The organism is Microbacterium ulmi, from assembly GCF_011759705.1.
In the GTDB taxonomy this organism is placed as follows: domain Bacteria; phylum Actinomycetota; class Actinomycetes; order Actinomycetales; family Microbacteriaceae; genus Microbacterium; species Microbacterium ulmi.
The window spans coordinates 228934-285291 of sequence record NZ_JAAOZF010000001.1; the positions used below are offsets into that span (position 1 = coordinate 228934).

At 67.6% G+C, this 56358-nt stretch carries 53 protein-coding genes, 2 tRNA genes and 3 pseudogenes (2 of these 58 cut by a window edge); 25 read left to right on the forward strand and 33 right to left on the reverse strand.

The annotated features are described in order from the left end of the window. Nucleotides 1-753, forward strand: the final stretch of a protein-coding gene (locus FHS08_RS17185; protein WP_167034689.1) for an LA2681 family HEPN domain-containing protein. Its footprint begins 879 nt before the window's first position; 753 of the gene's 1632 nt are visible here — the last part of the coding sequence; the start codon falls outside the window, past its left edge; it ends in the stop codon at nucleotides 751-753. Nucleotides 754-902: 149 nt separating this feature from the next. Here FHS08_RS17185 and FHS08_RS01080 read toward each other — a convergent pair. Continuing rightward, nucleotides 903-2149, reverse strand: a pseudogene (locus FHS08_RS01080) (IS256 family transposase). Between the two features lie 189 nt (nucleotides 2150-2338). Between FHS08_RS01080 and FHS08_RS17035 the strand changes: the two are divergent. After that, the gene (locus FHS08_RS17035) at nucleotides 2339-2848 is read left to right on the forward strand and encodes a helix-turn-helix domain-containing protein (RefSeq protein WP_167034691.1); all 510 of its coding nucleotides are present in this window, start codon (nucleotides 2339-2341) and stop codon (nucleotides 2846-2848) included. A gap of 363 nt (nucleotides 2849-3211) precedes the next feature. After that, a complete protein-coding gene (locus tag FHS08_RS01090; protein WP_167034693.1) occupies nucleotides 3212-3460 on the forward strand; it encodes a hypothetical protein in 249 nt (82 codons plus the stop codon). Here the strand turns inward: FHS08_RS01090 and FHS08_RS01095 are convergent. The 4 genes from FHS08_RS01095 to galU all read right to left on the reverse strand — a co-directional run bounded on the left by FHS08_RS01095 (nucleotide 3452) and on the right by galU (nucleotide 6215). Next, nucleotides 3452-3524, reverse strand: a tRNA-Ala gene (locus FHS08_RS01095). The genes FHS08_RS01090 and FHS08_RS01095 overlap by 9 nt on opposite strands. 57 nt (nucleotides 3525-3581) lie before the next feature. Then, nucleotides 3582-4583: a large exoprotein gene (locus FHS08_RS01100; RefSeq protein WP_167034695.1), complete on the reverse strand. Its 1002-nt coding sequence runs from the start codon at nucleotides 4581-4583 to the stop codon at nucleotides 3582-3584. Nucleotides 4584-4682: 99 nt separating this feature from the next. Further along, a complete protein-coding gene (locus tag FHS08_RS01105; RefSeq protein WP_167034697.1) occupies nucleotides 4683-5312 on the reverse strand; it encodes a GNAT family N-acetyltransferase in 630 nt (209 codons plus the stop codon). 15 nt (nucleotides 5313-5327) lie between these two features. After that, the gene (gene galU, locus FHS08_RS01110) at nucleotides 5328-6215 is read right to left on the reverse strand and encodes a UTP--glucose-1-phosphate uridylyltransferase GalU (protein ID WP_167034699.1); all 888 of its coding nucleotides are present in this window, start codon (nucleotides 6213-6215) and stop codon (nucleotides 5328-5330) included. A 71-nt stretch (nucleotides 6216-6286) separates the two neighbouring features. Here galU and FHS08_RS01115 point away from each other — a divergent pair, with 71 nt between their 5' ends. Genes FHS08_RS01115 through mscL form a run of 3 tightly spaced genes read left to right on the forward strand, consistent with a single transcriptional unit; the run spans nucleotide 6287 to nucleotide 7639 of the window. Next, a complete protein-coding gene (locus FHS08_RS01115; protein ID WP_167034701.1) occupies nucleotides 6287-6883 on the forward strand; it encodes a 5-formyltetrahydrofolate cyclo-ligase in 597 nt (198 codons plus the stop codon). Between the two features lie 23 nt (nucleotides 6884-6906). Then, a complete protein-coding gene (locus FHS08_RS01120) occupies nucleotides 6907-7188 on the forward strand; it encodes an FmdB family zinc ribbon protein (protein WP_167034703.1) in 282 nt (93 codons plus the stop codon). A gap of 34 nt (nucleotides 7189-7222) precedes the next feature. Further along, nucleotides 7223-7639, forward strand: coding sequence for a large conductance mechanosensitive channel protein MscL (mscL, locus tag FHS08_RS01125; protein WP_167034705.1), 417 nt, complete (start codon nucleotides 7223-7225; stop codon nucleotides 7637-7639). On the opposite strand, the gene FHS08_RS01130 is transcribed toward mscL, so the two are convergent. Both FHS08_RS01130 and FHS08_RS01135 read right to left on the reverse strand, forming a co-directional pair. Then, entirely contained in the window at nucleotides 7636-7836 is a 201-nt protein-coding gene (locus FHS08_RS01130; RefSeq protein ID WP_167034707.1) for a hypothetical protein, read from the reverse strand. The two genes, mscL and FHS08_RS01130, sit on opposite strands and share 4 nt — an antisense overlap. Next, nucleotides 7823-11551: an AAA family ATPase gene (locus FHS08_RS01135; RefSeq protein ID WP_424960783.1), complete on the reverse strand. Its 3729-nt coding sequence runs from the start codon at nucleotides 11549-11551 to the stop codon at nucleotides 7823-7825. Before FHS08_RS01135 ends, FHS08_RS01130 begins: the two co-directional genes overlap by 14 nt. Nucleotides 11552-11718: 167 nt before the next feature. Here FHS08_RS01135 and FHS08_RS01140 point away from each other — a divergent pair, with 167 nt between their 5' ends. Further along, the gene (locus tag FHS08_RS01140) at nucleotides 11719-12243 is read left to right on the forward strand and encodes a methylated-DNA--[protein]-cysteine S-methyltransferase (protein WP_167034709.1); all 525 of its coding nucleotides are present in this window, start codon (nucleotides 11719-11721) and stop codon (nucleotides 12241-12243) included. A gap of 67 nt (nucleotides 12244-12310) precedes the next feature. Here the strand turns inward: FHS08_RS01140 and FHS08_RS01145 are convergent, their stop codons facing one another. Genes FHS08_RS01145 through FHS08_RS01155 form a run of 3 tightly spaced genes read right to left on the reverse strand, consistent with a single transcriptional unit; the run spans nucleotide 12311 to nucleotide 16238 of the window. After that, the gene (locus FHS08_RS01145; protein WP_167034711.1) at nucleotides 12311-13933 is read right to left on the reverse strand and encodes a solute symporter family protein; all 1623 of its coding nucleotides are present in this window, start codon (nucleotides 13931-13933) and stop codon (nucleotides 12311-12313) included. Continuing rightward, nucleotides 13930-14280 (reverse strand): DUF485 domain-containing protein, encoded by a 351-nt coding sequence (locus FHS08_RS01150; protein ID WP_167034713.1) that lies wholly within the window; start codon nucleotides 14278-14280, stop codon nucleotides 13930-13932. Before FHS08_RS01150 ends, FHS08_RS01145 begins: the two co-directional genes overlap by 4 nt. 32 nt (nucleotides 14281-14312) lie before the next feature. Continuing rightward, entirely contained in the window at nucleotides 14313-16238 is a 1926-nt protein-coding gene (locus FHS08_RS01155; RefSeq protein WP_167034715.1) for an AMP-binding protein, read from the reverse strand. A gap of 122 nt (nucleotides 16239-16360) precedes the next feature. Between FHS08_RS01155 and FHS08_RS01160 the strand changes: the two genes are divergently transcribed. The 4 genes from FHS08_RS01160 to FHS08_RS01175 all read left to right on the forward strand — a co-directional run bounded on the left by FHS08_RS01160 (nucleotide 16361) and on the right by FHS08_RS01175 (nucleotide 21253). Next, on the forward strand, nucleotides 16361-17236 hold the full coding sequence (locus tag FHS08_RS01160; protein WP_167034717.1) for a LuxR C-terminal-related transcriptional regulator: 876 nt from the start codon (nucleotides 16361-16363) through the stop codon (nucleotides 17234-17236). A 51-nt stretch (nucleotides 17237-17287) separates the two neighbouring features. Next, a complete protein-coding gene (locus tag FHS08_RS01165; RefSeq protein ID WP_167034719.1) occupies nucleotides 17288-17641 on the forward strand; it encodes a histone-like nucleoid-structuring protein Lsr2 in 354 nt (117 codons plus the stop codon). A gap of 106 nt (nucleotides 17642-17747) precedes the next feature. Beyond that, the gene (locus FHS08_RS01170) at nucleotides 17748-18455 is read left to right on the forward strand and encodes a DsbA family protein (RefSeq protein ID WP_167034721.1); all 708 of its coding nucleotides are present in this window, start codon (nucleotides 17748-17750) and stop codon (nucleotides 18453-18455) included. 107 nt (nucleotides 18456-18562) lie between these two features. After that, nucleotides 18563-21253, forward strand: coding sequence for a lamin tail domain-containing protein (locus tag FHS08_RS01175; RefSeq protein ID WP_167034723.1), 2691 nt, complete (start codon nucleotides 18563-18565; stop codon nucleotides 21251-21253). Between the two features lie 77 nt (nucleotides 21254-21330). Here FHS08_RS01175 and FHS08_RS01180 read toward each other — a convergent pair whose 3' ends face one another. Continuing rightward, nucleotides 21331-21540 carry a hypothetical protein gene (locus FHS08_RS01180; RefSeq protein ID WP_167034725.1) on the reverse strand — a complete coding sequence of 70 codons (210 nt, stop codon included), beginning with the start codon at nucleotides 21538-21540 and terminating at the stop codon, nucleotides 21331-21333. Between the two features lie 30 nt (nucleotides 21541-21570). Next, nucleotides 21571-22152: an ArsR/SmtB family transcription factor gene (locus tag FHS08_RS01185; protein WP_167034726.1), complete on the reverse strand. Its 582-nt coding sequence runs from the start codon at nucleotides 22150-22152 to the stop codon at nucleotides 21571-21573. A gap of 63 nt (nucleotides 22153-22215) precedes the next feature. Here FHS08_RS01185 and FHS08_RS01190 point away from each other — a divergent pair, with 63 nt between their 5' ends. Then, entirely contained in the window at nucleotides 22216-22830 is a 615-nt protein-coding gene (locus tag FHS08_RS01190; protein ID WP_167034728.1) for a GNAT family N-acetyltransferase, read from the forward strand. 428 nt (nucleotides 22831-23258) lie between these two features. Here the strand turns inward: FHS08_RS01190 and FHS08_RS01195 are convergent, their stop codons facing one another. Then, nucleotides 23259-23873 carry a helix-turn-helix domain-containing protein gene (locus tag FHS08_RS01195; RefSeq protein ID WP_167034730.1) on the reverse strand — a complete coding sequence of 205 codons (615 nt, stop codon included), beginning with the start codon at nucleotides 23871-23873 and terminating at the stop codon, nucleotides 23259-23261. A gap of 116 nt (nucleotides 23874-23989) precedes the next feature. Here FHS08_RS01195 and FHS08_RS01200 point away from each other — a divergent pair, with 116 nt between their 5' ends. Further along, nucleotides 23990-24235 (forward strand): hypothetical protein, encoded by a 246-nt coding sequence (locus FHS08_RS01200; RefSeq protein WP_243847180.1) that lies wholly within the window; start codon nucleotides 23990-23992, stop codon nucleotides 24233-24235. Between the two features lie 311 nt (nucleotides 24236-24546). Here the strand turns inward: FHS08_RS01200 and FHS08_RS17190 are convergent, their stop codons facing one another. The 7 genes from FHS08_RS17190 to FHS08_RS01230 all read right to left on the reverse strand — a co-directional run bounded on the left by FHS08_RS17190 (nucleotide 24547) and on the right by FHS08_RS01230 (nucleotide 29549). Beyond that, nucleotides 24547-24762 carry a nuclease-related domain-containing protein gene (locus FHS08_RS17190; RefSeq protein ID WP_249934607.1) on the reverse strand — a complete coding sequence of 72 codons (216 nt, stop codon included), beginning with the start codon at nucleotides 24760-24762 and terminating at the stop codon, nucleotides 24547-24549. A gap of 109 nt (nucleotides 24763-24871) precedes the next feature. After that, complete coding sequence (locus FHS08_RS16665) at nucleotides 24872-25135, reverse strand: hypothetical protein (protein WP_243847182.1); 264 nt, start codon at nucleotides 25133-25135, stop codon at nucleotides 24872-24874. A gap of 26 nt (nucleotides 25136-25161) precedes the next feature. Next, entirely contained in the window at nucleotides 25162-25458 is a 297-nt protein-coding gene (locus FHS08_RS01210) for a hypothetical protein (protein WP_167034732.1), read from the reverse strand. A gap of 325 nt (nucleotides 25459-25783) precedes the next feature. After that, nucleotides 25784-27172, reverse strand: coding sequence for an SNIPE associated domain-containing protein (locus tag FHS08_RS01215; protein WP_167034734.1), 1389 nt, complete (start codon nucleotides 27170-27172; stop codon nucleotides 25784-25786). Then, nucleotides 27172-28431 (reverse strand): hypothetical protein, encoded by a 1260-nt coding sequence (locus FHS08_RS01220; RefSeq protein WP_341800282.1) that lies wholly within the window; start codon nucleotides 28429-28431, stop codon nucleotides 27172-27174. Before FHS08_RS01220 ends, FHS08_RS01215 begins: the two co-directional genes overlap by 1 nt. 102 nt (nucleotides 28432-28533) lie before the next feature. After that, on the reverse strand, nucleotides 28534-29166 hold the full coding sequence (locus FHS08_RS01225; RefSeq protein ID WP_167034736.1) for a hypothetical protein: 633 nt from the start codon (nucleotides 29164-29166) through the stop codon (nucleotides 28534-28536). After that, nucleotides 29163-29549, reverse strand: a complete 387-nt coding sequence (locus FHS08_RS01230; RefSeq protein ID WP_167034737.1) for a hypothetical protein — start codon at nucleotides 29547-29549, stop codon at nucleotides 29163-29165. The genes FHS08_RS01225 and FHS08_RS01230 overlap by 4 nt, the downstream gene beginning before the upstream one ends. A gap of 342 nt (nucleotides 29550-29891) precedes the next feature. Between FHS08_RS01230 and FHS08_RS01235 the strand changes: the two genes are divergently transcribed. Both FHS08_RS01235 and FHS08_RS01240 read left to right on the forward strand, forming a co-directional pair. Next, nucleotides 29892-30584: a nuclease-related domain-containing protein gene (locus tag FHS08_RS01235; protein WP_167034739.1), complete on the forward strand. Its 693-nt coding sequence runs from the start codon at nucleotides 29892-29894 to the stop codon at nucleotides 30582-30584. Next, complete coding sequence (locus FHS08_RS01240) at nucleotides 30581-31432, forward strand: hypothetical protein (RefSeq protein ID WP_167034741.1); 852 nt, start codon at nucleotides 30581-30583, stop codon at nucleotides 31430-31432. The genes FHS08_RS01235 and FHS08_RS01240 overlap by 4 nt, the downstream gene beginning before the upstream one ends. Before the next feature lie 59 nt (nucleotides 31433-31491). Here FHS08_RS01240 and FHS08_RS17040 read toward each other — a convergent pair whose 3' ends face one another. Beyond that, nucleotides 31492-31626 (reverse strand): hypothetical protein, encoded by a 135-nt coding sequence (locus FHS08_RS17040; RefSeq protein ID WP_279587795.1) that lies wholly within the window; start codon nucleotides 31624-31626, stop codon nucleotides 31492-31494. A gap of 55 nt (nucleotides 31627-31681) precedes the next feature. Here FHS08_RS17040 and FHS08_RS01245 point away from each other — a divergent pair, with 55 nt between their 5' ends. From FHS08_RS01245 to FHS08_RS01255, 3 genes are all read left to right on the forward strand, one after another. Further along, the gene (locus tag FHS08_RS01245) at nucleotides 31682-33007 is read left to right on the forward strand and encodes an AAA family ATPase (protein ID WP_167034743.1); all 1326 of its coding nucleotides are present in this window, start codon (nucleotides 31682-31684) and stop codon (nucleotides 33005-33007) included. Continuing rightward, nucleotides 33004-33633, forward strand: coding sequence for a DUF4276 family protein (locus FHS08_RS01250; protein ID WP_167034745.1), 630 nt, complete (start codon nucleotides 33004-33006; stop codon nucleotides 33631-33633). Before FHS08_RS01245 ends, FHS08_RS01250 begins: the two co-directional genes overlap by 4 nt. 279 nt (nucleotides 33634-33912) lie before the next feature. Further along, nucleotides 33913-34593: a hypothetical protein gene (locus FHS08_RS01255; protein ID WP_167034747.1), complete on the forward strand. Its 681-nt coding sequence runs from the start codon at nucleotides 33913-33915 to the stop codon at nucleotides 34591-34593. A 166-nt stretch (nucleotides 34594-34759) separates the two neighbouring features. On the opposite strand, the gene FHS08_RS16670 is transcribed toward FHS08_RS01255, so the two are convergent. From FHS08_RS16670 to FHS08_RS16680, 3 genes are read right to left on the reverse strand one after another with little or no spacing between them, the layout of a single operon-like run. Then, nucleotides 34760-35377 (reverse strand): hypothetical protein, encoded by a 618-nt coding sequence (locus tag FHS08_RS16670; protein ID WP_243847184.1) that lies wholly within the window; start codon nucleotides 35375-35377, stop codon nucleotides 34760-34762. Next, nucleotides 35341-36330 (reverse strand): AAA family ATPase, encoded by a 990-nt coding sequence (locus FHS08_RS16675; RefSeq protein WP_341800283.1) that lies wholly within the window; start codon nucleotides 36328-36330, stop codon nucleotides 35341-35343. The genes FHS08_RS16670 and FHS08_RS16675 overlap by 37 nt, the downstream gene beginning before the upstream one ends. A gap of 1 nt (nucleotide 36331) precedes the next feature. Beyond that, nucleotides 36332-37402 carry a relaxase domain-containing protein gene (locus tag FHS08_RS16680; RefSeq protein WP_243847186.1) on the reverse strand — a complete coding sequence of 357 codons (1071 nt, stop codon included), beginning with the start codon at nucleotides 37400-37402 and terminating at the stop codon, nucleotides 36332-36334. A 526-nt stretch (nucleotides 37403-37928) separates the two neighbouring features. On the opposite strand from FHS08_RS16680, the gene FHS08_RS01265 reads away from it, so the two are divergent. Then, complete coding sequence (locus tag FHS08_RS01265; protein ID WP_167034749.1) at nucleotides 37929-38726, forward strand: hypothetical protein; 798 nt, start codon at nucleotides 37929-37931, stop codon at nucleotides 38724-38726. A 65-nt stretch (nucleotides 38727-38791) separates the two neighbouring features. Here the strand turns inward: FHS08_RS01265 and FHS08_RS01270 are convergent, their stop codons facing one another. The 3 genes from FHS08_RS01270 to FHS08_RS01280 form a co-directional block, all read right to left on the reverse strand. After that, entirely contained in the window at nucleotides 38792-40822 is a 2031-nt protein-coding gene (locus FHS08_RS01270; protein ID WP_167034751.1) for a hypothetical protein, read from the reverse strand. A 157-nt stretch (nucleotides 40823-40979) separates the two neighbouring features. Continuing rightward, entirely contained in the window at nucleotides 40980-42731 is a 1752-nt protein-coding gene (locus tag FHS08_RS01275) for a DUF2075 domain-containing protein (protein WP_167034753.1), read from the reverse strand. After that, nucleotides 42718-43038, reverse strand: coding sequence for a MazG-like family protein (locus FHS08_RS01280; protein ID WP_167034755.1), 321 nt, complete (start codon nucleotides 43036-43038; stop codon nucleotides 42718-42720). The genes FHS08_RS01275 and FHS08_RS01280 overlap by 14 nt, the downstream gene beginning before the upstream one ends. A 320-nt stretch (nucleotides 43039-43358) precedes the next feature. On the opposite strand from FHS08_RS01280, the gene FHS08_RS01285 reads away from it, so the two are divergent. Both FHS08_RS01285 and FHS08_RS01290 read left to right on the forward strand, forming a co-directional pair. Further along, nucleotides 43359-44327: an SRA domain-containing endonuclease gene (locus tag FHS08_RS01285; RefSeq protein WP_167034757.1), complete on the forward strand. Its 969-nt coding sequence runs from the start codon at nucleotides 43359-43361 to the stop codon at nucleotides 44325-44327. Between the two features lie 17 nt (nucleotides 44328-44344). After that, nucleotides 44345-44725 (forward strand): (deoxy)nucleoside triphosphate pyrophosphohydrolase, encoded by a 381-nt coding sequence (locus tag FHS08_RS01290; protein WP_341800399.1) that lies wholly within the window; start codon nucleotides 44345-44347, stop codon nucleotides 44723-44725. Here FHS08_RS01290 and FHS08_RS01295 read toward each other — a convergent pair. Beyond that, nucleotides 44722-45395: pseudogene (locus FHS08_RS01295) on the reverse strand (IS481 family transposase); the annotation flags it as partial. The gene FHS08_RS01290 and the pseudogene FHS08_RS01295 overlap by 4 nt on opposite strands. On the opposite strand from FHS08_RS01295, the pseudogene FHS08_RS01300 reads away from it, so the two are divergent. Continuing rightward, a pseudogene (locus FHS08_RS01300) lies at nucleotides 45394-45758 on the forward strand (tyrosine-type recombinase/integrase); the annotation flags it as partial. The pseudogenes FHS08_RS01295 and FHS08_RS01300 sit on opposite strands and share 2 nt — an antisense overlap. Before the next feature lie 219 nt (nucleotides 45759-45977). Here FHS08_RS01300 and FHS08_RS01305 read toward each other — a convergent pair. Next, nucleotides 45978-46049 (reverse strand) — tRNA-Arg (locus FHS08_RS01305). A gap of 77 nt (nucleotides 46050-46126) precedes the next feature. Here FHS08_RS01305 and FHS08_RS01310 point away from each other — a divergent pair. Then, a complete protein-coding gene (locus FHS08_RS01310; protein WP_167034761.1) occupies nucleotides 46127-47941 on the forward strand; it encodes an SLC13 family permease in 1815 nt (604 codons plus the stop codon). A gap of 9 nt (nucleotides 47942-47950) precedes the next feature. Here FHS08_RS01310 and FHS08_RS01315 read toward each other — a convergent pair whose 3' ends face one another. Continuing rightward, nucleotides 47951-48916 carry a quinone oxidoreductase family protein gene (locus FHS08_RS01315; protein WP_167034762.1) on the reverse strand — a complete coding sequence of 322 codons (966 nt, stop codon included), beginning with the start codon at nucleotides 48914-48916 and terminating at the stop codon, nucleotides 47951-47953. Nucleotides 48917-48990: 74 nt separating this feature from the next. Here FHS08_RS01315 and FHS08_RS01320 point away from each other — a divergent pair, with 74 nt between their 5' ends. Then, on the forward strand, nucleotides 48991-49443 hold the full coding sequence (locus FHS08_RS01320; protein WP_208382181.1) for a MarR family transcriptional regulator: 453 nt from the start codon (nucleotides 48991-48993) through the stop codon (nucleotides 49441-49443). A gap of 376 nt (nucleotides 49444-49819) precedes the next feature. Beyond that, nucleotides 49820-50002, forward strand: a complete 183-nt coding sequence (locus FHS08_RS01325) for a hypothetical protein (protein WP_167034764.1) — start codon at nucleotides 49820-49822, stop codon at nucleotides 50000-50002. Between the two features lie 2 nt (nucleotides 50003-50004). On the opposite strand, the gene FHS08_RS01330 is transcribed toward FHS08_RS01325, so the two are convergent. The 3 genes from FHS08_RS01330 to FHS08_RS01340 form a co-directional block, all read right to left on the reverse strand. Further along, nucleotides 50005-53541, reverse strand: a complete 3537-nt coding sequence (locus FHS08_RS01330; protein ID WP_167034766.1) for an error-prone DNA polymerase — start codon at nucleotides 53539-53541, stop codon at nucleotides 50005-50007. 51 nt (nucleotides 53542-53592) lie between these two features. Then, nucleotides 53593-55188, reverse strand: a complete 1596-nt coding sequence (locus FHS08_RS01335) for a Y-family DNA polymerase (protein WP_167034768.1) — start codon at nucleotides 55186-55188, stop codon at nucleotides 53593-53595. A gap of 389 nt (nucleotides 55189-55577) precedes the next feature. After that, nucleotides 55578-56358, reverse strand: the 3' portion of a protein-coding gene (locus FHS08_RS01340; RefSeq protein WP_167034770.1) for a PucR family transcriptional regulator ligand-binding domain-containing protein. 761 nt of this gene lie beyond the right edge of the window; the window shows 781 of its 1542 coding nt (coding positions 762-1542); the start codon falls outside the window, past its right edge; its stop codon occupies nucleotides 55578-55580.

Here is a 56358-nt window from a genome sequence, read left to right on the forward strand (position 1 = left end):
TGGGACAGCTCGATGATCGAGATACTCTTCGGATCATCAATCGACGAGGTAAGCCCGCCAATCCTGGCCGAGATGAATGTTCTGAAGTCAGACTTCCTCGTCTCGAGGCACCTGGCCTACGACGGCTATGTGCAGGTTGCCGAGGGACCAGAGCAGAAGGATGATGACTCGGGCTATTACGTCGAGACACTCGACTATTCGCTCTATGGCACGCAGTACTCGAAACTCTTCCTTGCACAGAGGTCTGCGCTTGACGTTCTCGATAAGACGGCGGTCGTCGCCAATGAGCACTTCCATCTAGGAGACAGGCCGGAAGCTGTCGTGTTCCGGCGCTTCTGGAATGACAAGGATGGAGCCATCCGCAGCGGCCTGATCAGCAAGCCAGGACGTGGGCTTGCTGCGCTCGCGCTGTCAGAACTCGCCTTCGACATGACCAAAGAGGGGATGTATGCGTCATCGCAAGCGCTGAGGAATGCTGGAACACACCGGATCGTGCATGCGGCATTGCTCGAAACGACAGGCGCGACAGTCGACACACGCAGCCGGATCCACTTCATCGAACTCGTCGACTCAACCATCCAGGCGCTTCAGGTGACTCGTTCCGCCTACCTCTATCTGGTCGACCTGGTCGCGAGCTGGAACATGCCGCAAGACCATCCAGGGGAGCATGCAACCGTCGAAACCTACGAGTACATGAACTTTCCGGTCTCAGAGAACGAGGAGCCGACCGAGTCCAGCAGCGACGATTCGTAGCGTCCGGGCAGCCAACAACGGTTCCGCCCGAACGCGTAGACATTCGAACCGAAAGCGGCGCGGGCAGGAGAACCCACCGGCGCCGCCCTGTTGCAGGGTCAAATCCCTTGAGTGGTGTAACTGCGCTGATCCTTCGGTTTCGGTTTCGGTTATGCGCTGAGCGCGAGGAAGGGGTCGGTGTTCACCTCGCTTGCGGTCTCGGGCACGGCGCGCATGCGGGACCGGGCCAGGATGTCGAGGCCGAGGTAGCGGCGGCCTTCGGCCCATTCGTCGCTCTGCTCGGCCAGCACCGCTCCGACGAGGCGGGTGATCGCGTCTCGGTTCGGGAAGATGCCGACGGAGTCGGTGCGGCGGCGGATCTCACGGTTCAGCCTCTCGTTGGGGTTGTTGGACCAGATCTGCTGCCACACGTCTTTCGGGAAAGCGGTGAAGGCGAGGATATTCTCGCGCGCGGCCTCGAGGTGCTCGGTCACCTGAGGGAGCTTCTCTGCCACGTAGTCCAGGGTCCGGTCGAACTGCGCATTCACGGCGGCGGCGTCGGGCTGGTCGTAGACGGAGTGCAGCATCGCCTTCACCGCCGGCCACATGGTCTTCGGCTTGACGCTCATGAGGTTCGCGGCGTAGTGCGTGCGGCACCGCTGCCAGGAGGTTCCTGGCAGGTTCGCGGCGATCGCGTCCTTGAGTCCGGTGTGCGCGTCGGAGGTGACCAGCTGCACGCCGGCAAGGCCACGGGCAGTGAGGTCGGCGAAGAACGCGTCCACGCCGGTCCCGTCTCGCTGGTCGCGGTCTGCAGGCCGAGGACCTCGCGGCGCCCGTCGGCGTTCACGCCGGTAGCGACGAGCACGACCGTGTTGATGACGCGGCCGCCCTCACGGACTTTCATCGTGAGGGCGTCGGCGGCCACGAAGGTGAATGGGCCCGCCTCGGCCAGGGAGCGGTGCCGGAACTGCTCGACCTGCTCGTCGAGCTCGGCCGCCATCCGCGAGACCTGGGATTTTGATAGCGCGTGGATGCCGAGCTGTTTGACGAGCTTGTCCATCCGGCGGGTCGAGACCCCCGCGAGGTAGCAGTCCGCAATCACCGTGATCAGCGCCGCCTCGGACCGCTTCCTGCGCTCCAGCAGCCATTCCGGGAAGTACGTGCCGGATCTGAGCTTCGGGATCGCGACGTCGATCGTGCCGACCCGGGTATCCAGATCGCGGTGCCGGTACCCGTTGCGGTGCGTGGCCCGCGTGGGGCTGGGCCGGCCCCATTCCGCGCCGACGACCTGGTCGGCGTCGGCGGACAGCAGCGCGTTGATCATCGTCTCAAGCAGCTGCCGCATCAGATCCGGTGACGCCTCGGACAGGGCTTCGGAAAGCACCGTCGCGGGGTCGACAATATGAGGAGCGGTCATCGTAATGACTCCATTCGAGAGGGTTGTGGAAGATTCCTCGAAGGATCACACGGTGACCGCCTCTACATCGGCAACGACGCCGGCGACCACCGCGCAGTTACACCACTATGCGGACCCCACCTGTTGCAGCCACAGATGTTTTCACAGTTACGGCTGTCATCGGGACATCCGCGCAGCAAGAGTAGTTCCGTGGACAAGGACGCCGACAGCCAGTCATCCGCCGATCACGACCTGATGCGATACCTCGCCGAGGTTCCACCCAGTCAATGGGATCGCATCAACACACTCCTCGGGCTACCACCCTCCGAGGATCTCCCGCTCACGAAGCGGCAGACATCAAGACGCGACAGCCCGACGTCTGAGCGTCTGTCAGCCTCAGCAGGCATAAGTTCAGGTCCGGACAAGCGCATCCTCGAGATCGTCGTCGCGTACTGCAACGGCGCAACACCCGAAGCGATCGCTGCAGTGCGTCACACCACCGAGGCCGATATCCGCGACGTTCTGCGAGAGGCAGGGGTGATCCTCCGTGATCCGGGACACGCATCCGCGGGGGTTCGCGAGCAGATCCGGGCTCTGCGCAGTCAAGGACTCAGCATGCGAGCGATCGCCCGCCGCCTCGGTGTCTCCCACACGACGATCAGCCGGATCCTCCGACGAAAGACCGACGAGGAGACGCACCACTTCGCACCACATCAGTAGCGAAAGATCGTGGGAATGCACCACAGTGCACCACCTACAAAAGCACCTCTGATCAGGAATTTTCTCCGCGAGGAGTAACATGATAGTTTGCTGTGAACGGTGGACCTGAGGGTGCCTGGGTTCACGACATAGGCGACAAGTGATAGGCGACTCGTGAGTCGCGTCATAGGCGACAGTCCTGTGCATGTCGAAGCATCGGGTCGTAGTGTTGAAGATCGTCGCAGGGCAGCTTTCGGTCGCTGAAGCGGCGGCCGAGTACGGTATGAGCCGGCCGTATCTGCACAAACAAGCACCGTCCCCATCGTGCTCTCGACGGACATACGCCGACCGCAACGGGAAGATCAGCTCCGCCGAGCCGGGCGCATGCACCACCTCGGCGTCGGAGTCGACCACCGCGGCAAACGCGTCCTCATCCTCGCCGACGATCAGACCACCACCGTCGTCCACCTCGACACCGGCGAGATCATCGCGACCAACACCATCGACCCGCCCGCACCTACTGGCGAAACCAAGAACGGGAGCCCGGCCGATGGCCGAACTCCCGTCCCTGATGTTCTCTATGTCGCGACTCAGATCTCTCCTATGTCACGACTCATCACACGGTGGACCTGAGGGGATTCGAACCCCTGACCTCTTCATTGCGAACGAAGCGCGCTACCAACTGCGCCACAGGCCCGTGAACCTCAGCAACAATAACACGGCTGTCGGAGTGCCCCGAAATCGTGCCGACGGGTCACTGTCCCGCTGCGCGCCGCTCGAGGAGCCGCCGCACGTGCGCCTCGATCTCGGCGTCGTCGGCGGCACCCGTGCCGTCGAATGCGGCGGATGCCGCGGTCTCGCGTGCGCGCCGCGCGGCCACGAGCGAAGGGGGGCGCTGCGCCTCCGCCCGCTCGCGCATGGCCTCGTCGAGCACCGCCTGTCGCAGCGCCTCGCGGGCGGCGGCGGCATCCAGCGTCGCGGACGCCTGCGAGCCGGCGGATGTCGTCAGGGGGCGCGGCAGACGGCGCGGGGCCCACGTGCGCTCGTCGGCGGGAAGCACGACGTCCTGCACGATGGCAGGAACGCGCTCGGCCTCCGTCGCGGCGATCGTGTGCACGGCCGCTCGCGCGTCCACCGTCGACATGCGGCGCAGCAGGAGCCCGCTCGCGATCGCGAGGCCCACGCCTGCCCATAGAAGAGTCTGGGCTCCCGTCTGCAGCACGGTCCAGACGCCGAGTGCGACGAGGGCGACGGCGGCGACGCCCACGGCTGCCGTGACGAGACGGGCGCGGCGGCGCGCTCGCGCGCGGCGGGCGGCGGGCAGTGCGCGCACGGCGGCGAGCTCGCGACGCGCCTCTTCCATCCGCGCGGCCTCGCGCTCCTGGAGGGCGCGGCGCTCGAGGTCGTCGTGCTGGGCCTGCGCGCGGCGGGCGAGCTCCTCCCTCTCGGCGAGCGACCGCTTGGCGGTCTCCTCCCGCTCGGCGAGCGACCGGCGGGCCAGCTCGTCGCGCTCGGCGAGCGCGCGACGCGCGAGACGCTGCTGCACGAAGGCGGTCCGCGTGTTCAGCTCGAGCCGCACCTCTTCCGGCGTCTCGCTCGTCTCGGCGAGGATCCGCAGAGCCTGGTTGAGGCGCACGGCGTTGCGCTCGGCTGCATCGTAGCGATGGCGGCTGGCCCACGACGGCAGAAGGTACACGAGCCAGAGCAGCACGCACACGAGCACGATGACGCCCCCGCCCAGCACCTGCCCACCCATGGCGTCAACGGTAGGCGACGGGCGCGGAACGGTCCCGCCATCCGTGCGCGTGTCGCGGTCTCGACCTCATGTTGAAGGTGAGGCACGCGAGGGAAGGGATCAGGCGTGCAGCCGATCCGACGGCGGAACGGTCGCAGCATCCTGCGGCGCACGCCCCTGCACCCACCGCTCGAGCACGCCTTCGGGAACCTCTTCGCGCACGAGCGCGAACGCGTAGTGGTCGCGCCAGTCGCCGTCGATGTGGATGTAGCGACGACGCAGCCCCTCGTACCGGAAGCCGAGCTTCTCGACGACGCGCAGGCTCGCGCGGTTCTCGGGGCGGATGCAGATCTCCATGCGGTGCAGCCGCAGCTCCGCGAAGCACAGGTCGGTGGCCATCGCGACGGAGGTGGGCGTGATGTTGCGCCCCGCGAACCTCTCGCTCACCCAGTATCCGATGGTCGCCGACGACAGCGAGCCGCGCGCGATCCCCCACACGTTGAGCTGACCCGCGACGTCGCCGTCGTACTCCATGACGAGGGGGACCCCCGCTCCGTCGCGGTACTGCTGCAGAAGGCGACGGATGCCGAGCCGCATGTCGAACGACACGGGGCCGTCGGGGCTCGTCGCCTCCCACGGGCGCAGCCACGTGCGGTTGGCCAGCAGCTCCTGCTGCAGGACGCGCGCGTCACGCGGGCGGACGAGCCGGATGGAGACCGGGCCGTGCCGATGAGGTGCGATCGGCTCCATCAACCCCCCTCGGTCTCACAAGGTCGCAGCGAACTCCTTGAACCAGGGCCGCAGCTCGGGGCCGAGGTCTGCACGATCGGCAGCGAGCTGCACGATGGCCTTGATGTAGTCCACCCTATCGCCGGTGTCGTAGCGGCGACCCCGGAAAATGACGCCGTACACGCCGGGTCCTTCCGGGTCGGCAGCGAGCACCTGCAGCGCGTCGGTCAGCTGGATCTCGCCGCCCTTGCCGGGCTTCGTGCGCTCGAGGACGCCGAAGACGCTCTCGCCGAGCACGTAGCGGCCGATGACGGCGAGGTTCGACGGCGCATCCTCCCTGGCGGGCTTCTCGACCAGGCCCGTCACGCGCACGACGTCGCCCGACTCGGTGGGCTCGACGGCGGCGCAGCCGTACATGTGGATGTGGTCGGGGTCGACCTCCATGAGCGCGATGATCGCGGCGCCCGTGCGCTCGTGCTCGGCCATCATCGTCGTGATGAGCGGGTCGCGCTCGTCGATGAGGTCGTCGCCGAGCATCACGACGAACGGGTGGTCGTCGACGTGGCGCTGCGCGCGGAGCACGGCGTGGCCCAGACCCTTCGGGTCGCCCTGGCGCACGACGTGGATGTCGGCGAGGTTGCTCGACGCCTGCACCCGCTCGAGGCGATCGAGGTCGCCCTTCTCGGCGAGCTTGACCTCGAGCTCGGGGACCGAGTCGAAGTGGTTGGCGATGTTGTGCTTGTTGCGCCCCGTGATGATCAGGACGTCTTCGATGCCCGCAGCGGCGGCCTCTTCCACGACGTACTGGATCGCGGGCTTGTCGACGACGGGAAGCATCTCTTTCGGCATCGCCTTGGTGGCGGGAAGAAAGCGCGTCCCCAGACCCGCGGCGGGAATGACCGCCTTGAAGTGCTTCGTAGGCATGCGGGGAAGTTTAGCCTGGCTCGGAGACGCGCACGGACCGGGGCGTAACGCGCCACGCCTAGAATCGAGGCATGTCCGACGCGATCGCCAGCGCCAAGCGGGCGTTCCGCGCCGACTTGCGCGAACGCCGCCAGCTGCTGTCCCAGGCCGCGATCGACGCCGCCGCAGACGGCGTGCGAGCCCAGCTCGGCGCTCTCGTCGACCTGCTCGGCGCACGCTCGGTCTCCTGCTTCCTGTCGACCACGACCGAGCCGGGGACGCGGCGGTTCGTTCAGGATGCCGTGGCCCGCGGCATCCGGGTCCTCCTTCCCGTCACGCGGTCCGACGGCCTGCTCGACTGGAGCGTCGCGACGCCGGACGGCGACATCACGGAGGGCCTGTTCGGGCTTCCCGAGCCCGTGGGCGAGCTGCTCGGACCGATCGCCGTCAACGACGTCGACCTCATGATCATCCCGGCGGCGGCCGTCGACGGCTCCGGGATGCGCCTGGGCTGGGGCCGCGGCTACTTCGACAAGACGATCGGCTCGATGGAGCGCTGCCCGCCGGTGTACGCCGTCGTGTACGACTCCGAAGTCGTCGACGACGTTCCGCACGACGTCCGCGACGAACGCGTGACCGGAGTCGTCACCCCCACGCGGACCATCACGTTCCCCTCCTCGCGGCGCTGAGCCCCGACATCCCGAAAGATCCCATGCCCACCTACGCCTATGCCTGCAAGCAGTGCGGCCACCGTTTCGACGCCGTGCAGTCCTTCGCCGACCCGACCCTCACCGAATGCCCCGAGTGCGGCGGACCGCTGCGCAAGGAGTACGGCTCGATCGGCGTGACCTTCAACGGCTCGGGCTTCTACCGCACGGACTCGCGCGCCGGGGCGAAGTCCGACTCGACCGGCTCGGCGTCTGGCGACTCCTCCGCATCTTCGACATCATCGAAGACGGAAGCGAAGGCTTCACCCGCACCGACGGGTCCATAGATCCGGCCGAAGCCGGAGACAGGGGGGAGACCACATGATCAAAGGCTTCAAGGAGTTCATCCTCCGGGGCAACGTCATCGACCTGGCCGTCGCGGTCGTCATCGGCGCCGCATTCACGGCCGTCGTCAACGCGATCGTGTCGAGCATCATCAATCCGATCATCGCGCTCGTCTGGGAGCCCGACGAGAACGGCGCGATCGGCTGGACCGTGCAGGGCCTGTGGGGTCCTGTGACGTTCCCGTTCGGCGACCTCCTCAACGCGATCATCGGCTTCCTGGCCGTCGCGCTCGTGGTCTACTTCGTCTTCGTGCACCCCATGAACGTCTTCAAGGAGCGCGCGGCGGCCAAGAAGGGCGTCCCCGCGGAAGAAGACGCGCCGCTTCCGACCGAGCAGGAGCTGCTCGTCCAGATCCGCGACCTCCTCGAGAAGCAGGCGCCCGCCACGTCCTAGTAGTGCGGCGGGACGTCTCGACGCAGACGCTCGTCGTTGGGCCCGGATGCCGCACCCGACTCGTCCGCGGGGGGCGCGGCATCCGGGCCCTCGTCTGCGGGCACGGGCTCGGGCGTCGTGCCCGGAGCCGGCGTGAGCTTCGCACGGCGCGAGCCGGCGACCCGCTCGATGCGCTGTCGGCGGCTATTCGATGACATCGAGCGGCTGCGTGTCGGTATCGGCGGTGGGAGACTCCGCCGCGACGCCGAGGATGCCCGCGACCCGCGCGGCGACGGCCGCGGGGTCGCTATACAGGTCGAACGAGTGCACGCGCACGTAGTGCCAGCCCAGGCGCCGCAGGATCTGCGGACGCAGGCGCAGGGACTCGCGCAGCGACTCGCCCACCGTCTCGGGGTCGCTCTCCACGACGACGGCCTTGCCGTCGTGCTGGGCGACGAGCGGAAGCAGGCCGCGGTAGCGCACGTCGACCGATACTCCGAGCCGGCGCAGCTCCCGCGCGAGCGACAGCGTCAGCGGATCGGCGAGGTCTTCGAGCCGCGCCTCGCGCGCTCGGGCCGCGACGCCGCCCAGGATCCCCATGAGCGTCGCGGCGCCGTGCTCCAGCCGACCCTCGTCGAAGGCCGATGGGCGGATCGACGAGACGATGACCATCGACCTGCGCGCCCGCGTCATCCCGACCGTCAGGAGCCTCTCGCCGTCGGGCGTCGACAGGTCGCCGAAGTCGGTGAGCACCCGGCCGTGCTTTGTCAGCCCGAAGCCGAGCGAGAAGATGACGCGGTCGCGGCTCTCGGCGACCGACTCCTCGAGGGTCAGCACGGCGAGCGGCTCGGCCGTGTCGCGTGAGACGAAGTCCGCGACATCCGATCGTCCTGCGAACGCCGACTCGACGGCCGCACGGATGCGCTCGGCATGCTTCGTGCTGGCGGTCACGACCATGAGCGACTCGGCGCCGCGGTTGACGGCGTGCTCGACGACGAGCGTCACGACGCGCGCGACCTCGGCATCGGGGCTCTCCACTGCGCCCGTCACGGGATCGGGCACGCCGGTTCCGCCTTCGACGTAGTCGACGCTGAGGCTCCCGCGGCCGAGATACGAGCCCGCCCACGGCAGGGACGAGAGCTCGCCCCCGTAGAAGGCCTCGTTGACGAGCTCTGCGAGGTCTTCACCGCCCGCGCGATAGCTGCGCGTCAGGGTCGTGACGGGCACGATCTCGGCGAGCCGCTCGAAGACGCTCGTCTGGTCGAACGGCTCCTCCGGCTCTTCGGCCGCGGCGCCGGCGGCGACGCTGAACGGCGTAGGCCGCTGCGTCACGGGGTCGCCGAACACGACGACCTGGCGGGCCCTGCGCAGGGCGGGGGCGGCCTCGGCGAGGCACAGGGCCGCGGCGTCCGCGATGAGCACGACGTCGAACTCGACGTCGTCGGGGATCTCGGGCACGTCGTAGGGAGATGCGACCCACACCGGCGCGAGCGCGCGCATGACGTTCGGCGCGACGGCCGTGAGCGCCGCGGGCGTGACGGCGCCGCGCTTGAGCGCGGCCTTGAGCGCCGCCGCCTCCGCGGCCTCGTCGACGATCGCGATCCGCCACTGCGTCGCGAGGTGCGCGGCCAGGAGCGGTCCGGATGCCGCGGCGTGCGCCTGGTCGACGAGCCGGAAGTCGCGCTCGAGGCGGTCGACGACAGACGTGTTGGCGCCGAGGAGCGACCGGTCGGTGCGCAGCAGATGCTCGAGCGCCGACTGCCACCACGCGAATTCGAGCTCGTCTCCGACGACGTCTTCGGGAACGTGGCGGACCGACAGCTCCATCAGGAGCTCTTCGAGGCCCAGATGCGCGAGCTCCGTGCGCAGGGTCGCGCGCTCGACGAGGTTGTCGAAGACGTCGGACTCGGCCGCGAGGCCTGCGAGCGTTCGCACGAGGTGGGCCACGGGCAGCGCCGCGAGGCGCCCCGCGCCGGCACGGCCCAGGATCTCGTCGAGGCGCGCGAGGTCGGAGTCGACGCGCTGCCATGCGACGTAGACGTCGGCGAGGCCCGTGGGGACCTCCGGCGCGTTGCCCGGCGCCGCATACCGCTGCCACTCGCCGCGCTGCTGCTGGATGCGCACGAGCGACTCGTGCATGTCGGCGATGTGGACGCCCGGACGGATGTACTCGCGCGAGAGCCGCTTGAGCCTGCGCCGGTTCGCGCCCGTCATCGACGGCGCGTCCCGCCGGTTGCCGTGCGCCTGGATGAGCTCGCCGAGGGGGCGCTCGAACACCGTCGGGCTGAATCGGTCGAGCGAGTCGCGGATCCCCTGCAGGAGCCGCAGGTACACGCCGAGCTCGGCGATCGTCCCGAACGGTCGCATGCGCGTCTGGGCGATGAGCTCGTATCCGCGCTCGAGGAGCGCGGGCAGGTCGCGCCGATGGAGCGTGCTCGCGAGACCCTGCGAAGCGCGCGCGTCCTGCGTCGTCGCGAACGTCACGCCGTACCAGGGCGAGTCGTCGGGTCCGAAGCGGAACTCGCCGAGCCGCGCGGCCGTCGCGAGGGTCTCCGCCGCCTTCGCGCGCGCGGGCGCGACGCGCTCGAGCGTCGCCAGGTCGAACCTGGTCTGGGCCGACGGCACGGGCGTGCGCGCCGACAGCGCCGACAGGCGGTGGAGGATGTCGAGCACCGACACTCCGAGCGACGCGTGCTTCGCCGTCACGGCGCTGCGATAGTCGCGCAGGACGCCCCGCAGCCGCACGAGCGCGGCGTCTATGTCGGAGACCTTCGGCTGCTCCGCCTTCTCGTTGCGGACGATCGCACGGATGAGGTCGCGCTGCAGGTGCCGGGGCGACACGGCGAGCCCGTCGAGGCCGATCCCGCCGAGGCGGTGGCGGATGCCGTCGACCGTCGAGCGACGCGCGCTCACGACGAGGACGCGCCTGCCCTCCTGCACGAGCGATCCGAGCGCGTTGATGACCGTCTGCGTGCCGCCCGTGCCCGGCAGCGTGTGCACGGCGAGCGACTGCCCCGCCGAGATGCGGGCGAGCACGCCCTCCTGCTCCGCATCGGCGTCGAGCAGGAGCGTGTCGGAGGCGGGGGGCCGTTCGTCCGGATTGGCGGGGGCGACGCTCTCTCGCGTCAGTGCGAGCGACTCCCGGTCGGTGTGGTGGCCCGCGAGGGCGTTGATGACGGGATGGTCGAGGTCGGCGGCATCCCGCGCCATGCCGGCGCCGACGTCGGCGAACGTCGACACCACGAGACGCGGGTGCACCGTGAACGTGGGGACGGATGCCGTGAGCGCGCGCACGTGGTCGATCACGGGCTGCGGCTTGAAGACTCCGCCTTCGTACGCCAGCGCTGCGAGAGCCGCGCCGTCGAGCTCGATGCCGAAGTGCGTGCGCACGGCGCGGACGAGCTCGGGATTGACCGTGAACGAGCCGTGGAGCTTGACCTCGAAGTCGGAGTGGTGGCGGCGGATCGCGAGCGGGCGCAGCAGCACGGGCGCCGTGCAGGCGAGGGATCCGATGCGCCACGACGCGAGCCCGACGGCGAGATGAACGGCCTCGACGCCGCGCGCCGTGCGCAGCTCGACGTTCTTGGCCGTGATGCGCTCTGCGGCGAGCCGAGCGTTGCGCAGCGCCACCTCGTCGCGGAAGAGGTTCGACAGGAGGGTCGATCGTCCCGTGATGAACTGCGGGAGGCTCCCCGGGTGCGCGCGCGTGATCTCGATGCCCGCGTCCGTCGCGTCGGAGAAGTGCAGGAGCGTCGAGCGGCCGCCGAGCTCCGCCGCGAGGCGGCGCAGCCGGTCGCGCTCGGGCTCGGCGATGTGCACGACCGTGACGCCGGGCTCGGAGAGACCGAGATTCCCTGGGGTCACGGATGCCGCGGGCCCGGCGTCTTCGTCGCCGACCACGGCGCTGCCTTCTGCTCGCCACACACGAGCCACCCTAAGCGCCCGTCCCGCGCGGTCCCGGCATCCGCGCCGGGTTTCGCCGGATTGACGGGACACGCCGGATGACCGGCCGTTCCTCCCCAGCCCGGGTTCGCCCGTCCGCCTTCGGCACGGGGATCGGTCCCGGCCGGCGGCGCGACGGCCCGGGCCAGGATGGTGCCATGACCCACACCGCCTTCCGCGTGCACCCCTCGCCCGTCGGCGACATCCTGATCGTCGCGACCGACGAGGGCATCGTGACGCTGCATCCGTTCCGCGAGCCGCTCGGCGTCGAGCTCGAGCGGCTCACGCATCTTCTGCACGCCGTCCCCGAGCACGACGAGACGGCGGGCGGCGATGTCGACGTCCAGCTCGACGAGTACTTCGCCGGAGAGCGCCGCACGTTCGACCTCCAGCTCGACTGGCGGCTCGTCCGCGGGTTCAATCGCGCGGCGCTCGACGCCGTGCTCGGCATCCCCTACGGCGAGACGGCGGGCTACGGCGAGGTCGCGATCGCGGCGGGAAGCCCGGGGGCGGCGCGCGCGGTCGGCACGGCGTGCGCGACGACGCCGTTCTCGATCGTCGTTCCCGTGCACCGCGTCGTGCGGGCCGACGGATCGCTCGGAGAGTACGGCGGGCACCCCGAGGTCAAGCGGTTCCTCGTCGACCTGGAGGCGTCGGCGGCGGCACGGGCTGCGGGCGAGTAGGCCGCCCGCACGACAGCGGTCCCGGGCGAGGATCCCCCCTCCTCGCCCGGGACCGCACGACGTCGTGCTAGTGCACGACCGCCTTCTCTGCGCCGTGGCCCGTGAGAGAGCGCACCTCCATCTCCGCCGCCTTGCGCGGGTCCTCGCCCCCGCGCGAGGTGACCGAGCCGAGCCAGCCCAGCAGGAAGCCGAGCGGGATCGAGACGATGCCGGGATTGTTGAGCGGCCAGATCGCGACGCCGACGTTCTTGAAGACGCTCGTCTCGGTGCCCCAGAAGACGGGCGACAGCACGATCAGGACGACGGCTGCCGCGAGGCCCCCGTACATGCTCCAGACGGCCCCGCGCGTCGTGAACCGGCGCCAGAACAGCGAGTACAGGATCGTCGGCAGGTTGGCCGACGCCGCCACCGCGAAGGCGAGCGCGACGAGGAACGCGATGTTCTGCCCCTGCACCGCGATGCCGCCGAGGATCGCGAGGATGCCGATGACGACCACCGTGCGCCGCGCGACCTTCACCTCGCCGTCGGGCGGGACGTTGCCCTTCTTGACGACGTTCGCGTAGATGTCGTGCGCGAAGGACGCCGCCGCCGTGATCGTGAGTCCCGCCACGACCGCGAGGATCGTCGCGAACGCGACCGCGGAGATGAACCCGAGCAGCAGGGGCCCGCCGAGCGCGAACGCCAGCAGCGGAGCCGCCGAGTTCACGCCGCCCGGCGCGTTCCTGATCGTGTCGGGGCCGACGAGGGCTCCTGCGCCGTAGCCGAGGACGAGCGTGAGCAGGTAGAAGATGCCGATGAGCCAGATGGCCCACACGACAGAGCGACGCGCCTCCTTCGCCGTCGGCACCGTGTAGAACCGCATGAGCACGTGCGGCAGGCCCGCCGTGCCGAGCACGAGCGCGATCGCGAGGGACAGGAAGTCCCACGGGTTCTTGCCGTACTGCAGGCCGGGTCCGAGGATCGCGTCCTTGGGGTCGGTCGTGGAGGCGGCGACGGCGCTCTCGAGCAGCGTGTTGAGGTTGAAGCCGTTGATCGCGAGCACCCAGATCGTCATCGCGAGGGCCCCGCCGATCAGCAGGAACGCCTTGACGATCTGCACCCACGTCGTGCCCTTCATCCCGCCGATGAGCACGTAGACGATCATGAGGACGCCCACGACCGCGACAACCAGCGACTGGCCGAGCTTGTCGTTGATGCCGAGCAGCAGCGCGACGAGCCCGCCCGCCCCCGCCATCTGCGCGAGCAGATAGAAGAAGCACACCGCGAGGGTCGTGAGCGCGGCGGCCATGCGCACGGGGCGCTGCTTGAGCCGGAACGACAGCACGTCGGCCATCGTGAACTTGCCGGTGTTGCGCATGAGCTCCGCGACGAGCAGGAGGGCGACGAGCCACGCCACGAGGAACCCGATCGAGTAGAGGAACCCGTCGTATCCGTTGATCGCGATGGCCCCCGTGATGCCGAGGAAGGATGCCGCGGACAGGTAGTCGCCCGAGATCGCGAAGCCGTTCTGCGGGCCCGTGAAGGACCGCCCGGCCGCGTAGTAGTCGGCCGCCGTCTTGTTGTTGCGGCTCGCCCTGATGACGATGAACAGCGTGATGGCGACGAACGCCGCGAAGATCGAGATATTCAGGACGGGGTTGTTCTCGACCGTCTGGACCGCAGCGTGCACGGCGCCGAAGAACTCGCTCATGCGCCGGCCTCCTGCTTCTCGAGTTCGTCGCGGATGCGGGCCGACGCGGGGTCGAGGCGGTGGTTGGCGTACCAGACGTACCACATCGTGATCGCGAACGTCGTGACGAACTGGCCGAGTCCGAGCAGGAGGCCGATCGTCACGTCGCCCCACACGCGCTGCGCCATGAACGCGGGCGCGAACGAGGAGAGCAGGACGTAGACGAAGTACCACACGAGGAAGATCGCCGCGAGCGGGAAGACGAAGCTGCGGTGCCTCCTCTTGAGCTCCACGAAAGCGGGCGACTCCTCGACTGCGATGTAGTCGATGCCGCCCGGCGGGGCGGTCTCCGTGAGGTTGTCGTTCATGTGCGGCCTCCTTGCCACTGGGTCGCGACGCATCATCGCGTCGCTTGGGGGATGCGGTCGGCGCCGCGGACGGCGTCGACCAGGGCATCGAGCACCGTGGGGTCCTCGATGGTCGCGGGGATCTTGTAGGGCTCGCCGTCGACGATCTGCCGCATCGTCTTGCGGAGGATCTTGCCGGAGCGGGTCTTGGGGAGCCGGTCGAGCACCGTGACGTCGCGGAACGCCGCGACGGGCCCGATGTGCTCGCGGACGAGGGCGACGAGCTCGCGTTCGAGCTGCGCGGGGTCGATCCGCTCGTGCGCCTTGAGCGTCACGAAGCCGGCTGCGCGCTGGCCCTTGAGCTCGTCGTGCACGCCGATGACGGCGCACTCCGCGACGGCGTGGTGAAGCGTGAGGACCTCTTCGAGCGAGCCCGTCGAGAGGCGGTGGCCGGCCACGTTGATGACGTCGTCGGTGCGGCCCATGACGAAGAGGTAGCCGTCGTCGTCGAGGTGGCCGGCATCCCCCGTCGCGTAGAAGCCGGGGAACGCATCGAGGTACGACTGACGGAACCGCGTGGGGCTCCCCCAGATCCCCGTGAGCGTGCCGGGCGGCAGCGGCAGGCGCAGCGCGATGCTCCCTTCGTCGCCGGGCTCGGTGAGCTCGCGGCCCTTGCCGTCGAGGATGCGCACGTCGTATCCCGGCATCGGCACCGCGGTCGACCCCGCCTTGGGCTCGAGGCGCTCGAGGCCGCGCGGGATCGCGCAGATGGGCCATCCCGTCTCCGTCTGCCACCAGTGGTCGACGACCGGGACGCCGAGCCCCTCGTCGGCCCAGTGCCACGTCTCCGGGTCGAGGCGCTCCCCCGCGAGGAAGAGCGACTGCAGTCCTGAGAGGTCGTGCGCGGACAGCTCGTCGAGATCGGGGTCGACGCGGCGGATCGCCCGCAGGGCCGTCGGCGCCGTGAACATCGTCTTGACGCCGTACTCGGCGACGATGCGCCAGAAGGCGCCGGCGTCGGGGGTGCCGACGGGCTTGCCCTCGTAGAGGATCGTCGTCGCGCCTGCCAGGAGCGGCCCGTAGACGATGAAGGAGTGGCCGACGACCCAGCCGACGTCGGATGCCGTGAACATCGTGTCGCCCGCGCCGACGTCGTAGATGTTGCGCATCGCCCACGCGAGCGCGACGGCGTAGCCGCCCGTGTCGCGCACGATGCCCTTCGGCGATCCCGTCGTGCCCGACGTGTACAGGATGTAGAGCGGATGCCCCGACGGCACCGCGACCGGACCTGCGGGCTCGGCCGCGGCGACGAGCTGGTCCCAGTCGTGCACCGAGACGGCGGGAGCCGCGTCGGCGAGCTCGGCGGCGGTCCCGGGGACCACCGCCCTGTGCCGCACGACGACGTGCTCGACGATGCCCGGCGCGATCTCGAGCGCCCGCGCCACCATCGGGAGGTACTCGACGGCGCGCCCGGGCTCCAGCCCGCCCGACGCCGTCACGAGCACCGTCGGCCTCGCGTCCTCGATGCGCACGGCCAGCTCCGTCGCGGCGAAGCCGCCGAAGACGACGGAGTGCACGGCGCCGATGCGGGCGCACGCGAGCATCGCGATGACCGCCTCGGGCGTCATCGGCAGGTAGAGGAGCACGCGGTCGCCGATGCCGACGCCGAGTCCGCGCAGGGCCCCCGCGAACTCGGCGACGCGGTCGCGCAGCTCGCTGTACGTGTAGGCCTTCTTCGTGCCCGTCATCGCGGAGTCGTACCGCAGGGCGATGGTCTCGCCGCGCCCCGCGTCGACATGACGGTCGAGCGCGTTGACGCTCATGTTGAGCGCGCCCTCGGGGAACCAGGTCCAGGCGCCGTCCGTCTGCTCGAGCGCCCTGGCGGGCGCGGCATCCCATTCCACGGCGCGCGCGGCGTCGAGCCAGAAGGTCTCCGGCTCGGTGACGCTGCGCGCCCAGGTCTCACGGTAGGTCGACATCACCCCGCCTTTCGTCGTCGAAGAAGCGCTGCGTGCGGCTCGTCTGCGTTGACCGGCCGCGTGGTAGGGTCGACGCTACGAAACGCGGCTGAGCCGCCGTCACCCCCGAAAGTAGGGAGCGGGTGACCACGCAGGAGTGGAGCGCAACAGAGTCGCAGCTGCTTGCGGGCGCGTTGCGCGAGTTCGCTCAGCAGACGCACTTCCCCGTCGTGTTCGGCGGTTTCGTCACGGCTGACGGCGTCCGTGTCAGCACGGTGCTGGGCAGCCGCACCCGCAGTCTCGAGGGCCTCATCGTCCGTCCCGACCGCGGGCTCGGCGGGCGCGCCGTCACGGAGCTTCGCCCCCGCATGACGAACGACTACGGCTCTTCGCGCCAGATCACGCACGACTACGACGGCGCGGTGCTCGGCGAGGGCATCTCGACGCTGCTCGCGGTCCCTGTGCTGGTCGGCGGTCGCGCCCGGGGAGTGCTGTACGGAGGCTCCTGGGTCGCGTCGACCGTCGGCGACGTCGTCGCTGCGCCGGGCTTCCGCATCGCGGAGACGCTGGCCACCGAGCTGCGCGTGCGCGAAGAGGTCGAGCGTCGGATGACGGCGTTCGGACACATCCGCTCAGCGCCGGCCCCCGCGCGGGCGGGGCTCGACGCCCAGCAGCGCGAAGAGCTCCGTGCGAGCTATGCCGAGCTGCGCAGCATCTCGGCGAGCGTGACGGATGCCGCGCTGCGCGAACGGCTCGCATCGCTCGAGCAGCGCCTTGCAGGGTTGTCCGGCGAGGCGGTCGTGCAGGATGCCGCCTCGTCCGAGGTCACCCTGTCGCGACGCGAGACCGATGTTCTCGCCTGCGCCGCCATCGGTGCGACCAACGCCGAGATCGCGACGACGCTCGCCCTCAAGGAGGGCACGGTCAAGTCGTATCTTCAGTCGGCGATGTCGAAGCTGGATGCCTCGACCCGCCACGCGGCGGTCGCGAAGGCGCGCCGCCTCGGCCTGCTCCCCTAGCGAGGCCGTGTCCTCTGGCCCATTCCGCGGGTGCCTGGCTAGGGTGTCCTCATGGCCCGCAGAATCGTGCATCAGCTCGTCGACGACCTCGACGGGACCGTCCTCGAGGTCGGCGACGGCGAGACGGTTCTCTTCTCGCTCGACGGCGTCGCCTACGAGATCGACCTCAGCAACCAGAACGCGGCGGCGCTGCGCGATGCGCTCGGCCCGTTCGTCGACGCGGGGCGCACGATCTCGTCGCGGGCCGCGGCATCCTCCGGCTCGTCCTCGGGAGGCAGGCGCCGCCGGACGAGCCAGCAGGACTACGGCCCCGTCCGCGCGTGGGCGAAGGCGAACGGCTACACGATCTCCGACCGAGGGCGGGTTCCGGCATCCGTCCTCGAGGCGTACGAAGCGGCCAACTGACTCCTTTCGTAGAAACCCTCCATGTGGTCTGACCACAGTGGATGATCAGTCGTAGGGACCCCACGACCGATTCGTCGTGTCACGACGGCTCATGTGGACTGGACACATGAGAACTCTGCGTGCGCGCGCCGGCGCGCTTCTGACCGCCGCCGTCGCAGGCTCCCTGCTCCTCGCGGGCTGCTCTGCCGGCTCCGCCCCCGCCGACGCAGGAGCGTCCGCGCCCGCCGTGATCGCCCCCGCCAACTCCACCGAGTTCGGCCTTCCCGCAGGATCGGGCCCCGTCGAGATCGGCCTGTGGACCGACCTCTCGTGCCCGCACTGCCAGTCGCTCGAGGAGATCATGGGACCCGACCTGCAGCAGTGGGTCGCCGACGGCGACGTCTCCCTCACGATCCACCCGCTCAACTTCGTGAGCGCGAAGCGCGGCGACGCGACCGAGTGGTCGACGCGAGCGGCGAACGCCCTCGCCGCCGTCGCCGACGCAGGCGAGGCCGACCGCCTGCCGGCGTTCTACGCGCTGCTGCAGGAGCACCAGGTCACCTCCGACGGCGCCCTGACCGACGACGAGATCGTCGCGCTCGCGAGCCAGGCGGGAGTCACGGCGGACATCTCGGACGCCGTCGCCTCGCAGCGCTTCGGCGCGTGGGTGTCGGCGTCGAACGAGCACTGGCTCGGCCGCACCATCGGCGGCACGGAGCAGGTCGTGCAGGGCGTTCCGATCCTCGTGATCGACGGCGCGGTCTTCGAGATCCGCGGCGACGGCACCGACGCGCAGCGCATCCGCGACGCGGTGGCGACCGCGATCGCGGCCTGACGCGCGGGCGGTGCCCGAGGGGGCGCGCGCGACGGAGACCTGTCCGTTCACCGCCTGTTCACGTCTCCTTTGTGCGCGCCGGGCGGAGGATCGCTAGCTTTCGGTTCGTGCCCCTCCACATCTCCCGGTCCCTCGCGACGCTCGCGGCGGCGGCGCTCGCGGGCGCCCTCGCCGTCGCCCTCCCCGCCGCAGCCCACGCCGAGACCGCGGCGGCCGTTCGGATCACCGAGTGGATGTACAACCCCGTCAGCTCCTCGGGCGAGTACATCGAGATCACGAACCTCGGCGCGACCCCCGTCGACCTCGCCGGCTGGTCGTTCGACGACGACAGCGCGGCGCCGGGGACCGTGCCGCTGGGCGGCCTGGGCATCCTCGCGGTCGGCGAGTCCGCGATCATCACGGAGTCGGCGGATGCGGTCTTCCGCAGCGAGTGGGGTCTCGACGCGTCCGTCAAGATCCTCGCGGGCAACACTGTCAACCTCGGCCGCGCGGACGAGATCAACATCTTCGACGGCCCCGACGCGGTCGCGGATCTCGTCGACCGGCTGGCCTACGACGACCAGAGCGCGATCGCCACCGTCAGGGGACCGCGCACACAGGGCGTCGCCGGCATCCCGAAGACCGGCGCCGCGCTCGGGGCGAACGACGCGTCGCAGTGGCAGCTCTCGGTCGTGGGTGACGCCGAGGGCTCCTGGGCGTCGACTCCCGGCGACATCGGCTCGCCGGGAAGGAGCCGCTTCGCCGACGAGGGCGGCAGCGGCGGTCCCGCGTGGGCGAGCATCCGCATCAACGAGGTCTCTTCGGACAACGGCAGCACGCCGGTCGGCGATGCGATCGAGCTGCACAACACCGGAGCCGCCGACGTCAGCATCGACGGGTGGCTGCAGACCGACAGCGGAGCGGCGAGCGGCGCCACGACGTTCTCCGCACGCCTCCCCGACGGAACGGCGACGACGGTCGTCCCGGCGCACGGCTACGTGTACTTCGCCTCGACGAAGGGTCTCGGCAGCGGCGGCGACGCCGTGAAGCTGTACCTGCCCGACGGTGCGAACGGCACCGCCGGCACGCTCGTGGACTCCGTCGAGTACACGGCGGGCGAGGCTGGGTCAGACGAGGGCAACGACTTCGGCGCCGGTGCGTTCGCACGCTGCCCGGACGGGACAGGGGGCTTCGTCTCGGTCTCCGGCAAGAGCTTCGGCGCGTCCAACGCGCTTCCCTGCCAGACGCCCCTGACGAACCCGGCCGACGTGCCGACGCCGACGCTGCCCTGCCAGCCCGAGGCTCCGGATGCCGCGGCCGCACTCCCCGGAACGGCCCTTCCCCCGACCGCGTGGCCTGGCTCCCCCGCCGTCACGATCGCCGACGCGCAGTGCGCGTGGACGACCTCGACCGGTCCGGAGGGGCGCGACGTCAGCGGCCTGGTCTTCGACCCGAGCGACGCGAACGTCATGTACGCCGTCAAGAACAAGAGCTGGGTCTTCCGCCTGGTCAAGCAGGGCGGGCTCTGGGTGCCCGACACGAGCAACGGCTGGGGCGCCGGCAAGCAGATCTTCTTCCCCGGCAGCACCGACTCGGCGACCAACCAGCCCGACACGGAGGGGCTCACGATCGGCCCAGACGGCGCGCTCTACGTCACGACCGAGCGCAACAACCAGGCGAACGACATCCCCCTCAACTCGATCCTGCGCTTCGACCCGGGCCAGTCCGGCACGCAGCTCGTCGCGACCGACGAGTGGAACCTGACGGCGGAGTTCCCCGAGCTGCACGCCGGGAACAGGACAGAGGCGAACCTCGGCTTCGAGGGCGTCACGTTCGTGCCCGACGCCTACCTGACGGCCAACGGGTTCGTCGACCAGTCCACCGGCACGACGTACGCGCCGGGCGCCTACCCGAGCCACGGCACGGGCCTGTACTTCGCGGCCCTGGAGAACGACGGCAGGCTGTACGCGTACGCCCTCGACAGCGACCACGCCTTCCACCGCGTCGCCGTCGTCGACACGGGCATGGGTCACGTCATGGACGTGCAGTTCGACGCCGGCACTCAGCGGATCTGGGCGCTGTGCGACAACACGTGCGGCGTCACGACGACCGTGCTCAAGGTGAGCTCGACCGGCACGATCGTGCCGGAGGCCGCATACAGCAGACCGGCCGGCCTGCCCGTCAACAACCTCGAGGGCTTCGCCCTCGCGCCCGACTCGACGTGCGTCGACGGCACGAGGGAGGTCCTGTGGTCGGATGACGGCATCTACGGCGACGGTCCCGGCAGCGCGACCGAGGGCCACGCGCTCTACAGCGGGCGGATCGACTGCGATCTCGGCCTCGGCGATCAGGGCGTCCCGAAGGGACCGGATGCGTGGGACAGGACGAAGGTCTACGACACCGGGGATCGGGTGAGCTTCGGCGGCAAGGTCTTCGAGGCGCTGTGGTGGACCTCGGGCGAGACCCCTGGCACGAGCAGCAGCGGCGCCTGGGCCGAGATCGCGACGGCCGCCGACGGAACGGCGATCTGGACGTCGTCGCGGATCTTCACGACCGGCGACACGGTCGTTCACCAGGGCAGGACCTTCACGGCGCTGTGGTGGACGCGTGGGCAGACGCCCGGCGGCGTCGGCGGTCCGTGGAGCGAGATCGTCGCCCCCACCATCCCCGGCGGCATCCCCGCGTGGAGTGCCGCGACCGTCTACAACGGCGGCGAGAAGGTGACCTATCAAGGCCGCACGTACCAGGCGCAGTGGTACTCAGCCGGAAGCGCTCCCTCGCCGACCGCGCAGTACGGGCCCTGGAAGCTCATCGGCTGACGACGGCCTCGTCGCGGCGGAGGACATCCGGGGAGCTGACCCGGAACCACCGCGCGCCATCGCGGCCGGGGCCGTGACTACTGCCGGGTCGTGACGATGCGCATGCGCTCCTCGGGACTGATGACGTGGTCGTAGCCGAACTCGGGCCGCACCTGGTGATCTCCCGCGGAGAGCGGGCGGTCGGCCCGGATGTGGGTCCGCTGCATCCCGAACCGGTCGCAGCAGAACGTCGGGCGGCCTTCATCCAGGTAGACGGACCAGCCGCCGAAGACGCCGCCCCGAGCCACGACGACGCCGCTCGTCCCGCCGTCGGACCGTCAGCTCGCCGGCGGCGCGAGCGCTGCGCGGCGATCCGTGGGATACAGACCCGTCACGAAGCCGTAGTCGCGCGTGCCTGTGCGCGGCATCGCGGAGAACTCCGCGACGAGGTCCATCACCCGCTGCCAGAACGTGTCGACGCGATCGTCGGGGATGCGGGCGTAGCGCAGCATCGCGCGCAGGTCGTCGTCGTGGTGCGCCGACGACGACTCGGCGGCCGCCGTGCTGAGCACGTTGGGGATGAGGGCGAGTTGATCGGGACCGATGTCGCCGACGTAGAAGATGCGCGCCGTGCGCCCGTAGAAGCGCTCCTCGATCGCACGCACGCGGCGGGTGCGGACGACCCTGAGCAGACCCGCGTCGACGAGCCGGTCGACGTGATAGGCGACCGTGCTCGGCGGTCGCTCGACGGCCGCGGCGAGTTCGCGGACCGTGGCAGCGCGTTCCAGGAGCAGGTCGACGAGCTCCCCTCGCAGCGGGTGGAACAGCGCCGACAGTTCGGCCGTCGACGCGACGATGCGCAGGTCCTCCCACTCGTAGTCGGGGCCTGACGGCTCGGCGCTCGATTCAATGCTCGACATTTGTGGATCATTCCGATAGCTTGATTGATCTATAGCTCTGGATCATACAGAGGATGCCGCGATATGTTCACGACGCGATTGCTGACCGAAGCGACCTGGCCCCAGTTCGCGCAGCTCGTCGAGGCGAACAACGGGGTGTGGGGCGGATGCTGGTGCATGGGCTTCCACCCCGAGGGCGTGGGCAGACCTGGGCAGACCGCAGAGAACAATCGCGCAGCCAAGCTCCGGCATGTCGTGGCCGGCAGCGCTCACCAGATCCTCGTCTACGACGGCGACCAGTGCGTCGGCTGGTGTCAGTTCGGTCGACCGCACGAGTTGCCGAACGTGAAGAATCGGCGCAGGTACGAGGACGAGTCCGACATCCGGCCGGACTGGCGCATCGGATGCGTGTTCACGACCTCCCGGCGACGAGGCAGCGGCATCGCCTCGGCGGCCGTGCGCGCAGCACTCGACGAGATCGGCAAGGCCGGCGGCGGAGTCGTCGAAGCGTACCCCGAGCAGACCGAAGGCCGACCGCCCCAGCGCGGAGCGTACCTGCACACCGGGCCCGAGGAGCTGTTCGCCCGCTACGGGTTCACGCGTGTCCGGCAGATCGCCAAGTGGCGCTGGGTGATGCGCGCAGAGATTCCTGCGGGCGCAGGTGCCCACGAGGAGGCTCTTCGCGAGCGGTGGTCCTAGGCGACGCGCTCGATCTCTCCCGGTCGCCAGGTCTTGTCGAACCAGGGTCCGCCTCGGCAGGGACAGCGGGTCGAAGTGAGGGAAACGTCGGTCCGCGGTAGAGAAGGACCGGGTTGCGCTGGAGGGGACTCGGACACGTTTTGAGCATTGTGCTCTGCGACACCGAACGACAAGTTCCGCGGAATTACGCGGGTTCGAGAGTCGAACGGTATCGTGCGACGTCCGAAACAGCCCGCGGCGAATAGAATGCGGCCAAAATGCGGGCAAGAATCACCTGTCATGGAGCCTGTTCCGGCCCATGCCAGAATCGAATGCGGCCAAGACTGCATTGACCACGGCGTGACGGGGCCAGTCTTGGGCGATCTGCCCGCATCGAAGCGCATTGCTTGGCAATGTGCACAGATGCAGCTTGATGCGGGTCGTTGGCGTCAGTGCGCGTGCGAGGGGCCTGACGGAGAGCCCGGGAACTGGTGCGGGCGGGTCCGCTGCTCTTCGTCGGCGCGCATCCGCTTGTAGGTCTCGCGGGTGATGAGGTCCTCCGCGAGCCCGGCTTCGCGAGCCCGCGCCATCATCCGCGTGGCCGTGCTGACGCTTACGCCGAGCTGATCTGCAACGAGCTTGAGCGGCGCGATGTTCACCGTGGTCGCGATCCGGTACAGCCTCACCGCCTCAAGGACGGTCTCGCCGTACTCGCGATCCGATGCGTGTGCCCGCACGTCGGCGAGATACTCGCTCAGCTTCATCGACGGCCCCTCGCCGCGCTGCACCGTGACCAACTGCAGCGCAGACCGCTGGACGATCTGGAGGACACTCACGTCCCGCAGCGAGGCGGCGGTGACTTCCTCGCCCTCTCGCGTCCGATCCACTCGGACGGATGCGGCGACCGACCGTCGCAGCTGCTGGTCGTAGACCACGCCCACACGGATCGCACCCAGATTGTCGGGCTCGCCCGTCGCGACGGCATCCCATCTTGACGGCATGTGGACGCCGTCTCCGACATGGATCCGTTCGGGGTCGATCGCTTCGAGGAAGAGCTCGCTCACACCAGCGAGTGTCCCACGACTCGGACAAAGTGAGCAATTCATGTCGCGCTTTGCTCACGAAGAGAGTACGGTGTGCACAAGCGATGTCACGCATTGCTCACGGGAAGGAGAAGGCAATGAACAAGTCCGCGAACTCGCTCGCACTGGCGATGGAGGAGGCCGCCAAGCTGGTCGGTGTCGACTACCGCACGATCAAGCCTCGGCGAGCGCGACGCGGAACGGCTCGGCTCGGCATCGAGAGCGGGACGATCCCCACGGTCCAGCTCGGCCCGCGACGGATGATCCCCCCGCGTGCCGCTGCTGCGCGCCTTCGGCGTCGACGCCTGAAAGCGGCGCGACGGGCGGTGCAGCTCAGCGTCTAAGCAGGAAGCAGGCACGGCGCGATCCGAAAGCGTGCGGCCAGCGGGAGCCGCTCCCTCGTAGGGGTTTGCTCAAAGCGCTGGCTCGAGTCGGGTGGCCGCACTATGCGCTGGGAAAGGCGCGAGCGAGTTGGGTGTGGATGAGGTCGACGTCGACTAGCTGCGGCGGCGCGTCCATCAGGCGCTGGACTAGCAGGCGGGCCACAGAACATGGACACCATCGAGGCAGAAGGAGCCGCCGATCAATGGCCAGTCGGCTTCGAGAAGGCACAGCACGCCGGTCATTGGAGGCACGGTTTCTCCGAGCGCCGCAGTCACTCGTTGGACCTGGGACTGCACACCTTGGACAAGCTTGGTGCCGTCCCGTCCGCCGATACGCAGAGACTCCACACGCGGCCGGATGATGCCGCCTTCAACCCGCAGCGCGGGACGCTTACCCACCGCTTCGCGTCGATCACCCAGACCCCAGGCGGGCCGATCACAATGTGGTCTATGTTCGCTCGGGTGCCTCGGATGCGGCGGTCATGCAGGACCGGAAGGTGTCAGGCAGGTTGGTGAGACGCCGCGCCAGGAGCTCTTCGCCGACGGCGCCACGTTCCCAAGCCTTCGTGCTCTGCGGGTCATCAGTGAGCGCGAGGATCAGCCCGCCGAGCTTCGGATAGTCGGTACGTATCCGCAGTTCCCGATTGTCTCGGCGGCGCTCGTATTCGCGTCGCGCGGGGCCCCAGCCTCGCCTGGGTCCACACCCGTGACCTCGACCGCGCAGTCGATACAGCGGACGGTTTTCGAGCCGCGCTCGTAGACCGCTTCCTCGCCTGCGGAAATCTGCCGGGTGCAGAGCCGGCACGTCCCGGCGTACCGCAGCCGCACGCGTTTGTCGTCCGGCCCCAGTTCCAGCGTCACGACGCGAACGTACCAGCCCGGTTCGCCTAGAGATTGCCGAACATGAGTCGGTAGCAGTGCACGAACTGAATCGTGTGGCGGGTCTTGTTGATGTAGTTCTGCGTGAGTTGCTCAAGTTCCTCGTAGTCCAAGTCCTCCTCGTCGCAGATCTCACGAAAGTCTTCGAGTTCGACCCGAAAGTCCTCAAGCATTCCTGCGTGGACTTCGTCTTCGCTGTAACCGCGCCAGTTCCACACGTCAACGGCGATTTGGCGGTCGCGGATCCGGTGGCACATCACGCAGAGCGGGCCGTAGTCCGCCGGATCCGGTGAGTCGCGAACCATGCTGGAACTCCCTCGCAGAGTCCCTTCAAGTTCTACTGGCTATGTGTTCCGATATGCCCAGTGCGCTGCCGGGTCGCCGCAGTTTAGGCACGAATGCGTCGATGCGGGGCCGCGGACACGACGGATGTTGTGGTGGGCCTGCTCGTAAGTGACCAAGACGCCCTCTCCGTAAGAAGGGCAATACCGGCGGAGATCTCGATATCGGAGGTGTCTCGGCCGATGGCGCGACCGTGGTCCGCTATCGCGCAACGTTTCGCACGCAGTGGATCGGAGTCGATCCCTATTCGTGCATAGCGCGGTAGGGAGCCGGACCGAGGGCGAAACATCACGACGAGTTGAAGCTCGACGCAATGTCGGGATCTGTGTCGGAACCCACGGCGTTCTGGGACTGGCCGGGCCACAACGCTACGGATTGCCGGTATTCGGTGGCCTCAGCGTCTTCGCGGAACTCGAGGATGTTGCCGACCTTCTGGAGAAGCACATCACGCACTTCGGCTGGAGTGGTGAAGAAGAACTCCTTGCGCGTGTTCGCTCGGTTGAGCGCCCGGTCCGCGAAGTGGCGATGCAGTTCGGCCTCCAACGACACGGCATCCTCGGAAAAGTACAGCGCGTGGGTGTCGAACCGGAATGGGACTGAGGCGCCCCCCAACTCATAGATCCGCTCTCTGGGCTCAAGTCGGCGAGTGAGCCCGATCTTCACGACGTCAGGGCCGAAAGCGCCCTCGTTCGAGATGACGTAGACGTATCCAGCGCGGATGTTCGCGGCGCGGTAGTCGTTCAGGGCGATCGCCGCGTCAACGTCGTTGAGCCGCGCGATGAGCCCGAGATCGTCTTCACCCTTGGCTCTGAGCGCGTCGAGCATGTTCGCCAGGTGTGCGCGTTCTTTGTCGAGTCGGGCGCGCTCCTCCGCAAGTTCCTTCTCCACGCGACGTTCCTCACGGAGACGCGCCCTTTCGTCGCGTTCGGCCTCGCGTTCCTCTTGCTTCTTCATGAGCCAGTCCGCTGTCAGTTCAACTTCCTCGACGCGGAGGCTGTGAAAATTGTCGCTGATGCGCATCTCCATGAGGCTTCCCAGCTTGGCGATCGCGTTGCGCGAGGCCTCCAGTCGGCGTTTCGAGGTGACGACGTTGCCGAGCCGGAGTGAGCGAATGGAATTGTCGGCTTCTGAGTTGTATGCCCGGAGCATCAGTTTCGCCAGGTCGTCGGTCATCCGGCGTCCTTGCGCGAGTGAGTTGTTGAACGTGAACATCTCGGACTTGATGATCGCTCGCCCAGACTTGACCAGGTCTGCGATGCGCGACTCTAGTTCGGTCAGGCGGTCTCGGTAGGCGGCGGCTGTCTCGAGCGGGTGGTGGTAGCGGTAGATGCCGACGTCCTGGAGCACTCGCGCGTCGCTCAACTCGACGTAGTCGTCGGCACGCAACTGGGACAGTTGCGCCTGGAGCGCTGCGTTCTCCGCTTCCAGATAGCTGACACGGCTCGCAGCGGTTGGTGCCGAATCGATCGCTACCGACTCCTCGGTGCTGTTCGCCGGCGGAGTGGGCACGGGTTCAGCGGTTTCGGCCGAGGCATCGGTCGTCGGAATCCATAGGACCCACCCCGTGGGTGGCTCTGGCCAGTTCGGATCTGGCGTCCAACCCGCAGGCGGTACCCATCCCGTTGGTGGTTTCGGCCAACCAGGAGGAGGGTTGAAGGTCAGATTCGAGGCCGACATCAGGTGCGTCGAACGCCGCTGGTGGAGATCGGAACCAGCCCCTGTGGGTTCTTCGACAGGGCAGCGCCCAGATGCTCCAGGGTCAGCGCAGGGACGACGGCTGACAGGTCGATCTCGTCGAAACGTTCCCGCGACGTTGCGACGGCCACGAACGGGACGTAGGTGGGCTTGCCCGTTGCCGGATTGGTGGTCTCGGTGCCGAGTTCGAGGGAGATGCTGCTGATCAGTCCGCGCCGGTCGGCTTCGAACACCTCATGAAGCGAACGCAGCGCCACGTTCTGCACGATGCCGTTGTAGCGGTCTTTCGTGTCCTTCTGCGTTGCGGCCACAGCGGTGATCTCGTCTGTGGTCTTCGTGTACCGATAGTTCTTGGTCGCGGGAATCTTGTCCGGGCCGGGGATGAGGACTCGTATGGTCAGCTCGGCCGCCGCCGGGTCGAAGGTCGCGGAGTGAGTGACAGGGAACCACTCGGGGTACACCGAGTTGGCGAGCACGATCCCGACGTACTCCTGAACCGCATCCACGGTGCCGTACCCCAACCCTGCGATGAGCTGGTCAAGAGCTTCGTTGCTTTCTCGCGCGTCGGCCTCCCGCTGTGCGGATTCTGCCTCGTAGGTCGCGAGTTCCTTCGCGAGCTCCTGGACACGCATTCTCTCCAGGTGCTTGTGCTGCGCATCCTGAGCGGCTCTCTGCTCCGGGAGTGCGTCGACCGCCGCTTTCCAGACCCAATAGTCCTTTGCGTATTGCTCCTCGACCGCCGCGAGCGCCTCGGCTTCCTTCTTCTTTTTTCCGAACAGCCCCGTGACTGCCTCAGGGGTTTGCTTCATAGGGAGCGGGGGGTCTGGTATCGGAGCCGGCGCGGGGACTGGCATTCGAAGGCTCTCTTGAGCGAACGGAGGATGCACGACCACTGTGCGCAGGCTCTCCAAGTCAACGAAGTCGTCGACATCGAGAGTCGCCTTCAAGAGCCCGTCCAGAATCTCGTACTTGCTCTTCAGGTCCCCGTTGAGCTCGTCGGTCTCCGCCATCCGGGCTGCCGCGTGCGCGTCGGCGGCCTCCTTCTCCAACCGCTTTCGGTCCGCTTCCGAAGCACGAGCGGCGGCGAGCCTCGCCCGCTCAGCCGCACGTTGCGCCTGCTCCGTCCGTCGCTCCGCGGCCGCGTACTGGCGTAACGCAGCCTGCTGCCTTTGGTCTGCCAGTCGCGACTGGTGCTGAATCTCCGCGAAGAAACCCCGTCGACGTGCCACACTGCCCTCCACGCTCTAATCTGCGCTGAGTCTAGGAGGTCGGGCTCCCTGCTGCTTGCCCATCGGCGAAGAGGGGTCCATTACGAACAGCAACGTATCCACCAGTCGACGCTTCTACATGCAATGCGCGTCGGTCACACGGTAGGTGTAGCCGTCACTTCCGCCCTGCGGGAACTTCAGCTCGACCGCCGAAGCATGCTCGGGATCGAGTGCTCCCGTGATCGCGTTCGCGTAGCTCACAACGACGCCGTCGGCGGACTCGAGGTTTGCAGCCACGTAGACGCCTGAGGGGCAGTCGCGAGCGACGGCAAGTCCCAGCCAAGCGCACCCCAGCATCGTGCTGCAGTCCCCATCGAGGTGCTTGTAAAACACCTCACTATCCGCAGTCGGGGACGGTGTGAAGCCCGCCGCCTGTGCCTTAGTGTTCGCTTCCTGACGCGCTCGGGCGTCCTGCGCCGCAGCCAGTCGTGCCGCGTTCGCCTCGGCCCGCGCCTTCTTCTTTCGCGCCTCCTCGGCCGCGACCGCTTCGTCATGCTTCTCTCCGAGCGCCGTCATGACCGAATGCTCCGCCTGCGCTGCCGCGAGCTGGTTGCGTTCGATCACGAGGAATCCGACGGCGGCGAGACAGGCGAGCGCCGAAACGACAACCATCCCAAGAGCGACACGTCGGGTCATTCCGCGCCACTTCTTGCGCTCCGCGGACGCGAAGACGAGTTCCCAGCGATCCGGGTCGTGTCCGTGAGTCATTCGCTGATCTCATTTCGAATCTCGTCGGTTCGCTGCGACAGCGCGTGCTGTTCCTGCAGCGTCAGGACGGCACCCGTCCCCGCCACCACGCCGACCAGAACGAGCACCGCCGATGCGACGAACCATGCCCATGGGTGCCCTACGCGCCGTCGTCCCCAGGGTTCGGACGTCACCACCCCCCTGCGCTGACGCACTCCGTCAGCTTCAGTCTCAAGGCGATGCTCGGCATCCTTGGTAGCTACCCAAGAGCCACTCCGCGGCGGGCGCACGTTCCACTCACGGATGTAAGCGATCTCGTAGTCCGTCAGGTACCAAGGCCAGCCGTCGTCGGGCTCCGGGTTCTCCCCGCGAACCACGAGAACGTCAGCAGCGTCGTCTGTCATGATGGTCCTCCCCAGAGACCTCGCGAGACGAACATAGCGGCTGGCGACGACGGGCTTGCAATAGCCACGCGCCTCCCCGTTCGAATCAATCACGTCGTAGTGAAATGCGGAGCCTTGTTTGGCAAAGTCCTCGGACAGCCCGCGGACATGACCGGTGCTGCGAACGCGTGAATGAGCCAGACGACGAACTCGGGGCGCCCGACCAGCGTGTCTCGCTGGCCATCCACGTGCGGACGGTGACCGCGTCCGACGCATCTGACACGTTTGGCGCCATCCCGCTGCCGCCGTCATCGCGGCGTGCTTGCAAGCGCAGGCGGCGGTCCCGCGCGGTCGGGGTTCGCGATGGCGGTCGGCCGATCGCCGCTTTCGGTGGACTCGCGGCCGTGGTACCTCGGGGCTCTGGGTGAGCTGCGGGTCGCAGCGCAGCTGACGAAGCTCGGCCCGGACTGGACGGTGCTGTACTCCGTACCTGTCGGTGGCCGCGGAAGCGATGTCGACCATGTCCTTCTGGGTCCCGCCGGCGTTTTCACGATCAACACGAAGTTCCACGAGGACGCCCGCATCTGGGTGGCCAGCAAGCGGCTGCTCGTCAACGGGCAGAAGACCGACTATCTGTGCAACTCTCGCTACGAAGCGCAACGAGTCTCCCATCGGGTGACCGCAGCGGCAGGTGTACAGATCGACGCCCACCCCACGATAGTTCTCGTCGGTCCCCGCAGCATCACCATCCGCGAGCGACCAACTGATGTCGCCGTGCTCCGCGACACCGAACTCGTCCGATGGCTGAACCGCCTCCCCACCACGCTCGACAACGAGGCCCGCGGCCGCATCACCGCGGCCGTCACCCGCCGGGAGTCTTGGGACGGCGGGCACGGGCGCGCGCCCGAGGTGGACGAAGCAGCATCCGCCGACCTCCGCCGCAAGGTTACCCTGGCGCATCGCGTGCGCGTCGCGTGGGCGACCGCTACTCTGCTCGGAATCCTCACGATCGCGGGAACGTTCGCGATCAATGCCTACTCGACGCTGCTCGGGTGACGACGGTCGTTCGATCCCGTTCGGGCAATGAAGCGCGAGGGACGTTGCCGCGTAATCCGATCCTTCAACTCGCCGCATCAGCTCCAGGATGGGGGTATGAACGAGCGATCGCGAGTGACGATGAGCAAGCGCGCGAGTTGCGGCTAACCCTGCCACGCGAATCCACGACTGACACAGTGGTGGCCACCAGCGCGGCTGTCGCCCTCGGCGTGTTGCCGCTGATCGGCTCTGCGCTATCGACGACGTTCCAGTCGGCCGTTCAAGCGGTGAGTCAGCGCGAGATGGAAGCATGGCTCGCGCGGATGGCCGAAGTCGTCGACTCCCTTGCCCACCTCACAAACCTGCGGGTCGACGGCGTGGTTGGGGATGGGCAGTTTTATCAGTCCTTGGTGCGCGCGTCACGTGCGGCGCAGGAGACCACGGACGCGACGAAGCTGAATCAGATTGAGGCGGGAGTCGCGCACAGCGGGTCTTGGACGCAGCGTCCGCCCCTTCTCGAGCGCACTCTGATGAGACTCTTGGTCCAGTTTGAGCCTGAGCAGGTCGAGTTCCTCCAGCTCGTTAACGACCCGCGGCGATACGCGCTCGCCCATCCTGAACTCGGTGAGAAGTTCTCCCTGCACGATGTCTACAAGCAGGTACTTGGTGTCGCCGACGCGGGGTCTTTTGAGATCATCGGCCGCCAGCTCAACGACCTCTACATGTCCGGTATGATGCGAGCGGGCTTTGGGCCAACCTTCGTGCCGCTGCGTGAGAACAAGGGGGAGTTCGCCCTCACCGACCTGGGCATCGAGCTCGTGAGGTATTGCGCGCGAGTCAGGGAATTCCCTGCCGAAGGCCGGTCATGATCCTCGATCGGGCGCGGCGCGCGAGCGGGGCCGACTCGTGCTCGCGAGATCCCATCCGGCTACTCGTTCATCAGATCGGTGATCGAGTCGTCGGCGTAGATGGCAGCGAAGAGCGCGTACTGGGCACCCGACCATCTTGAGGTAGGTGAGGCCTCGATGCTCGTGCACGGGTTCTCGACGGGGTAGTCGTCCACCAGGTGTAAGGCTTCGCGCGCGTCGCGGGAGCCTCGGGGATGCCAGAGTAGGCGCATGGAGATTCAGCGGGTCCGCGTATCGACGTTCAAGTCGCTTTACGACGTTGAAGCCCGGCTGGATCACCTGTCCGTGATCACTGGGCCAAACGGTTCAGGTAAGAGCAACCTCGTGGACGCGCTCATGTTCTTGGGTGACACCTACCGCCACGGACTGGAGTTCGCCGTCAGTCGCGCGGGCGGCTACGAGAACGTCGCATACAGAAGGACGCGGAGAGCGAAGAAGGCCGTCTCATTTGAGGTAGATGTGTCGATGAGCGCCGCCGACCTGTCAAGCTCCAGAAATTACTACTTCATGCGTCGACACGACGACAAGCCCTTTCCTGCTGGCCTCGACCTGCGGTTGCGGCACACTTTCAGCTTTCGCGCTTCTTCTCAGAAGTTGCTTGCTGATTTCGAAGTGGTCCATGAGTCTCTACAACTGTTCTCAGCTGACGACGAACCGGTACTCGATGTGCAAATAACTCGCGATGGTATCGTCACGCAGTGGGGGAACGTGCGTTCGAGCGGCCTGAGGCGCCCCGACGTGACTGTGATGTTCCGACCCTTTCTCGACAAGGAGTTTGACTGGGAGAAGTGGGGGAGAAAGCCTGGCCCCACGGAGCTATCCACAGACTTCTTGCGATTCATGAATGTGGCGTCGCTCATGGCGGACCACGTCGAACAGATTCGTGTGTTCCAGCTATCGCCACATCTGTCGCGCTCTTCCGGGGTGGCGACACCAAATGCAGAACTGGGCAGACATGGAGAGAATCTCCCTGGAGCTGCGCACAATCTCCGACGACGAGACAGCGACTCTTGGTCGAAGATCGAATCTGCGATGAGGGCGGTCGTCCCTGGGCTGCAATCGATCACGACGATACCCACCGAAGATCGGCGACTAGCTGTGCAGTTCCGCGAGGCAGGAGTTGGGCGCGCGTGGAACGCCTCTGAGGTTTCAGACGGGACTATTCAGACGTTCGCGTTACTCGTGGCATTATTTGACCGCCGAGCCACGCTGCTCATCATCGAGGAACCGGAAAACGCACTTCATCCTTGGATTCTTCGTCAGGTGCTCGACCTTGCCAAGGCCACCGACAAGCAAATCCTGTTTACGACGCATTCACAGGTGGTACTGGATTACATCGACCCCGAGGTGGTCCAACTGATGTGGATGCGGAGGGGCCACAGTCAGTTGCGCCAATTCATCGGCATTGACCCGGAGTTGGCGGATGGTCTCGTCTCTGGGCGGCTTTCCACGTTCGAGGTCTACGACAGTGGCCTCTTTACAGAAGCGGTGCCGCGAGGCTTTGTGGAAGTCGGGGCGGAAGAGGAAGACGAGTGAGGAAGATCGCCATAATCACCGAGGGCGAAAGCGAATGGGGTGCGCTTCCGACGCTTTACCAACAGCTTCGCGACGCTACTGGCGCCTCGTTCCTGCACCCGATCTTGTTGAAGGTTCAGCCCGACGGACCACCTGCGAAGATCGCGCGAGAGTGTAAGACGGCCTTCAAGCTACTGGCTGAGAAGAGGGTGACCCTGGTCGTCGTCGTGTTGGATCGGGAGGAGCGCTCTGAGCCTGCGGGCGAACTGGCGCGTCAGATCGAAGATGCAATCCGAGACGCATGTCACTTCTCGTTCGACCTTGCAGTGGTCATGAAGGACCGCGCCTTCGAGAATTGGGTAGTTGCCGACCTGGACGCGTTGCGAGCGCAACCAAGCCGATTCAACGTGACCGCGGCGGTCGAACGCGCCGTCTCGCCAGATAGGGCAGACCGCATCGCGGCCCTGGACCAGTTGAAGCGGGCGCTGCGAGGATCGAACGTCACTTACGACAAGAGGCAGGACTCGAAAAGGACCTTCGAGAAGGCGGATGTCCTGCGCATCGCCGCGAACAGTCGGAGCTTCCGTCACTTCCTCCATACGGTGGGGCATCCCAGCTACGCGACACAGTGTCAGGCGATGGCCTGAACGTGGGTCCTAGTTCGGGGCGTCCCAGAACCTATCCACATTCCCAGGGAATGTGACGGATGTGGGTGACACACGTTCTTCCCGCCCACGCTCGGATGACTGCCAGGCATATCCCTCGCGGCGCGGGTTGACTGGCCTTGCCCAGGGGGCTTGGACGTACGCGGGTCCGGGGAGCGATCCGCAATTCGAGCTGTTGGCCCCGCGAAGGCTCCGGGCTCCTCACCTTAGATTGACGGCTCACTTGTCAGACTCTCGAGAGCCACAAATGGAAGGAACTCAATGCCCCTAAGCGAGCCGGTTCGAAGCGAAGCAGTCGTTTATGCGCGCCAGGACCTGCCGGGAGACATCGACTGGCACGTGCATTATTTCGGCTTCGTCAGCGACATTGACCTTCGTCGACGGATCGGGCAGGAGTTTTACGCAGCCAGATACCTCTACAAGCTATGGGAGGGTCTGCGGATCAGCGAACACTGGGCGTTACAGGCGCAGGTTCAGCTGCAGGTCCAGCAGTACGCCTCCATCTACGAAGCTCTGATCCACCATCTATTGTTCACCGAGGCGGCGGATGAGCCGGAGGTTCGACGACTGTTCGAGTACCGGACGCTCGTCGAGCGACCGCTCCCGGGCCACGTCATGGACAAGATTCGCAATCTCGACGCGGCGGATGCTGGCGCGATCGTGGGCGCAGTGCAAGCGACCAGACGAACCCAAGAGTCGAAGATTCGCTTCGATAGCAAGGTTGCAGCGGCAGTCGCGCTGGGGATGATCGATGGGGATATGGGTAGTGAGATCGCGGGCTTTTACACTGCCCGGAACTACATCCACATCCACGCGGAACTTCGGCAGAACGACCTTGATTGGCAAGTCTCATTTGCTCGCGACGCATATCGCCGCCTTCACCCGTTCAAGTCGCAGGTCACGAGTTGGCTGGAGGGGAGAGGTCGCGGACTCGCAGTCTGACTCGCGCGTAGCTGGCATCGCTTGCTGGCACCGGTCGTCCCGCGCGCATGCCGGGCCCTCGCGGCAACAAGCCAGGAGATTCTGTGCGCGAGGCGGAGATCTACCCCGATAGCCCGTAGATCCCGCCGGAGCTTCTTCTCGTTGAACGCTCGCCAACCAAGCGCCTTTACATCCCGATCGCGCGCCCCGTACTCGGCGCCCCAACCACCGGCCCGGTTGCCGTCGCCGCCTCCCGGTTCCGCGCCGCGCGTCGCATCTCCGCCTGGGCAGCGCGCACAGCATCCTGGATCGTCGGCTCCGGAGTGCCGCGCTGCATCGACTCGGCGAGGCAGTCGCGGGCCGCGGCATCCGTCCGCGCGACCACGATTGCGACGTTGCTCAGCCGACCGCGCGTGAGGCCGACATAGAGTCCCGCGGCATCCACATCCGGCCCGACCACCGACGCATCGGCGGTGTCGCCCTGCACGCCGTGGACGGTGGACGCATACGCGAGCTGTAGGTGCTCGCGCGCATACCCGGCAGACACTCGCCGCAGTTCGCCGCTGTCGCTCACGGAGACAAGCGACACGTACTCGTCGCGGATGCCGCGCACGATCCACTGCGCGCGATTCTCGACTCCCGTGAGCCGGTCGTTGCGACGGGTCTGCATGGTGTCGCCGACGAGGATCCGTTGCTCTCCCATTCCCCACGCGACGACGCGAACGTCAAGTTCGCCCTGATCGACTCGCCGCTGCTGGATGGCTTCGTTTATCGCATCCGCTTCAGCATTGCTACTGGAAGCCAACGCACCCGCTTGCCGCGCGCGTGCCACTCGAAGTACGCGTCGATCATCCGCTCACGCGCCGCATCGTGATGATCGACCCGCTCGACGTCGCCGCGTTCCGCCAGCTCACCGCCAACTGCCAGCGCATGCTCGCGATCACTCGCAGCTCGCAACCGGAGCGTGAGCGCCGCGTACTCGGGATCGCGGAATCGCTGCACCGTGTCGAGCTCAACCGCGGCGTTCGCGTGCCGAATCGCCGAACCCATCGCACCCGCATGCCCGACCGGCAGCGCCTGGTGCGGGTCACCAACGAACGCAAGCCCGACCCCCTGCTCGATCGCGAGGTCAACGAGGACGTTCGCGGTCTGCAGGTCGAGCATCCCGGCTTCGTCGACGACGATCCGGTCGCGAGAACGCAACACGTACTGCGTTGGTCCGCCGTATACAGTGCCCGCGTTGGGATCGACTTCTCCCACTCGAAGCCTGGTCCACACTTTCGCGCCAGCCTCGTCGGTGCCCCATCGGTAGCCGTGATCCGAGAGCAGGGCATGAATACTGGATGCCGCGGCTCCGACCTCGCGAGACGCCACCGATGCCGCCTTTCGCGTGGGAGCAACAACGAGCATCCGCCGCTGTTGCGACGTGAGCGCCGCGAACGTAGCGCGGAGCATCGTCGTCTTGCCCGCGCCTGCGGAGCCGGTCACCGTCACGAGCCCGTCCGTGCCGGCGACGGCGCTCGCGGCAACGCTTTGCGACGCATCCAGTTCCAACAGATCCTCGTTCGGTGCGAACCGGTGCAACTCGCTCGGCAACAGGGAGCGCCCCGGTTGGGCGAGCACGTCCAACCGGCCGGCGAGGCGCACCTTGGCGCGAACGGTTTCGGTCGCCATGAACGCCTTCACGTGCGCCGGCGGATCGTCTGCAACGAGCTGGTAGACGGCACCCGTCGCGCGCTCTGTGATCTCGGCGATCACGCTATCGAGCCGATCGCGCTCCGCAACGACGCCCGTGCGGGATAGTGCGCAGTGCGCCCGCGCGGATGTCGAAGATGCTGAACCTCCTGCCGCATGAGGTGGACCGTTCGCCCGCGTCGACGACCGCTTGTGCGGCAAACAGATCGAGGTCGACGGCCCGCAGGTGTGTTGCAGCAACAGGAATAGGTGCGCGAGGCGTAGTCAGACGCGGGTCGATCGCTGCGATCTCGTCACGGACGCGCGCCTCCCAAGACGCCTCATCGAGATCGGCCGGCTTGTTCGGTCGCGCCACCGCCCACGCGCGTCGGTCGATCTGTTGCAGCACCTCTGCGCTCGGCGCCGATCCGGCGTGGCCCGCCGACCACTCCCCGATCAGGCGCGCGCGATTCGCCTCGATCTGCGCCGACCGGCGCGAGAGCGGGCGGACGGCGCTGGCGAGTTCGGTGATCTCGCCCGAGTCGTCGAGTCTGTACCCATGGCGCGCAAGAGCGGCGATCCACGCGGGATCTGTGCGGGCCGCGAGCTCGCCTTCGGCGTTGACGACGGTGTGCAACTTCATCGCGACGCGCGAGTCGAGGTTCGACCACTTGCCGTCCGCGCCAAGCACCTTGATGTTCAGCCAGAGGTGGCGGTGGATGTGCGGGTCGAGCGCCCGGGATCGGCGGTGCTGCAGCTCGACGACCTCGATGCGCGTGATCTCCTCGCGGACGAGCCCACCATGCCCGCGCCGCGCGTTGAGCTCGGTCTGCCAGGTGAGCAGGATGCGCTCACGCAGCCGATCTTGCAGCGCTTCGAACTCGGCAGCGAGTTCCGGATGCAGCAGCGCGGCGATGCTGTACGACTTCGGATGGTTGAGCGTCCCGTCGAGCAGAAGGTCGGCGTCGGGGGTCAGCCGCTGGTGCCCTCGTTCCTCGCCGGTGATGGGATCGTGCCCGGTGATCCAGACGCGGAGACCGCCGGCCGTGCGTTGGCCAGTCCTGATGACGCCGTTGTCGACGATGAACCGAGAGACGGTTGAATCGGATGCTGCGCCATACGCCTCGAGCGCGTCGACGCCCGTTGAGTGGGGCATGTGGGCGTCGCACGTGCCCTCGAGAGCGTACGAGATCGCGTGCCGAATCCCGCGTGATTCAACCCCTCTCTTCCAACGCTCAAGGCCCCCTCGCATTGCGCCAGAGTAGGCTAGGTTTTGGCAGCTATCCAGGTATTTTTCTGCGTTGCAGGTAGCTGTAGCAAAGCGGCTTCAAAGGGCGTCGTCCACTGTGGGTGCCTGTGCATTGGTGTTGTCTCTCTGTCCTTCGAACGCGGGGTCAGCGTCGGCCTAGGACCGCCGCTGGATGGCCAGCCCCTCCTCCTTTCGATCAAGCGCCGTCGTCGGCGGTACTGCCAGTCCCGTTCGTTGCTGGAGCGTTGCTGGGGCCGTTTGTGCTCGACTCGAACGCCGCTCGGCGTCGCCATCTGGACGTCGCCGCGCTCGTGGCCCTCAGACCACGCACGAAGAACGAGTCGACTGGCTTGCGGGCGGACGTCAGTCTTCGTGCCTGGGACGCTCGGTCGCGAGAAGGTGCAGCGCGTCCGGTCCCGGATACGCTGCAAGCGTGTCCCTACAACCCGATCTCTACGATCTCAAGTTCACGTTTGAAAAGCGCTACGGCGAGATCCTGGGATTCCAGCGATTAGTGTTGCTCGGACTTCCACAGGCGCTCGAACAGGCGTGGGACGACGCGAAGACCTATGGCAACTACGCCTACGACGCTGACGAGGGTGACGTCGATTCAGTGATGCACAGCCGCGTGCCAACTACTGATGATGAGGTCAAGAAGCATCTCGGTATCATGCTTGTCGTTCGAGCAGTCGCTCTCGCGGAGTACACACTGGCACACATCGCGGCGACATTCTTTCTCTCCCCAGAAGAAGTCGTCTTCAAGGACCGCAAGGCGTGGCGGTGGGGGAGCGCCGAGCAGTTCTACAGCACGGCTCTTCGGCAGCCATTCAAGCTAAACGCGTTCGGCTTCAATGCAATCTCCGCACTCCGCAATTACTACGCACATTCATACGGCGTCTTCCAAGACGCCGCCGACGCAAGGCAACAGCAAACGCGGATCGCCAAGCTGGTGGGCGCTTCAGAACCCTCATTGGAAGAGCGGAATCTCCGATACAGCGACAGCCTCGCGATCGTCTCGACTGGGTCGGGCTGGGACCAGTTCGCGCCTGTCGTCCAACTCGGCGATCTCGCCACATTCCGGCTCCTTGAAATCACTAAGAAGACCGTGCTCGCCGCATTCGACGCCGCTTCTACCGGACTGCTGGCGGATGAGGAGTTGGCTCGAAGCAAGTTCGTAAGGAGATGGCAGAAGGACCACACTCCACAGGAGCAGCCCCACTCTCAACCGTGACGGGGTTGCTCCAGCTCTGAGTGTCTCCCGTATCCTTGCGTGGTCCTGGGCCGGCCGCCGCGCAATCAGTCGACTTGGTTGATTCCTTCCAGCGACGATGCGAGCGTCGAAAGCCGAAGAGCAATCGTAGTTGCCGGCTCAACCGCGAGGTAATGGTTTCCGCGGAGAGCGACGCCCGCGACGAGTGGGGATGCTAGAAGATCAGCAGCGACTCGGAGATCTTGCTTGTCGGCTTTGATTGCGAACTGATCGCGGATGGCGCGGTACATTCCGTCGAGATCAAGTCCCGCAGTGACGTTGGGGTCGTTCTCTTCGGCTTCGCGCAACAGGACGGTCAGGACGATCCCCACCAGTCCCGCTGTCGCGCTCTGCAGAGACACAGATCGGATAAGGGCCTCATGACCGTCATGGCCTTCGAGAAGGTTCTGGAGGTCTGCTCGTCCGAGCGGGGTCGTGGCATGTCGACGTACGAGCGATGCGAGGAAGTCGGTCGTGATCAGCGCGATCTGCTTGTCTGTCGCCCAGCTCGCCAGCCGCCCAGCGAAGCTGGGTCCCACGATTGCCGCAAGCGATGCTCCGTGCTTGCGCTTGTGCTCTTCGATGGCATCGAGCTTGACAGCGTTCTCGCTAACGACACCGTGAATCGACGACTTGGCATCGATGATGGCGACGATTCTCTCTGCCGGTTGGGTGCCGATCTCAGCCAAGACATCGGTGTTCCCGGGACCTCCGACAATCTTGGCAGTCGCCCCCAGGTAGTTCAGTGCAGCAGCGACCGCCCGCTCAAGTCGTTGCGGCTGCTCCGATCGTGTGCCTGCTGCCTCCAACTCCCCAGCGAGCTCTTCCGCAGTTGGCCGAGGTTCACCGGCGACGGCCGGCGTGGAGGACTCGTCCATGCCGTCGATGGCAGTGCGGCGAAGCGGAAGCGAATCGGCTAGCTCGCGCCCAAGCGCAGTGCTGGCATACCGCGCATACCCGATCTCACGGATCGCACCGACTGCGAGCAGGAAGGGAAGGATCCGCGCTACGGCGAGCGCGGATGTGCTTCCGTCGCCATATCGCGCATTGATCGCCAGGGCCAACGCTGGGGCACGGTTCGCCTCGTCGATCAGACGGATCACTTCGCCCACAGGGAACGTCTTGGCGTGAAGGATTCGCACCAGGTCGATCGCGGATCCGGATTCGAGCCACTCACGAGCGACAGTACTGGCGACAAAGGTGAATCGACCTGTCGGCTCGAATAGCCCACAGCCCCGGAGAGTCCCGAGCGAAGACTTGGCACTACTGTCGCTCAGGTCGAATGTCACGCGAGTCTTTGAAACGAAGCCGTCAATCGAGATCGGGTCGACCGCGAGCTCAGTGAGGGCAGCGATCGACTTTTCAACTGGGCTGTCAGGATTGGCCGGAAGGTAGCCGAGCCCACGGCGGCGGACTTCGTCGATTCTCGGGTCCGCGGCAAGGGTCATGACCAGGGCTTCTATCGCCGGCCCGGACGCCGGCAGTGGCAGCCGAGCTGACTGGTCGCTCTCGTCGTGGCCGTCGATCACATGTAAGGGCAGATCTGAGAGAACCTCTCGGCCACTGTCCGTAATCGCATAGAAGTTGTTGTAAAGCCGCTCCGCGAACCCCAGCGACATGAGCCAAGTCATCCGTCGTCTGACCTGGTCCCGGCTGCGCCAATCGAGTCCGTACTCGTCGTTCGCCAGGTCGTGCAATTCGATCATTTCGCGCGGTCGATCGCGGATGGCGGAGAGGAGCTCGCCCACGAACTTTGCTCTCGCGTGGATCTGGCGCAGTAGAAGATCCGGGGCGGGGTCTTTCAACCACTCGCGACCGAATTTCCCAACCTCAACCTGGCGTTCGGGCGTCCTGGTCAGGAGATCGAAAGGCGCCAGCTGATTCGCGTATTGCCCCAAGGTGTATTGCGTGGCTGACCCGGGGTTCGCGAAGGTCGTGTCTCTTGGAAGCGGCCCGGACTGGTTCAGCCACTCCAGTAAACGAATGAGCTGATCTCGCCACCCTCCGGTTGGGCTCGGGAGAGTGGGTACCGCACCGACTCTGGCCAACCAAGGCAGCACTTCGCTCTCTGTTTCCATAGGTGGACGATACCTTCCCACATGGCCATGCAAGCACGCGGCCTACCGGATCCACGCGCTTTCGCCAAACCGACAGTGGCGCGAGGTGCTCGTCGATACAGTGGGAAATGTAATTGAGTTCCACGACGAATCAGGCCGCTGGGCGTCCAAGTCACAGCTATCCGGTGTTGTGGGCCCCAATCTCGGCCGCAATGTACTCGCGAAGTGCCGGATCGGACACGTACACGTACGTGCCAAGCATGCCCCTGGTAAGCAGAACTCCGTAGATGTTTCGGATGAACTCAAGCAGATCGTCATCCGAGTAGACGATGCCGCGTTGCTTGTTGTTCTCTTTGCCCTTGGCATCGCGATACGAGTCGCGATCGATGAAGAGCCGTCGCGAGTGCGGGTCGTAGCGGAGGTCGTTGCCGATGATGACGCCTGCGTAGTTGAGGTCGTAACCCTGGACAGTGTGAATCGACCCGACCTCGTGAATGGACGCCGGGCTATTGATCCAGTCCTTGGCTTGGCTGTTCCAGCGAAGGCGCACGCCATCGAGCTCGATATCGAACGCTTCCTTGTCGCGATTGCTCTTCCACTCCCATGCGTAGCCGGCGATCAGGCGGGCGAGGCCGTGCTCGTCGTTGCGGTCGAAGATCTCGCGCCGCATCGCCGCGAGGTTGTCGAAGAACCTCAGGTCATAGTCACCGAAGTCCGGGCGCTCGGTCGCGTTGGACTCTCCCCGCAGAACGTCCCGAACGAATTGCACATAGTCGGCGCCTGCACGCACGCGCATCTGGGTGGACAGCGGATACCGGCGATGTGTCGATCTTGCCTCGTCCACGAGGGATCGGAGAGCGCTCTGAGGCAGGTCAGCCGGCCGTACGGTCTGCTCGACGTCGAGCAGATAGATTTGGTGCCGACTCTGAGCGCGGATCCAGTCCAACTGTGTCTTCGATGGATCGTCAGCGCCAAAGAGCTTTTCGTTGATCGTGATGAATCGCTTGTTGTTTACACCCGACGACTGGTTCGCGCGCTGGTTCAGGCGATGAGTTTCGTCGACTATCAGCAGATCCCACTGATGATCCGATGCCCCGACGTCGAAAGGCGTCAGGATCTGTGCCTCCGTGACTTTCGGTGTCTTCTTGAACACACGCTTGATGGACTCGCGCAAGGACTGCTGAGGCACGACGAACCCGATCCGAAGGCCCGTGAGTAGCTCGCGATTGTCGGGGACGAAGAAGTCGGCGAACATCGAGTCTGGTTCGACTTCGTCTGCATCACTGTGGTCGCGGATGTCTGCGAGGAGCTTCATCAGAAAGATTGCGACGATGGTTTTGCCCGTCCCGGGCTGTCCCTCGATCACGCTCGCGGACGACGCTCCGTTGTCGAGGTCGGCAAGGAGTCCTTCCACAATGTCCTCGACGGCGATTGCTTGTTCCGGCGTGAGCACTTTGAACGGCGATAGTTTGAAGAGGTCGCTGTTCTCGATCTCAGGGATGCTGCGTTGGAAGATTCCGTCTGATCGCAACTTGTCGAAGATGTCGCGGAAACTCTCCCGGTAGAGGTCCCGCTCGTAGTACCGAGCATCGATGATCCCCTCGTTGCCATTCATCACCGTGAATTGTCCGTCGCCGGCGAGCCAGCGGATCAGATGAGACTCCAGATCGAGGCACGCCGACTTGTTGAAGGTGTCGTCGATGACGACGCGCACGCTCCGGAATGCGTTCTTGGCAGGGTTCGCGAGATGTTGGCGCATGCGCGCAGCGGCGTTGACCGTCTCACCGACGTAGACGGCGCCGGCGCCAGCCGAGTCGGCACCATCAAGCACATAGACGACGGGCCAGTTTCTGCGGCGCTCGTCGCCAGCCACCCAGCCCGAGATCGCACCTGACGTGAAGTTCAGGCGCTCGATCTCAAAGGGCGTCATACTTCGTGCTCCGTCCCCGGGCCCGATCGGCCGGGTATTTCTCTCCAGTCGCGACAAGTTTCTCAAGCACGATCTCGTCGAGGTCGACCCCGAGCCGCGCGGCGAGCAGCGTGCAGTAGGTCACGACGTCGGCGAGCTCGGCTCGCATCTGCTGCATGTCGGCATCGTCGCTCCACTGGAAGCACTCCAGCAGCTCGCCCGCCTCGATGGCGATGCTCTTGGCGAGGTTGGCCGGGGTGTGAAACTGCGCCCAGTCACGCTCTCGAACGAACTCCTCCAACGCCTTCCGAACCTGCTCACTCGTCACGGTGCGACCGTATCAGGACGGGTGGCGCGGACTCCGCCCTGTCGTCAACCCGATGCCAACCCCGCTCTCCAAGCGTTGCAGCAAGGCGAGCAGGCCGATGGGAGGGAGCTGCGTGGCGGAACCCCGGGAACTATGGGTTGCGCCGGCACGCAAACTCCAGCGATTCCCGCCACCCGTCCGTCCGGGGATATCAACGTACGACAGTGTCCGCCCGACAACTGGAGCGGATTATCGTACGCGGGCGTTCGAGCTCGTCGTCGTGGCCCTCGCTTGCGGAAGGATCCTAGCCGCCAACTCGATCTGATCGATAGGTTGATCACGTGCCATCGCCCGCCTTCAGCCTCCGCGCAGGTGACATCGTCACACGTGCAGACCTCGTGGTGGAGTATGGCGGAAGCGTTCAGTCTGGCGGCATCGTTCCGAGCAACACGTCCAACTCCGTCTTTGTGTTCACGGACCCCGCCGAGGGCAGACAGTTCGGCTACGTCTATGACGGTTTCTCCCCGGACGGCACGGTGTTCCACTACACGGGCGCGGGCCGCGATGGGGACCAGAAGCTCAGTGGCAGCAACTCACCGATCCTGACCCACACCGCAAAAGGGCGCTCCCTCCACGCGTTCAGCGCAGCGGGCGTCGTGGCGGGATCGAGCACGAAGCTCCAGCGATACATCGGCGAGTTCATCCTTGATCCCGACGTGCCATTTGAGCGCATGCCAGCGCTCGATCGGAGCGGAGCGCTTCGCACAGTCCTCGTCTTCCGGCTGCTGCCGGTGAGCGTGATCCCCGATGACGTCGTTGAGCTCGTCGGATACTCCGGAGTGACGCGCGAACCGAACGCCATCTCTGTTCCCGTCGAGATCAACTCAACCGAGTTCTTCGAGACGGCGGATCGCGCGGGTGGCCTGGCGGTGCGGCGCGAGTCGCAACTTGTCGACGAGTTCATTGCACATCGAGTCGGGCACACCTTCACTCGGTGGGCGATCAACCTCCCCGCCGAGCGCACCCGGCTCCTCACCGACATCTACGACGAGGCCGATCACACCCTCTACGAAGCGAAGGCGATCGCCGGCCGCTCAGACCTCCGTATGGCGGTCGGCCAGCTCTACGACTACCGCCGACACGTGCACGTCGACGACTTACACTGTTCGGTCCTTCTTCCCGAACGCCCCACCGCTGACCTCCGGGATCTTCTCCGCGATGCCGGACTTGGGCTTGCCTTCCGCGAGCAGACAACCTTCGTGCTTGAGCCGCCCAACACCCCACAGCGAGGAGAACGGCTCCACCAGTGACACGGCGATTCAACGTGGTGGGCGCGGTCATCGTGAGCGACGAACGTGTGCTCGCCGCGAAGCGAGGGTCGAGCGGAAGCCTGCCCAACATGTGGGAGTTCCCCGGTGGAAAGGTCGAGGACGGTGAGTCCCCGCAAGAGGCACTCGCTCGCGAAATTAGCGAGGAGTTGCTCGTCGACATCAGAGTCGGCGAGGAGATCCTTACGACGATTCACGATTACGAGTTCGGGGTCGTGACGCTGACCACCTACTACTGCAAACTCCGTTGCGGAACTCCGCAGCGCACAGAGCACGCGGCGCTTCGCTGGCTCACGCCGGACGAGCTCTCTTCTGTGGAGTGGGCGCCGGCGGACGTCCCCGCGGTCGAACGTGTCCGCTCGGATCTTCGAACCGGCTAGGTGCAGTGCCCAGCCAGGTTGTTTGAGATGCGGCTGATGGGCGGGAGTGCTCCGATGGCGGTGTGGGGCCTGTGGTGGTTGTAGAAGTGCAGCCAGGCTGGGAGTGGGGCGCGGCGGGCTGACTCAGAGTTGTGGTGCTTCGCGTAGGCCCAGCCGTCGGCGAGGGTGCGGTGGAACCGTTCGATCTTCCCGTTTGTCTGCGGTCGGTAGGGGCGGGTGCGCTTGGGTGTGACGCCGAGCTCTGCGCAGGTGGCCTGCCAGGCATGCGAGCGGTAGGCGAGCCGTTGTCGGAGAGGACTCGTTCGACGCGGACGCCGCGGTCAGCGAACCAGGAGACGGCGCGCTGGAGGACGCCGGTGGCGGTCTCGGCGCGTTCGTCGTCGTGGATCTCCGCGTAGGCGACGCGGGAATGGTCATCGATGACGGTGTGGACGAAGGCTGTGCCTGTGATCATGTCGCCGGCGATGCCGCGCTTTCCGGTCTGCTTCGCGGTGACCGCGCGGTTCCGTTCGCCTTGGGGGCGGCCGACGAACCGCCAGCCGCCGCCGACGGGGATGTTGCCGAGCTTCTTCACGTCGACATGGATCAGCGCGCCCGGCGTTTCGTGCTCGTAGCGGCGGGCCGGTTCGCCGGTTTTCACATCGACATGGGAGAGCCTGTTCAACCGGCAGCCGTGCGCCGGCAAGGGGCCCGAGGGACTGCTGTTCGGCGATGGGGTCAATCACATGCGCAACTCGGGCAGCAAGGGCTGGTTCGCGAACGCGGTCCGGCGTGCGCAGGCGTTCGATCCGTCGATCCCGCGGCTCACTCCTCACGACCTCCGCCACACCGCCGCGTCGCTCGCGATCAGCTCCGGCGCCAACGTGAAGGCCGTGCAGCGGATGCGGGGCACGCGTCGGCGGCCATGACGCTCGACACCTACGCGGACCTCTTCGACGACGATCTGGATGCCGTCGCATCGCGCCTCAACGAGGCCATGCCGCTCGTGGCGCTGCCGGCGGGTCCGCAGACGCGCTACGCCCGACCGACGTAACGCCAGAGAGCAGACTGCCCAACTTTTCGACGAGGCTCAGGACGCCAGAAATGCTCGATTTCGTCGTTCTGAGGCATCGAACGACGCTCCGTGAAGGCCGTCGAATCCGCCTCGGTTTCGGCTCACAGCTTTCTCAAATGCGGCCAAGAAGCGGCCAAAAACGCATTCTCAATGGTCTGACCCCAGAAGGAATCCCTGGTCAGGCCCAAGAAACACTTGTGCCCCTGGAGGGACTCGAACCCCCAACCGTTTCCTTAGGACGGAACTGCTCTTCCATTGAGCTACAGAGGCTGGCTGATCGAGTCTAGCGGCCTGCGTCGCGGTCTCCGCTCTCGCTAGGCTCGCGGGAGGCGACGGATGGGGAGCGGATGAACGGTGAGCTGGCGGTCGTGCTGATCCTGCTGCTCGTCGCGATCGCGATGTTCGCGATCGGGCGACCGCGCATGGACGTCGTCGGCATCCTCGTGATCGTCGCGCTCCCGCTGACCGGCATCCTGACCGTCGACGAGACCCTCGCGGGGTTCGCCGATCCCAACGTCATCCTCATCGCGGCGCTGTTCGTCGTCGGCGAAGGGCTCTCGCGCACGGGTGTCACGTATCGGCTCGGCGACTGGCTCGCGCGCACCGCCGGCGCCAGCGCGACGCGGCTCATCGTGCTGCTCATGCTGTCGGTCGCGCTCCTGGGCGCCGTGATGAGCTCGACCGGCGTCGTCGCGATCTTCATCCCCGTGGTCCTCAGCATCGCGGCGCGCACCGGCATGTCGGCGCGGCAGCTCATGATGCCGCTCAGCTTCGCGGGGCTCATCAGCGGCATGCTGACCCTCATCGCGACGGCTCCCAATCTCGTCGTCAACGCCGAGCTCATCCGCGACGGCTCTGACGGCTTCGGCTTCTTCTCGTTCACGCCGTTCGGCCTCGTCGTGCTGATCCTCGGCATCGGCTACATGCTCTTCGCGCGGCGCTTCCTCGACAGGAAGGGGACGACGGATGCCGCGGACCGCCGCAGCACGTTCGAGACCCTCACCGCCGACTACAACGTCGACGGCCGCACCCACCGCTACAAGGTGCAGCCTCGCTCGTCGCTCGCGGGGCTCGCCCTCGCCGAGCTCGACCTCGGAACGGGCCGCCGCGGGGGCGCGCTCATCCTGGAGCGGTCGCGCCTCTTCCGCCGAACCGTCCACACGACCGCAGACAATGCGCGCATCGAACGAGGCGACGTCATCGTCACCGACGTCGACGTGCGCCCCGAGGATCGCGGCGTCCTCGGCCTCGAGGAGATCGAGAGCGGCGACGCGTTCTTCGAGACCTACTCGCGCCAGGTCGGGCTCGGCGAGGTGCTCATCGCGCCCGACTCGTCGGCGATCGGCAAGAGCGTGCGGGGGCTGCGCTTCCGCGACGAGCACGACCTCATCGTGCTCGGCGTGCGCCACGTGGGACGTGCGGCCGGCGCATCCTTCTCCTCTCTGCGTCTCGCCGCGGGCGACACCCTCCTCGTGGCGGGTCCGTGGAGCGCGATCTCCCGGCTGCAGGGCGAGTCGCGCGACTATCTCGTGCTCGACCTCCCCGTCGAAGGCGACGAGGTCGCGCCCGCGTCGAACCAGGCGCCGTTCGCGATCCTGAGCGTCGTCGTCATGATCGTCCTCATGGTCACGGGAGTCGTCCCGAACGTCGTCGCCGCGCTCATCGCCGCGCTTCTCATGGGCATCTTCGGCTGCATCGACATGCCGAGCGCCTACCGGGCCATCCACTGGCCGACGCTCCTGCTCATCGTGGGAATGATGCCCTTCGCGCTGGCGCTGCAGCGCACGGGCGGTGTCGACCTCATCGTGAACGGACTGCTCACGACGCTCGGCGGCGCGGGACCCCGCGTGCTGCTCGCCGGCATCTTCGCGCTGACGGCGATCATCGGGCTGTTCGTATCCAACACCGCGACGGCGGTGCTCATGGCGCCCATCGCGATCGGCCTCGCCCATGAGCTCGGGATGTCGCCGTACCCGTTCGCCATGATCGTGGCGCTCGCGGCATCCTCCGCCTTCATGACTCCGGTCTCGTCCCCCGTCAACACGCTCGTCGTAGAGCCCGGGCGCTACACGTTCTTCGACTTCGTCAAGGTCGGAACGCCGTTCACGATCATCGTGCTCATCGTGAGCGTGCTGCTCGTGCCCGTCATCCTCCCCCTGTGACAGCGCCCGTCACGGGATGAGCACGGTCCGGATGCCGGGGGCATCCGCCCTCTCCCACTCCGCCTCGACCTCCGCGAGGGGTGCGGTGCGCGTCCGCACAGCGATCTGTCCCGCTGCGATCGCGTCGACGAGCGGCGGGAGCTCGCCGAGGTAGCCGCGGGGCGACACCGAGCCCTGCCCGCTTCCGAGGAACCGCAGGTTCGCAGACCTCAGCGCAGCGGACGGGATGCTCGCGGCCGCCCCTGCGACCGATCCGATCTGCACCCAGGCGAGCGCGCGGGCGCGGTCTGCGCGCGCCGTCAGGATCGCGACGATCGCGCGTTCGGTGGGCTCGCCCCACAGGTAGTCCAGGACGACGTCGACCTCCGCGGCCGCGGCGGCGAGCGCGGCATCCGTCTCCCGCCGATCGCCCGTGAGCTGCACGATCTCGTCCGCGCCGCGATCCGTCAGCGCACCGAGACGCGCGCGATCGCGTCCCGCCGCGACGACGCGTCCTGCGCCGAGGAGCTTCGCGATCTCGACGGCCATGCCGCCCGCATTGCCCGTCGCGCCGAGCACGAGGACGCTGTGACCGGCCTCCAGCTCGACACGGCGACGCAGCGCGACCCACGACGACATCGCGGGGTTCATGGCCGCCGCGATCGGCGTGACGTCGACGCCCTGCGGCAGCTCGATCGCGCGTCGCGGGTCGACGACGGCCCACTGGGCCATCGTGCCGAGCTGATCGTCGTCGGCGGCGAAGTAGACGAGGGCGCCGTCGGCACGCCGGCCCACGCCGTCGATCCCGGGGATGAGCGGCAGCCGTCCCGTGCTCGTGTAGTGCGCGCCGCGGGCGCCCGAGCGCACGCGAGGGTGCAGCCCCGCAGCGAGCACCTCGACGACGATCTCGCCGTCATGCGGAGCGGGCCTCTCGACGGGGAGGTAGTGCGGCGGCTCGTCGAAGCTCGTGACGACGGCGGCGTTCATAGTGCTCATACGACATCTCCCATTAGTCCGCGGCACGTACTAATATAGTACGTGCCGCGAACTTTGTCGACTATGCTTGCGGAGTGACGGATGCCGATCTCTCCCCCGCCGACGGGCTCGCACAGCTCGTGTTCCGCGTCCACGGCATGCTCGAGCACCGCGCGAACGAGCACGGCATCTCGATCGTTCAGCTGCGGATGTTGGGGCTCCTGCGCGATCGGATCCCCCTCATGAGCGAGCTCGGCGCGCGCCTCGGACTCGACAAGTCGAGCATCAGCGGGCTCGTCCAGCGCGCCGAGACGCGCGGACTCGTCGAGCGCTTCCCCTCCCCCGACGACGGCCGCGCCGTGCTCGTGCGGCTCACGGATGCGGGACGCGAGCTCGCCGCCCGCGGCGAGGCCGAGTTCGGCGACGACGTGCGGAACCTCCTCGCACACCTCCCCCCGGCCGAGCGGCACGTCCTGGCGCGCCTCGTCTCGAAGCTCCTCGTGTCAGATGCCGCGGCATCCGGAGTCGAGCTCTTCCCGCGCGAGTGACGGCGGGGCTGCCGCGCCGCACGTCCCACGAAGACGGATCGACGGACGGCCCATGCCCCCGACGAGCACCTCGCCGCGCCGGGGCTGCGGCACGGGAAGCTCCCCGGCCCGCAGCTCGTCCACCGAGCCGTATCTCCACCGAGCCGTATCTCCACCGAGCCGTATCTCCACCGAGCCGTATCGTCGCAGAGGACAGCCTTCATTCGATGCCCCGCTGGGTTGAGCGAACGACCCTGCCGACCCGCGGACAGCCTGTCGACACGGTGTCGCCGAGGCCGGGGCCACGCGAGTAGACCCGTCCGGCCACGACGTCAAGCCCATGGGCGGAGCGCGTCGGCGCCCGTATCTTCGGCCTTCCGAGAGAAAGGTGCCGACGATGTCGAACTACCCCGTTACCGCTCCGCTTCCGCCCGACCGCGACGACCCCGCCGTCGACACCGCCGAGATCGCCACGCAGGACCTCGACGGCGTGCGAGTCCTCGATCCGGATGCCGATGACGACCTCATCGACAGCGCCGAGGCCGACCGGATCGCCGCGGGCGCGAACGACGAGGACTGACCTCACCGGAAGTCCCTCGAGTGGTGGTGCACGCCGACCCGCAGGTCTTCGAAGGCGTCGGCGAGGAGGTTGGTCACCCCTTCAGGCGAGCGCTCCAGCATCCCCCTCGCGATGAGGGCAGGCGAGTCCCGCACGACGCGGCGATGGCGGTTCCACACCCCGACCGAGCAGATGACGTTGACGAGGCCGTGCTCGTCTTCGAGGTTGAGGAACGTGACACCGGATGCCGTGGCCGGCCGCTGCCGGTGCGTCACGAGTCCTGCGACCTCGATGCGGCGGCCGGTCTCGTGCGTGCGCAGCTCGGCGGAGGTGAGGACTCCTCGGGCGTCGAGCCCCGAACGGTAATGCGTCATGGGATGATCGCCCGTCGAGACGCCCGTCGCCCACAGGTCGGCCGCGAGCAGGTCGTAGCTCGTGGGGTCGGGGAACAGCGGCGGCTGGACGGCGACGAGCGAATCGGGGAGGTACTCGGCACGGTCCTGCGCCGCCGATCCCGCCAGCCAGATCGCCTCACGACGCGTCAGACCGAGGCATTCGAACGCCCCCGCCGTCGCGAGCGCCTCGACCTGCGCGGCCGTGATGTCGGTGCGGCGCACGAGATCGCGCAGATCGCGATACGGGCCCTCGGCATCGCGGGACGCGACGATGCGCTTCGCGACGGCCTCGCCGATGCCCTTGACCGCAGCGAGACCGAGCCGCACGGCGAAGCCGCCGTCGCGGCGATGCGCCGCTGACTCGTCGGGAGCCTCGCGGTCGAACGGGCCGACGGGAGGCTGGACCGTGTCGAGGCAGGAGCCGAGACCGGTCGGCGGCAGCGTGAGCACGCTGGTTGGGGGCGATCCGAGAACAGGAGAGACCACGGAGGCAGGAGGCTCCCCCGGCGACGAGCCCTGCTCTCGCGGACTCGTCTGTTCCCGAGACGACGGCAGGGGTGGTGACGGCGGCGGCGCGGCGAGCGGCTCGAGCAGCGCCTCGACCCCTGACGCGTGCAGATCGGGCCGACGCACCTCGACGCCGTGACGGCGCGCGTCGGAGACGAGCGTCGCGGGCGAGTAGAAGCCCATCGGCTGCGCACGCAGGAGCCCCGCGAGGAACGCGCCGGGGTAGTGGAGCTTGAGCCACGACGACGCGTAGACGAGGAGCGCGAACGACAGCGAGTGCGACTCCGCGAACCCGAAGTTCGCGAACGCCTGGATCTTCGCGTAGATCGCGTCCGCGTCCTCCCCGACGAGCCCGTTCTCGGCCATCCCCGCGTACAGCTTCTCCTTCAGCGACTCGATGCGCTCGACGCCGCGCTTCGACCCCATCGCCCTGCGGAGGAGATCGGCATCCTCCCCCGACAGGCCCCCCACCGCCATGCCCATCTGCATGAGCTGCTCCTGGAACACGGGGATGCCCATCGTCCGCTCGAGCACGGGCCGGAGCTTCTCGTGTGGGTACGTCACGGGCTCCTGCCCGAGCTTGCGCCGCACGAACGGATGCACCGCACCGCCCTGGATGGGCCCCGGGCGGATGAGGGCGATCTCGATCACGAGGTCGTAGAACCGCCGCGGCTGAAGTCTCGGTAGGAGCCCCATCTGAGCACGCGACTCGACCTGGAACACGCCGATCGAGTCGGCGCGGCACAGCATGTCGTAGACGGCCTGCTCCTCCTTCGGGATCGTCGACAGCTCCCAGTCCTCGTCCGTCGCCCCGCGGACGAGGTCGAAGCAGTACTGCAGGGCCGCCAGCATCCCGAGCCCCAGCAGGTCGAACTTGACCAGGCCCATCCAGGCGGCGTCGTCCTTGTCCCACTGGATGACCGTGCGGTCCTCCATGCGCGCGTGCTCGATCGGCACGACCTCGCCGACGGGCCGGTCGGTCAGCACCATCCCCCCGGAGTGGATGCCGAGGTGCCGTGGCGCCTTCAGCAGCTCGGTCGCGTACTCCAGCACCCGATCGGGGATGTCGTGTCCCTCCCCCGTCTCGAGCTTCGCCCCCCATCCCTCGACCTGCTTCGACCAGGCGTCCTGCTGCCCCGGCGAATGGCCGAGCGCCTTCGCCATGTCGCGCACGGCGTTCTTCGGCCGGTACTGGATGACGTTCGCGACCTGCGCCGCGCGCTCGCGCCCGTACTTCCCGTACACCCACTGGATGATCTCCTCCCGCCGGTCGGAGTCGAAGTCCACGTCGATGTCGGGCTCTTCGTCGCGCAGCGACGACAGGAACCGCTCGAACGGCAGGTCGTACGCGATCGCGTCGACCGCCGTGATGTCGAGCAGATAGCAGACGGCGCTGTTGGCCGCGGAGCCCCGCCCCTGGCACAGGATGCCGCGGTCGCGCGCCTCCTGGACGATGCCGTGGACGATGAGGAAGTACCCGGGGAAGTCCTTCGTCTCGATGACGTCGAGCTCCCGCTCGATGCGTGCCCGCTGCGCATCGGTCAGATCGGGGTATCGGCGCGGGACGGCCGCCCACACGAGCTGCCGCAGGTACGACATCGGCGTGTGCCCCTCGGGCACCTCCTGCTTCGGAAGGGCGGGCTTCGCCCTGCGCAGCGGGAACGCGAGCTCGTCGGCGAGGGCCACCGTGCAGGCGACGGCACCGGGATGCCGCGCGAAGCGCTCGGCCATCTCGGCGCCCGACCGCAGGTGCGCGCCGGTGTGCGAAGGGAGCCAGCCGTCGAGCTCGTCCAGGCTCCGGTTCGCGCGCACCGCCGCGATCGCCGCGGCGAGCTGAGCGCGCTCGGGGACGGCGTAGTGCGCGTTGTTCGTCGCGAGGAGAGGGAGCCGCCGATCGGCGGCGAGCGCTGCGAGCACGTCGTTGTCGCGCGTGTCGAGCGGGCTCCCGTGGTCGAAGAGCTCGACGTGCACGGCATCCCTCCCGAAGAGCGCGACGAGCCGGTCGAGCTCCTCTCCCGCACCGTCCGGTCCTCGGTCGGCGAGCGCCTGTCGCACAGCCCCCTTGCGGCACCCCGTCAGCACGGCCCAGTGCGGATCGCCCGGTCCGCCGGCCTGGTCGGCGAGCTCCGCGAGGTCGTACAGGGGTCTCCCCTTCTCGGCCCCCGCGAGCTGCGCGTGCGTGATGGCCGCCGCGAGCCGGTGATACCCCTCCTCGCCGCGGGCGAGGACGAGCAGGTGCGTCCCGACGGGGTCGGGCTCTCCGTTCTGCGGCTTCGGGAGCCCCAGCGACAGCTCGGCTCCGAACACGGTCTTGAGCGTCATCGCCTCCGCCGCCTCCGCGAAGCGGACGATGCCGTAGAAGCCGTCGTGGTCGCTGATCGCGAGGGCGTGCAGGCCCAGTCGCTCGGCCTCCTCCGCGAGCTCTTCCGGAGACGACGCGCCATCGAGGAACGAGTACGACGAGTGCGCATGCAGCTCGGCGTAGGGCACGGCGTCGGCGGGGCGCTCGATCGCGGGCGGCACGTAAGGTCCGCGCTTGTGCGACCACGCGGGGCTGTCTCCGCCGTCTGCGCCCGCCGGGGCACCGCCGGGGCGCCGCCTGTCGCTGAGGAGCGCCTCCATCTCCGACCACGGCACGGAAGGATTGTGGAAGCCCATCAGCCGCTCCCGTCGTCAGGGTTCGGCGGGCTCGCCGACCCGCGAGGCCGCTCAGTCATAGCGCGCCTCCGCCGTCCACCGGGCGCCTTCGCACACGAGGAGCCACGCGACCCCGTCGGCGTCGACGACCTGGAACCGGTGCGCGCGGCGCGCGCGCGCGGCATCCCACCCCCGCTCGATAATCGGCCAGGGCCCCGCCCATGCCTCGATCGAACGACGGCGCCCCCCTTCAGCGAGGACGGCGGGGACGGCCGACACACGACCGCGGTCGTCGAGCGTCACGGCTCCGCCTGGAGGCGCCGCCCACACCTCGACGGGATGCGGCCCTGCGAACACCGTCGCGGGCAGCGGATCGGGAAGGCTCCCCGGCCAGGGCCTCGCGCGCTCCTTCGTCGTCACGGCCCTGTCGCCCCACGGAACGAGCACCTGCCGTTCGGCGAGCCATCGCCCGCCCCCGATCGTGGGCGTCAGCACGCCCCTGTGGCCCAGCATCGCCTGCACGCGCGAGAGCGCATGGTGCACGCGCTCGTCGGGTCCGGCTCCGAAGATCGCAGGAGCGTGGTGGGATGCCGCATCCACCGCCGCCGGCTCGATCCGCACGCGAGCAACGCCGCTGCGGAGCAGCGCCCTCCCGTCCTCCCCGTCTCCGGGCGGCCCCACCTCTTCTGCGAGCTGCCACCGCACGCGGTCGACGACGGCGGCCGCGTCGAACGATCCCGGATGCAGCCACACGCGTTCGCTGTGCTCTCCCCGATCGCCGGAGAGCTCGACACGCAGCTCGGTGCAGACGAGGTCGATCGCGCCGAGGCCCGCGATGAAGGCGTCGGCGGCCTGCCGCACGCCGAACGCGACCTGCTCGGCGAGCTCGAGCGGCGGCTCGAAGACGACGTCGCGATGCAGCTCGGGTGGAGGGATCCGGGGATCGACGGCCCGAGGATCTCGGCCCGATGCGAGGGAGTGCAGACGGATGCCGCTCTCTCCGAACCGCTCGCGGACGCGGTCTGGCTCCATCGCGGCGAACTCGCCGAGCGACTGCACGCCCAGACGTGCGAGCAGCCCCACGAGCTCGGCCCCCGTCGCAGGCGCGGCGTCGGCGAGCGTCGCGATCGGCAGCGGCGCGAGGAAGCCCGCCGCGCCCCCCGCCGGCACGAGGCACACGGGATCGCGGGGACCCGTCCCCGCGCGCGCGGCCTGCTCGGCCGTGAAGCGACCGTCGGCGATCCCCGCTCGCGCTCCGTCGAGCCCCAGCTCGCTCAGGGCCGCGAGGAGCACGGCGGCGGCCTCCTGCTCGCCGCCGTAGTACCGGGCAGGACCCCGCGCGCGCAGGGCGCACAGCCCCGGCCGCACGATCTGCACGCCGGGAGCCCGTTCCTCGATCAGCGCGACGACGGGGGCGAACGCCCGGTGATCGCGCACGGGATCGGCGGCGACGACCGCGAGCCGTGGACATCGCGCCTGCGCGTCGCGACGGCGCAGGCCCCGCCGCACGCCTTCGGCGCGGGCCGCGGCCGAGCATGCGACGACCTCGTTGCGCTCGAGCACGGCGACCGGCTGGGCGGGGTCGACGAACCCTTCGCGCGCGAGGGCCGTGACGGGCCAGTCGGGAAACCACAGCACGAGGCTGCGGACGGGGATGCCGGACCGCACGTCAGCCCACCGCCTCCGTGAGCGGAATCGGCTCGTCGAGCAGGCGCCGCACGAGCGACGCGAGCTCGTCGCCCTGCTCCCGTGGGAGCGTCTCGTTCCGCATGATCGCCCTCATCGTGACATCATAGAACGTATGTTCTAGACTTCCAATGGATGAGATCGAAGATATCTCTCGCCTCGGACATCGCACCGGCACCTCGCGCACTCGGGCGATGTCGGCACGTGCGCCCGTCGCCCTCACCGACCCGCAGGCGGCCGCGATCGAGAGGACCGCGCGGATCGTCGCAGTGCCCGTGCCCGTGCCGAGCTCGCGGGAGGCTCCGTGCGGTGCATGATCGCCGGCATCCATCTCGATGCGCGTCCCGTCGGCGCGCGCGCGTCGACCCGCGTCAGCGCGGCATCGAGCGGGCGCTCAGCGCGACCCAGAGCGCGCTGCGATCGTCGGGTGAGTCGAGGCTGACTCCCAGCAGCCGCTCGACGGCGTCGAGACGCTTCACGAGGGTCTGGCGGTGCAGTCCCAGTGCGGCGGACGCGCGCGTGATGTGCCCGTTGTGCTGCAGGAACGCCGCGAGGGCGTCCGCCAGCGCCGGATCGGCCGCCTCGTCGAGTCGCGCGAGCACGGCGTCGGCGACGGAGGCCCGTCGGTCCTCGGGGATCGCATCCAGGACGACGCTGTGGAGGAGCATCTCCTCGTAGCGCTGCAGGGGCACGCGGGAGTGCTCTGCATGGCGGAGCGCGGCGGCGGACTCCTGAGCGGCGACGACGAGCTCGCCGATGCGGTGAGACGCGCTCACTCCCGCCTGGCCGCCGCGACGCGCCAGCTCGCGGAAGACCTCCCCGACGACATCCGACAGCTCGACGGGAGACAGAGCGGCGATGAGGACGAAAGGGGCCTCGGGCGTCGCGCGGGCCACGAACACGCTCGGAACGGCGCGATCGAACAGGATGTCGTTGACCCCGCCGGCGATCCCCGCGCCGACCGCGCCGGGTATCCGCAGGCTCGCCACCGTCACGGAGGCCCGCGCGGGAAACCCCAGGGCGGCGAGGGCGTCGATGCGGTCGCGCGTCGTCGCACCCTGCCGCAGCGCCAGTGCGCCCAGCCGGTCCGACGCCATCTGCCGCTCCGGCGAGAATCCGAGTCGGCGCTCGGCGTCGATCGACAGGAGCGTG

Excerpts from the sequence above, each read along its gene's own strand:
- FHS08_RS01090 (WP_167034693.1), top strand. The coding sequence starts at position 3,212 with ATGCACCACCTCGGCGTCGGAGTCGACCACCGCGGCAAACGCGTCCTC.
- FHS08_RS01100 (WP_167034695.1), bottom strand. The coding sequence starts at position 4,583 with ATGGGTGGGCAGGTGCTGGGCGGGGGCGTCATCGTGCTCGTGTGCGTG.
- FHS08_RS01105 (WP_167034697.1), bottom strand. The coding sequence starts at position 5,312 with ATGGAGCCGATCGCACCTCATCGGCACGGCCCGGTCTCCATCCGGCTC.
- galU (WP_167034699.1), bottom strand. The coding sequence starts at position 6,215 with ATGCCTACGAAGCACTTCAAGGCGGTCATTCCCGCCGCGGGTCTGGGG.
- FHS08_RS01115 (WP_167034701.1), top strand. The coding sequence starts at position 6,287 with ATGTCCGACGCGATCGCCAGCGCCAAGCGGGCGTTCCGCGCCGACTTG.
- FHS08_RS01120 (WP_167034703.1), top strand. The coding sequence starts at position 6,907 with ATGCCCACCTACGCCTATGCCTGCAAGCAGTGCGGCCACCGTTTCGAC.
- mscL (WP_167034705.1), top strand. The coding sequence starts at position 7,223 with ATGATCAAAGGCTTCAAGGAGTTCATCCTCCGGGGCAACGTCATCGAC.
- FHS08_RS01130 (WP_167034707.1), bottom strand. The coding sequence starts at position 7,836 with ATGTCATCGAATAGCCGCCGACAGCGCATCGAGCGGGTCGCCGGCTCG.
- FHS08_RS01140 (WP_167034709.1), top strand. The coding sequence starts at position 11,719 with ATGACCCACACCGCCTTCCGCGTGCACCCCTCGCCCGTCGGCGACATC.
- FHS08_RS01145 (WP_167034711.1), bottom strand. The coding sequence starts at position 13,933 with ATGAGCGAGTTCTTCGGCGCCGTGCACGCTGCGGTCCAGACGGTCGAG.
- FHS08_RS01150 (WP_167034713.1), bottom strand. The coding sequence starts at position 14,280 with ATGAACGACAACCTCACGGAGACCGCCCCGCCGGGCGGCATCGACTAC.
- FHS08_RS01155 (WP_167034715.1), bottom strand. The coding sequence starts at position 16,238 with ATGTCGACCTACCGTGAGACCTGGGCGCGCAGCGTCACCGAGCCGGAG.
- FHS08_RS01165 (WP_167034719.1), top strand. The coding sequence starts at position 17,288 with ATGGCCCGCAGAATCGTGCATCAGCTCGTCGACGACCTCGACGGGACC.
- FHS08_RS01170 (WP_167034721.1), top strand. The coding sequence starts at position 17,748 with ATGAGAACTCTGCGTGCGCGCGCCGGCGCGCTTCTGACCGCCGCCGTC.
- FHS08_RS01185 (WP_167034726.1), bottom strand. The coding sequence starts at position 22,152 with ATGTCGAGCATTGAATCGAGCGCCGAGCCGTCAGGCCCCGACTACGAG.
- FHS08_RS01190 (WP_167034728.1), top strand. The coding sequence starts at position 22,216 with ATGTTCACGACGCGATTGCTGACCGAAGCGACCTGGCCCCAGTTCGCG.
- FHS08_RS01200 (WP_243847180.1), top strand. The coding sequence starts at position 23,990 with ATGAACAAGTCCGCGAACTCGCTCGCACTGGCGATGGAGGAGGCCGCC.
- FHS08_RS01210 (WP_167034732.1), bottom strand. The coding sequence starts at position 25,458 with ATGGTTCGCGACTCACCGGATCCGGCGGACTACGGCCCGCTCTGCGTG.
- FHS08_RS01215 (WP_167034734.1), bottom strand. The coding sequence starts at position 27,172 with ATGTCGGCCTCGAATCTGACCTTCAACCCTCCTCCTGGTTGGCCGAAA.
- FHS08_RS01225 (WP_167034736.1), bottom strand. The coding sequence starts at position 29,166 with ATGACTCACGGACACGACCCGGATCGCTGGGAACTCGTCTTCGCGTCC.
- FHS08_RS01230 (WP_167034737.1), bottom strand. The coding sequence starts at position 29,549 with ATGACAGACGACGCTGCTGACGTTCTCGTGGTTCGCGGGGAGAACCCG.
- FHS08_RS01235 (WP_167034739.1), top strand. The coding sequence starts at position 29,892 with ATGGCGGTCGGCCGATCGCCGCTTTCGGTGGACTCGCGGCCGTGGTAC.
- FHS08_RS01245 (WP_167034743.1), top strand. The coding sequence starts at position 31,682 with ATGGAGATTCAGCGGGTCCGCGTATCGACGTTCAAGTCGCTTTACGAC.
- FHS08_RS01255 (WP_167034747.1), top strand. The coding sequence starts at position 33,913 with ATGCCCCTAAGCGAGCCGGTTCGAAGCGAAGCAGTCGTTTATGCGCGC.
- FHS08_RS16680 (WP_243847186.1), bottom strand. The coding sequence starts at position 37,402 with ATGCCCCACTCAACGGGCGTCGACGCGCTCGAGGCGTATGGCGCAGCA.
- FHS08_RS01270 (WP_167034751.1), bottom strand. The coding sequence starts at position 40,822 with ATGGAAACAGAGAGCGAAGTGCTGCCTTGGTTGGCCAGAGTCGGTGCG.
- FHS08_RS01275 (WP_167034753.1), bottom strand. The coding sequence starts at position 42,731 with ATGACGCCCTTTGAGATCGAGCGCCTGAACTTCACGTCAGGTGCGATC.
- FHS08_RS01310 (WP_167034761.1), top strand. The coding sequence starts at position 46,127 with ATGAACGGTGAGCTGGCGGTCGTGCTGATCCTGCTGCTCGTCGCGATC.
- FHS08_RS01315 (WP_167034762.1), bottom strand. The coding sequence starts at position 48,916 with ATGAGCACTATGAACGCCGCCGTCGTCACGAGCTTCGACGAGCCGCCG.
- FHS08_RS01325 (WP_167034764.1), top strand. The coding sequence starts at position 49,820 with ATGTCGAACTACCCCGTTACCGCTCCGCTTCCGCCCGACCGCGACGAC.
- FHS08_RS01330 (WP_167034766.1), bottom strand. The coding sequence starts at position 53,541 with ATGGGCTTCCACAATCCTTCCGTGCCGTGGTCGGAGATGGAGGCGCTC.